The 55,316-nt window shown below is 68.9% G+C and carries 58 protein-coding genes (2 of these 58 running past the window's edge); 33 read left to right on the plus strand and 25 right to left on the minus strand.

Annotated features, from left to right (window positions below):
• From mgtA to ACWFRB_RS00520, 4 genes are all read left to right on the plus strand, one after another.
• Positions 1-244, plus strand: partial view of a magnesium-translocating P-type ATPase gene (gene mgtA / locus ACWFRB_RS00505; RefSeq protein ID WP_452638024.1) — the end only. The gene continues 2,372 nt to the left of window position 1, outside the view; the window shows 244 of its 2,616 coding nt (coding positions 2,373-2,616); its start codon lies off the left edge, out of view; it ends in the stop codon at positions 242-244.
• Positions 245-324: 80 nt separating this feature from the next.
• Complete coding sequence (locus tag ACWFRB_RS00510) at positions 325-993, plus strand: MspA family porin (protein ID WP_452638026.1); 669 nt, start codon at positions 325-327, stop codon at positions 991-993.
• A 59-nt stretch (positions 994-1,052) separates the two neighbouring features.
• A complete protein-coding gene (locus tag ACWFRB_RS00515; RefSeq protein ID WP_452638027.1) occupies positions 1,053-1,730 on the plus strand; it encodes an MspA family porin in 678 nt (225 codons plus the stop codon).
• Positions 1,731-1,899: 169 nt separating this feature from the next.
• Positions 1,900-2,568 (plus strand): AIM24 family protein, encoded by a 669-nt coding sequence (locus ACWFRB_RS00520; protein WP_077040034.1) that lies wholly within the window; start codon positions 1,900-1,902, stop codon positions 2,566-2,568.
• 52 nt (positions 2,569-2,620) lie between these two features.
• On the opposite strand, the gene ACWFRB_RS00525 is transcribed toward ACWFRB_RS00520, so the two are convergent.
• A complete protein-coding gene (locus tag ACWFRB_RS00525) occupies positions 2,621-2,968 on the minus strand; it encodes a DoxX family protein (protein WP_452638028.1) in 348 nt (115 codons plus the stop codon).
• 111 nt (positions 2,969-3,079) lie between these two features.
• Between ACWFRB_RS00525 and ACWFRB_RS00530 the strand changes: the two genes are divergently transcribed.
• Positions 3,080-3,715, plus strand: coding sequence for a formylglycine-generating enzyme family protein (locus ACWFRB_RS00530; protein ID WP_452638319.1), 636 nt, complete (start codon positions 3,080-3,082; stop codon positions 3,713-3,715).
• Between the two features lie 150 nt (positions 3,716-3,865).
• Here ACWFRB_RS00530 and ACWFRB_RS00535 read toward each other — a convergent pair whose 3' ends face one another.
• Positions 3,866-4,540: a PaaI family thioesterase gene (locus tag ACWFRB_RS00535; protein ID WP_452638029.1), complete on the minus strand. Its 675-nt coding sequence runs from the start codon at positions 4,538-4,540 to the stop codon at positions 3,866-3,868.
• Positions 4,541-4,587: 47 nt separating this feature from the next.
• On the minus strand, positions 4,588-5,181 hold the full coding sequence (locus ACWFRB_RS00540) for a TetR/AcrR family transcriptional regulator (protein ID WP_452638030.1): 594 nt from the start codon (positions 5,179-5,181) through the stop codon (positions 4,588-4,590).
• Positions 5,182-5,201: 20 nt separating this feature from the next.
• Between ACWFRB_RS00540 and ACWFRB_RS00545 the strand changes: the two genes are divergently transcribed.
• Positions 5,202-5,567: a hypothetical protein gene (locus tag ACWFRB_RS00545; protein WP_452638031.1), complete on the plus strand. Its 366-nt coding sequence runs from the start codon at positions 5,202-5,204 to the stop codon at positions 5,565-5,567.
• Positions 5,564-6,058 (plus strand): hypothetical protein, encoded by a 495-nt coding sequence (locus ACWFRB_RS00550; RefSeq protein WP_452638032.1) that lies wholly within the window; start codon positions 5,564-5,566, stop codon positions 6,056-6,058. Before ACWFRB_RS00545 ends, ACWFRB_RS00550 begins: the two co-directional genes overlap by 4 nt.
• A 45-nt stretch (positions 6,059-6,103) precedes the next feature.
• Here the strand turns inward: ACWFRB_RS00550 and ACWFRB_RS00555 are convergent, their stop codons facing one another.
• Entirely contained in the window at positions 6,104-6,925 is an 822-nt protein-coding gene (locus tag ACWFRB_RS00555) for an acyl-CoA thioesterase (protein ID WP_452638033.1), read from the minus strand.
• A gap of 103 nt (positions 6,926-7,028) precedes the next feature.
• Between ACWFRB_RS00555 and pepN the strand changes: the two genes are divergently transcribed.
• On the plus strand, positions 7,029-9,518 hold the full coding sequence (gene pepN / locus ACWFRB_RS00560; RefSeq protein WP_452638034.1) for an aminopeptidase N: 2,490 nt from the start codon (positions 7,029-7,031) through the stop codon (positions 9,516-9,518).
• Between the two features lie 36 nt (positions 9,519-9,554).
• Positions 9,555-10,742: a winged helix DNA-binding domain-containing protein gene (locus ACWFRB_RS00565; protein WP_452638035.1), complete on the plus strand. Its 1,188-nt coding sequence runs from the start codon at positions 9,555-9,557 to the stop codon at positions 10,740-10,742.
• Positions 10,743-10,744: 2 nt separating this feature from the next.
• Here ACWFRB_RS00565 and ACWFRB_RS00570 read toward each other — a convergent pair whose 3' ends face one another.
• On the minus strand, positions 10,745-11,188 hold the full coding sequence (locus ACWFRB_RS00570) for a hypothetical protein (RefSeq protein ID WP_452638036.1): 444 nt from the start codon (positions 11,186-11,188) through the stop codon (positions 10,745-10,747).
• A gap of 41 nt (positions 11,189-11,229) precedes the next feature.
• Here ACWFRB_RS00570 and ACWFRB_RS00575 point away from each other — a divergent pair, with 41 nt between their 5' ends.
• The 5 genes from ACWFRB_RS00575 (at position 11,230) to ACWFRB_RS00595 (ending at position 16,584) form a co-directional block, all read left to right on the plus strand.
• Positions 11,230-11,799 (plus strand): DUF1109 domain-containing protein, encoded by a 570-nt coding sequence (locus ACWFRB_RS00575; RefSeq protein ID WP_452638037.1) that lies wholly within the window; start codon positions 11,230-11,232, stop codon positions 11,797-11,799.
• 65 nt (positions 11,800-11,864) lie between these two features.
• The gene (locus ACWFRB_RS00580; protein ID WP_452638038.1) at positions 11,865-12,272 is read left to right on the plus strand and encodes a hypothetical protein; all 408 of its coding nucleotides are present in this window, start codon (positions 11,865-11,867) and stop codon (positions 12,270-12,272) included.
• A 184-nt stretch (positions 12,273-12,456) separates the two neighbouring features.
• Positions 12,457-13,827 (plus strand): flavin monoamine oxidase family protein, encoded by a 1,371-nt coding sequence (locus tag ACWFRB_RS00585; protein ID WP_452638039.1) that lies wholly within the window; start codon positions 12,457-12,459, stop codon positions 13,825-13,827.
• A 56-nt stretch (positions 13,828-13,883) separates the two neighbouring features.
• Positions 13,884-15,572 (plus strand): DEAD/DEAH box helicase, encoded by a 1,689-nt coding sequence (locus ACWFRB_RS00590; RefSeq protein ID WP_452638040.1) that lies wholly within the window; start codon positions 13,884-13,886, stop codon positions 15,570-15,572.
• A gap of 208 nt (positions 15,573-15,780) precedes the next feature.
• Positions 15,781-16,584, plus strand: a complete 804-nt coding sequence (locus ACWFRB_RS00595; protein WP_452638042.1) for an SDR family oxidoreductase — start codon at positions 15,781-15,783, stop codon at positions 16,582-16,584.
• Positions 16,585-16,646: 62 nt separating this feature from the next.
• Here the strand turns inward: ACWFRB_RS00595 and ACWFRB_RS00600 are convergent, their stop codons facing one another.
• From ACWFRB_RS00600 to ACWFRB_RS00615, 4 genes are all read right to left on the minus strand, one after another.
• Positions 16,647-17,771, minus strand: coding sequence for a GIY-YIG nuclease family protein (locus ACWFRB_RS00600; RefSeq protein WP_452638044.1), 1,125 nt, complete (start codon positions 17,769-17,771; stop codon positions 16,647-16,649).
• Positions 17,772-17,886: 115 nt separating this feature from the next.
• Positions 17,887-18,516, minus strand: a complete 630-nt coding sequence (locus ACWFRB_RS00605) for an MBL fold metallo-hydrolase (protein ID WP_452638045.1) — start codon at positions 18,514-18,516, stop codon at positions 17,887-17,889.
• Positions 18,513-19,601 (minus strand): S-(hydroxymethyl)mycothiol dehydrogenase, encoded by a 1,089-nt coding sequence (locus ACWFRB_RS00610; RefSeq protein WP_452638047.1) that lies wholly within the window; start codon positions 19,599-19,601, stop codon positions 18,513-18,515. Before ACWFRB_RS00610 ends, ACWFRB_RS00605 begins: the two co-directional genes overlap by 4 nt.
• Before the next feature lie 132 nt (positions 19,602-19,733).
• On the minus strand, positions 19,734-21,026 hold the full coding sequence (locus ACWFRB_RS00615) for a helix-turn-helix transcriptional regulator (protein WP_452638048.1): 1,293 nt from the start codon (positions 21,024-21,026) through the stop codon (positions 19,734-19,736).
• Positions 21,027-21,162: 136 nt separating this feature from the next.
• Between ACWFRB_RS00615 and ACWFRB_RS00620 the strand changes: the two genes are divergently transcribed.
• Positions 21,163-21,564 carry a VOC family protein gene (locus ACWFRB_RS00620; RefSeq protein ID WP_452638050.1) on the plus strand — a complete coding sequence of 134 codons (402 nt, stop codon included), beginning with the start codon at positions 21,163-21,165 and terminating at the stop codon, positions 21,562-21,564.
• Between the two features lie 67 nt (positions 21,565-21,631).
• The gene (locus tag ACWFRB_RS00625; RefSeq protein ID WP_452638051.1) at positions 21,632-23,863 is read left to right on the plus strand and encodes a thiamine pyrophosphate-dependent enzyme; all 2,232 of its coding nucleotides are present in this window, start codon (positions 21,632-21,634) and stop codon (positions 23,861-23,863) included.
• 3 nt (positions 23,864-23,866) lie between these two features.
• On the opposite strand, the gene ACWFRB_RS00630 is transcribed toward ACWFRB_RS00625, so the two are convergent.
• The 3 genes from ACWFRB_RS00630 to ACWFRB_RS00640 are packed head-to-tail and all read right to left on the minus strand — an operon-like array spanning position 23,867 to position 25,959.
• Positions 23,867-24,532 (minus strand): cyclase family protein, encoded by a 666-nt coding sequence (locus tag ACWFRB_RS00630; protein ID WP_452638052.1) that lies wholly within the window; start codon positions 24,530-24,532, stop codon positions 23,867-23,869.
• Positions 24,533-24,563: 31 nt separating this feature from the next.
• Entirely contained in the window at positions 24,564-25,061 is a 498-nt protein-coding gene (locus tag ACWFRB_RS00635) for an HPP family protein (RefSeq protein ID WP_452638054.1), read from the minus strand.
• Between the two features lie 28 nt (positions 25,062-25,089).
• Positions 25,090-25,959, minus strand: coding sequence for an alpha/beta fold hydrolase (locus ACWFRB_RS00640; protein WP_452638056.1), 870 nt, complete (start codon positions 25,957-25,959; stop codon positions 25,090-25,092).
• A gap of 93 nt (positions 25,960-26,052) precedes the next feature.
• Here ACWFRB_RS00640 and ACWFRB_RS00645 point away from each other — a divergent pair, with 93 nt between their 5' ends.
• A complete protein-coding gene (locus ACWFRB_RS00645) occupies positions 26,053-26,607 on the plus strand; it encodes a TetR/AcrR family transcriptional regulator (protein WP_452638058.1) in 555 nt (184 codons plus the stop codon).
• Positions 26,608-26,622: 15 nt separating this feature from the next.
• Here ACWFRB_RS00645 and ACWFRB_RS00650 read toward each other — a convergent pair whose 3' ends face one another.
• Positions 26,623-27,312, minus strand: a complete 690-nt coding sequence (locus ACWFRB_RS00650; RefSeq protein WP_452638059.1) for a rhomboid-like protein — start codon at positions 27,310-27,312, stop codon at positions 26,623-26,625.
• 13 nt (positions 27,313-27,325) lie between these two features.
• Positions 27,326-27,646: a GYD domain-containing protein gene (locus ACWFRB_RS00655; protein ID WP_452638060.1), complete on the minus strand. Its 321-nt coding sequence runs from the start codon at positions 27,644-27,646 to the stop codon at positions 27,326-27,328.
• Between the two features lie 103 nt (positions 27,647-27,749).
• On the opposite strand from ACWFRB_RS00655, the gene ACWFRB_RS00660 reads away from it, so the two are divergent.
• Positions 27,750-28,571, plus strand: coding sequence for a DUF72 domain-containing protein (locus ACWFRB_RS00660; protein WP_452638061.1), 822 nt, complete (start codon positions 27,750-27,752; stop codon positions 28,569-28,571).
• A 33-nt stretch (positions 28,572-28,604) separates the two neighbouring features.
• Here the strand turns inward: ACWFRB_RS00660 and ACWFRB_RS00665 are convergent, their stop codons facing one another.
• Complete coding sequence (locus ACWFRB_RS00665) at positions 28,605-29,939, minus strand: ABC1 kinase family protein (RefSeq protein ID WP_452638320.1); 1,335 nt, start codon at positions 29,937-29,939, stop codon at positions 28,605-28,607.
• A 243-nt stretch (positions 29,940-30,182) separates the two neighbouring features.
• On the opposite strand from ACWFRB_RS00665, the gene ACWFRB_RS00670 reads away from it, so the two are divergent.
• Positions 30,183-31,661: a DUF4185 domain-containing protein gene (locus ACWFRB_RS00670; protein WP_452638322.1), complete on the plus strand. Its 1,479-nt coding sequence runs from the start codon at positions 30,183-30,185 to the stop codon at positions 31,659-31,661.
• A gap of 84 nt (positions 31,662-31,745) precedes the next feature.
• Entirely contained in the window at positions 31,746-32,225 is a 480-nt protein-coding gene (locus ACWFRB_RS00675; RefSeq protein ID WP_452638062.1) for a hypothetical protein, read from the plus strand.
• A gap of 4 nt (positions 32,226-32,229) precedes the next feature.
• Here ACWFRB_RS00675 and ACWFRB_RS00680 read toward each other — a convergent pair whose 3' ends face one another.
• The gene (locus ACWFRB_RS00680) at positions 32,230-32,712 is read right to left on the minus strand and encodes an alpha-isopropylmalate synthase regulatory domain-containing protein (protein ID WP_452638063.1); all 483 of its coding nucleotides are present in this window, start codon (positions 32,710-32,712) and stop codon (positions 32,230-32,232) included.
• 324 nt (positions 32,713-33,036) lie between these two features.
• On the opposite strand from ACWFRB_RS00680, the gene ACWFRB_RS00685 reads away from it, so the two are divergent.
• The 4 genes from ACWFRB_RS00685 (at position 33,037) to ACWFRB_RS00700 (ending at position 36,487) form a co-directional block, all read left to right on the plus strand.
• Entirely contained in the window at positions 33,037-33,756 is a 720-nt protein-coding gene (locus ACWFRB_RS00685) for a hypothetical protein (RefSeq protein ID WP_452638065.1), read from the plus strand.
• A gap of 202 nt (positions 33,757-33,958) precedes the next feature.
• On the plus strand, positions 33,959-34,609 hold the full coding sequence (locus tag ACWFRB_RS00690; protein ID WP_452638067.1) for a hypothetical protein: 651 nt from the start codon (positions 33,959-33,961) through the stop codon (positions 34,607-34,609).
• A gap of 205 nt (positions 34,610-34,814) precedes the next feature.
• Positions 34,815-35,492 carry a hypothetical protein gene (locus ACWFRB_RS00695; protein WP_452638069.1) on the plus strand — a complete coding sequence of 226 codons (678 nt, stop codon included), beginning with the start codon at positions 34,815-34,817 and terminating at the stop codon, positions 35,490-35,492.
• A gap of 275 nt (positions 35,493-35,767) precedes the next feature.
• Positions 35,768-36,487, plus strand: coding sequence for a hypothetical protein (locus ACWFRB_RS00700; RefSeq protein WP_452638070.1), 720 nt, complete (start codon positions 35,768-35,770; stop codon positions 36,485-36,487).
• A 3-nt stretch (positions 36,488-36,490) separates the two neighbouring features.
• Here the strand turns inward: ACWFRB_RS00700 and ACWFRB_RS00705 are convergent, their stop codons facing one another.
• From ACWFRB_RS00705 to ACWFRB_RS00715, 3 genes are all read right to left on the minus strand, one after another.
• Positions 36,491-37,498: an NAD(P)H-dependent glycerol-3-phosphate dehydrogenase gene (locus ACWFRB_RS00705; RefSeq protein ID WP_452638071.1), complete on the minus strand. Its 1,008-nt coding sequence runs from the start codon at positions 37,496-37,498 to the stop codon at positions 36,491-36,493.
• 99 nt (positions 37,499-37,597) lie between these two features.
• A complete protein-coding gene (locus ACWFRB_RS00710; protein WP_452638073.1) occupies positions 37,598-38,236 on the minus strand; it encodes a YdcF family protein in 639 nt (212 codons plus the stop codon).
• Between the two features lie 165 nt (positions 38,237-38,401).
• Entirely contained in the window at positions 38,402-40,627 is a 2,226-nt protein-coding gene (locus ACWFRB_RS00715) for an MMPL family transporter (RefSeq protein ID WP_452638074.1), read from the minus strand.
• A 191-nt stretch (positions 40,628-40,818) separates the two neighbouring features.
• On the opposite strand from ACWFRB_RS00715, the gene ACWFRB_RS00720 reads away from it, so the two are divergent.
• On the plus strand, positions 40,819-42,585 hold the full coding sequence (locus ACWFRB_RS00720; protein ID WP_452638075.1) for a cholesterol oxidase substrate-binding domain-containing protein: 1,767 nt from the start codon (positions 40,819-40,821) through the stop codon (positions 42,583-42,585).
• Positions 42,586-42,612: 27 nt separating this feature from the next.
• Here ACWFRB_RS00720 and ACWFRB_RS00725 read toward each other — a convergent pair whose 3' ends face one another.
• Complete coding sequence (locus tag ACWFRB_RS00725) at positions 42,613-43,128, minus strand: Lrp/AsnC family transcriptional regulator (RefSeq protein ID WP_452638077.1); 516 nt, start codon at positions 43,126-43,128, stop codon at positions 42,613-42,615.
• Between the two features lie 121 nt (positions 43,129-43,249).
• Between ACWFRB_RS00725 and ald the strand changes: the two genes are divergently transcribed.
• The 3 genes from ald to ACWFRB_RS00740 all read left to right on the plus strand — a co-directional run bounded on the left by ald (position 43,250) and on the right by ACWFRB_RS00740 (position 45,926).
• Positions 43,250-44,377: an alanine dehydrogenase gene (gene ald / locus ACWFRB_RS00730; RefSeq protein ID WP_452638079.1), complete on the plus strand. Its 1,128-nt coding sequence runs from the start codon at positions 43,250-43,252 to the stop codon at positions 44,375-44,377.
• A 56-nt stretch (positions 44,378-44,433) separates the two neighbouring features.
• Positions 44,434-45,234 (plus strand): crotonase/enoyl-CoA hydratase family protein, encoded by an 801-nt coding sequence (locus ACWFRB_RS00735; protein ID WP_452638080.1) that lies wholly within the window; start codon positions 44,434-44,436, stop codon positions 45,232-45,234.
• Between the two features lie 80 nt (positions 45,235-45,314).
• The gene (locus tag ACWFRB_RS00740; protein ID WP_452638081.1) at positions 45,315-45,926 is read left to right on the plus strand and encodes a ribonuclease H family protein; all 612 of its coding nucleotides are present in this window, start codon (positions 45,315-45,317) and stop codon (positions 45,924-45,926) included.
• Here the strand turns inward: ACWFRB_RS00740 and ACWFRB_RS00745 are convergent, their stop codons facing one another.
• From ACWFRB_RS00745 to ACWFRB_RS00755, 3 genes are all read right to left on the minus strand, one after another.
• Positions 45,927-46,823 (minus strand): amidohydrolase family protein, encoded by an 897-nt coding sequence (locus ACWFRB_RS00745; protein ID WP_452638083.1) that lies wholly within the window; start codon positions 46,821-46,823, stop codon positions 45,927-45,929. It lies immediately after the preceding gene.
• 291 nt (positions 46,824-47,114) lie between these two features.
• Complete coding sequence (locus ACWFRB_RS00750; protein ID WP_452638085.1) at positions 47,115-48,116, minus strand: oxidoreductase; 1,002 nt, start codon at positions 48,114-48,116, stop codon at positions 47,115-47,117.
• A gap of 41 nt (positions 48,117-48,157) precedes the next feature.
• Positions 48,158-48,637 (minus strand): MaoC family dehydratase, encoded by a 480-nt coding sequence (locus ACWFRB_RS00755; RefSeq protein ID WP_452638086.1) that lies wholly within the window; start codon positions 48,635-48,637, stop codon positions 48,158-48,160.
• 109 nt (positions 48,638-48,746) lie between these two features.
• On the opposite strand from ACWFRB_RS00755, the gene ACWFRB_RS00760 reads away from it, so the two are divergent.
• The 5 genes from ACWFRB_RS00760 to ACWFRB_RS00780 all read left to right on the plus strand — a co-directional run bounded on the left by ACWFRB_RS00760 (position 48,747) and on the right by ACWFRB_RS00780 (position 53,709).
• A complete protein-coding gene (locus ACWFRB_RS00760; protein WP_452638088.1) occupies positions 48,747-49,427 on the plus strand; it encodes a TetR/AcrR family transcriptional regulator in 681 nt (226 codons plus the stop codon).
• A gap of 129 nt (positions 49,428-49,556) precedes the next feature.
• Positions 49,557-50,375: an SDR family oxidoreductase gene (locus ACWFRB_RS00765; RefSeq protein ID WP_452638090.1), complete on the plus strand. Its 819-nt coding sequence runs from the start codon at positions 49,557-49,559 to the stop codon at positions 50,373-50,375.
• Between the two features lie 45 nt (positions 50,376-50,420).
• Positions 50,421-51,647 (plus strand): acyl-CoA dehydrogenase family protein, encoded by a 1,227-nt coding sequence (locus ACWFRB_RS00770; protein WP_452638092.1) that lies wholly within the window; start codon positions 50,421-50,423, stop codon positions 51,645-51,647.
• Position 51,648: 1 nt separating this feature from the next.
• Complete coding sequence (locus tag ACWFRB_RS00775) at positions 51,649-52,677, plus strand: phosphotransferase family protein (RefSeq protein WP_452638324.1); 1,029 nt, start codon at positions 51,649-51,651, stop codon at positions 52,675-52,677.
• Between the two features lie 48 nt (positions 52,678-52,725).
• Entirely contained in the window at positions 52,726-53,709 is a 984-nt protein-coding gene (locus ACWFRB_RS00780; protein ID WP_452638094.1) for an NADPH:quinone oxidoreductase family protein, read from the plus strand.
• An 82-nt stretch (positions 53,710-53,791) separates the two neighbouring features.
• Here the strand turns inward: ACWFRB_RS00780 and ACWFRB_RS00785 are convergent, their stop codons facing one another.
• Together ACWFRB_RS00785 and ACWFRB_RS00790 are read right to left on the minus strand one after the other, a co-directional pair.
• Positions 53,792-54,688 (minus strand): NAD(P)H-binding protein, encoded by an 897-nt coding sequence (locus tag ACWFRB_RS00785; RefSeq protein WP_452638096.1) that lies wholly within the window; start codon positions 54,686-54,688, stop codon positions 53,792-53,794.
• A gap of 32 nt (positions 54,689-54,720) precedes the next feature.
• Positions 54,721-55,316, minus strand: partial view of an indolepyruvate ferredoxin oxidoreductase family protein gene (locus ACWFRB_RS00790; protein WP_452638097.1) — the 3' end only. It continues 2,872 nt past the right edge of the window; only the last 596 of its 3,468 coding nucleotides appear in the window; the start codon falls outside the window, past its right edge; the stop codon is at positions 54,721-54,723.

Raw genomic sequence — 55,316 nt, forward strand, 5'->3', positions numbered from 1 at the left:
CATCATCAGGACGGGACGCATTCCGTTCATCCAGTCCAGGGCGTCCCTGCCGGTCTTGATCTCGACCGGGCTGGTCTGCGTCTTCGGATTGGTGTTCCCGTTCATCGGATGGGGTCAGGCACTGGGCCTCGTTCCGCTGCCGTGGTCGTACTTCCCGTGGCTGATTCTGACGCTCACCGCGTACTGCGTTCTCACTCAGGGGGTCAAGATCTGGTTCATCCGCCGCTTCGGTGGCTGGCTGTGAACCACAACGGTGGTCGTGTCAGCACGGCGCCGGCAAGTGTCCAATCAATCTCCGTTCTTCGGAATCTCAAAAGGAAATCCATGAACTCGAACAACTTTCGTATGCGCCGCATCGCCCGCCTAGCCGGCATCGGCGCCACCGCGGCCGTCGCGATCGGCCTGATGTCGACCGGTGCGGCACACGCCGACACCTTCGTGCCGCTGCCGGACGGGCAGAAGGCCGGGCCGGGAGCGGTGATCACCCGGACCGAGGAGAGTGCCCTGATCTCCCCGTCGCTGGCCGCCAACGCCGCCGGCCGCACCGCCTGGGTCTCGGGCACGGTCACCGCCGATGTCACCGGCGCCTCGCAGGACGGCGAGGCGGGTCCCTCGAACGGTGCGACCAACGAGAAGGGCACCAACAACTCCTCCACGCACGGGGTCTCGCGGATCAGCACCGGCTACATCGTCGGCTGCCAGGTCGACATCAACGGCCTCGGCGGCTCCATCGGAGCCGGCCTTGACCTGTCGGGCCCCTCGGTCTCCGGCTCGCTGACGGTCCCGGTCTCCGCAGGCCAGGTCAAGTTCGTGAACGTGGCGGGCAAGGACATCACTGGCAACGGAACCTACTCGGTGCAGTACCAGGACACCCAGCTCGAGATCCAGAACTGCGGCGGCTACGCCCAGGCCCGTTCCTACACCGTGGTCGAGATCGTCGGCAACGACTACTCCAAGACCACCCTGTACGGCCAGCCCTTCAGCATCGGGTAGGGGCGCCTACGGCACGGCCCAGACACAACTCTGAAATATCAACCCGTAAAGAGGAATTCATGATGCACATCAAGACCGGCCCGCGTCGCGGACTGCGTATCGCCACCACCGGAGCGGTCGCCGCCGTTGCACTGGGCTTCTGCTCCGTCGGTGCCGCAAATGCCGACACCGTCGTACCGCTCCCAGGCGGCACGATCACCAAGACCCTCGCGGACGGCACCGTGGTGACCGTCACGATGACCGACGAGTCCGCGACGGTGTCGCCGTCGATGGGGGCGACCCCCCTGCATCGGAACGCGTGGGTCTCCGGCTCGGCGAAGGTCGAGATCTCCGGCGGTTCAGGCGCCGAGGGCGGCGCCATCGAGCCCGGCTACATCGTCGGTTGCCAGCTCACCCTCGGCGGCGAGACCTCGGCGGAAGGCGGCATCGGCGCCGAGTGGAAGGGCGACGCCGAGCCTTCCGCCGGTGGCGCGGGCAACGTCTCCATCGGTCCCGGCGAGGCCGCGAGCTTCCCGATCCTCGACCTCGAGTCCGCCGACGACTTCGGTGGCGAGTCCCACTCCGGCGAGCACTCCTTCGAAGGCGCCACCGGCAGCGTCACCTGGGCCGACTCCACCATGGGCGTCGAGGGCTGCGCCGGCTACGCGCAGGCCCGCTCCTACGTCAACGTCACCGTCGACACCGAGAACGTCACGAGCACCGTCACCCTCTGGGGCCAGCCCTTCAGCATCGGCTGACGCAAGCGGCGGGTTCCGGACACGACCCCGGGCGGGAGGGCGATGCGCCCTTCCCCCGGGGTCGTGCGGCCAATCAAACAGTAAGTGTTCCAAGGATTCTGGAGCGCAGTGGGTTGTCGCGAAGAGTTGGCCCGCCCGGACGGATTCGTATTCGGCTAGCATCGGGATCATGCGTAGCGACCTGATGAAGAACGCGGAACGTAGTGGTGAGCCAGGGACTTTCGTACTCCAGAACTCCCGGATGCTCAAGGTGGACCTGGCCGGAACCGGTGGGCACTTCCTTGCCCGCCAGGGGTCCATGGTCGCCTACCAGGGTGATGTCGACTTCGCCTATCAGGGCAGCGGCGGCCTCGGCAAACTGTTCAAGAAGGCACTCACCGGCGAGGGCATGTCGCTGATGAAGGTGTCCGGCAGCGGCGATGTCTTCCTCGCCCGCGACGCCGACGAGATCTTCCTGCTCGAACTCGAGGACGAGTCGGTGACCGTCAACGGGACGAATGTCCTCGCCTTCGAGAGCTCGCTGAGCTGGGACATCAATCGGGTAGAGGGTGCGTCGATGCTCAGCGGCGGGCTGTTCAACACCACCTTCAGCGGGCGCGGTGTGCTCGCGATCAACGTCTACGGCACCCCCGTGGTGCTGAACGTGGACACCCCCACCTTTGTCGACATGCAGAGCGCGGTGGTGTGGTCGACCGGGCTGCAGTCGACCATCCGTAAGACCGCGAAGATGTCCGCCGCGATCGGACGCGGCTCGGGTGAGGCGTACCAGTTGTGTCTCACCGGTAACGGATTCGTCGTCGTCCAGGCGTCCGAGGGTCACCCCATCCCGCAGCACTGACCCTGACCTCCCGGTCGGCCGTGGCCCCGCGGTACCGACCGGGAGATGGTGCTCAGGCCGCGTATCCCAGCCCCGCGGCGACGAGCACCGGCGCCAGGTACAGCAGCGGGAACGGGATGTGCGCGTAGGAGCGTGCCCGGATCACGGCGATGACCGCCCCCGCGAAGTACAGGAACAGACCGATCGTGGCCAGCACCCCGATCGCAGGCACGAACAGGCCGATCAGCAGCCCCGCGGCCCCGGCGGCCTTGGCGGCACCGAGCCACGGCCACCACGACCGGGGGATGCCGTAGTCGGTCAGGGCCTCCACGACCCATCCGGCGCGGAAGAAGACGGCAGCGGCCGAGTAGCCGACCCACGCTGCGGCCAGGACGGTGACGATGACATAGGCGGTGTTCATCGGTTTGGTCTCCTCATCGGGTTCGAATGGACTCACCACCATGACGGCCGCCACGCCGAGAATGTGACAGCGCGCGATGAACGAATTTCCAGGAGTCGACCGGCCATGAAGATGATCACCGTCCCCGCGGGGGACGTCACCCTCTCGGATCGGCGAACCAGCCGCAGCTGGCGTGTCGATGTCGGGGCCTTCGAGATCGCCGCCACTTCCGTGACCCAGGGCGAATACGCAGAGATCGCCGGTGAGTGGCCCGGGGCGATCCGGGGTGCGCGCCTGCCGGTCGAGGGGGTGTCGTGGTGGGACGCGATCGCGTTCTGCAACAACATGTCCGAGCAAACCGGTCTTGTCGCCGCCTACCGCGTTGTCGGTGACGACGTCACCTGGGACACGACAGCCGACGGGTACCGGCTGCCGACCGAGGCCGAGTGGGAACGCGCATGCCGGGCCGGGACGACCGGTCCGCGGCACGGACCCCTCGACGAGATCGCCTGGTATCGAGAGAATTCCGACGGCGGGCCGCACGAAGTGGGCGGGAAGCAGCCGAACGCGTTGGGACTGTACGACACCCTGGGCAACGTCTGGGAATGGTGCTGGGACCTCTACGACCCCGAGGTGTACGGCACGTATCGGGTGCTGCGCGGAGGTGGCTGGTTCGACGAGCACTGGAGTTGCCGGGCATCGGCCCGACGGCGCAGCCACCCGACCTACCGGATCGACGATGTCGGGTTCCGCGTCGCCCGCGGATGATCCGGCGGCCGCGTGCCTGGGCGATGCGCCTCGCGATAGTCCTGCGGTGGGTTCGCGGCGGCTCTCGGCAACCAGTTCACCATCTGGCGGTAGGGCCACCCCCTCGGGTAACGGGACCGGGCCGGAAGATCCTCGACGGGAACTACCGACTCACGCCTGCCCGGGCTTGAGCACGATGAACAGGCCGTGTGCCTCGGCGCAGAGCCGGTCGCCGTCGTGCAGGGTGGCGCGCACGAAGACCTTGCGGCCTTCCTGGCGTTCGGCCCAGGCACGGACCTTCAGCTCGGTGTTGAGCGGCGTGACGGATCTGTAGTCCACGGTGAGGGAGGCAGTTCGGGTGATCGAACCGGCGTGCATCGCGGCGGCCATGCCGAGTAGGTCGTCGAATCCGACGGCCACCTGGCCGCCGTGCGCGGCGTTGTTGCCGCCGAGATGGTAGTTGCGGAAGGTGAGACGGGCGTCGACACCACTGGAGTCGGCGTGGTCGATCATGAAGGGCGGGAGCGTGATGTTCCCGCGGGCGGGCAGGTCGAACCGGGTCCAGGTCGGCGTGGACCACTCGTTCACGACGGCCGCGTCCAACTTGTCGTTGAGCTGCTTGAGGATGCCGATCGCGTCCAACGCCAGCTCATCGGTGGGGCTGGCCAGCCGTGCGCGGTCCATCAGCCCGCGCACCTGCTCGATGAGTTCGCCGTAGTGCGGCCCGCCCCTGGTGATGTCGGCGCCGCGTTCCTCGCGCGCGTTGATCAGCTCGGACATCGGCCGGAACCCGCCCTCGTGATGCTCTTGATCGGGTAGCGAGCCGCCGACCTGCTGTTCGTTCATGAGAACACGTTATCGGTTGCAGGCGGAATGCCCGCCCAGCGGGTGTGTCAGCACCGGTACGAGGTCAACAGCGTGCGTGCCGTCGCTGCCAGGTCGGCGTCGAGCCAATCGGGCAGCTCGGCGGCGTGGGCGTGGCGGCGCAGCGCGGCGTACGGGAGGTCGACGACGGCGCGGCTGACGGCGTCGATCTCCCGGTCGCCGTCCGCGCCGAGGAGGTCGCGGGCCAGGCGCCGCAGGTGCTCGAACAACGGCGCGTTCATCCGGTCGAGGCGACTGCGGAACTCCGCGTCGGGGCCGCCGTCGAGCAGATCGCTCGGACGCAGGTTGAGCAGAAGCTTTGCATCATCGGGCAATTCGCGAGCGAACCGCACGGTAGCCACCGCCATCGAGACACCCGCCTCGACCGGGTCCGGGTCGCCGGCGACACCCATGACACGCTCTTGGAAGCGGGCAAGCGCGCGCAACCACGCCTCGGTGAGGACGCCGTTGCGACTGCCGAAGCGGTGGTACAGCGTGCCGACGGGTGCGCCACTCGCCGCGGCGATCGCCGCGACGCCTGCCGCGCGGGGGCCGTCGGCGAGCACGAGCGTGCGCGCAGCGTCGAGGATCGCATCGGTGTCGTGCTTGCGGGGTGGTGCCATTACTAGTACGTTCCTTCTATATGGAGCGATTGCCCTACATCGACCAGCATGCCAGAACGATCGACACGAATCGGGATCGGGCATGGAAGGCGTTGCTGAAGGTCATGTGCAAGGACCAGGACGACCCGACCGCGCCGAGGGGGTTCCTGATCGATGCGGCCGAGGCGCCTGCCCGGTTGGCGCTGTCGGGTAGGCACTGGTTCTCGCGTTACGCGCTGATCTTCGAACTCGACGAAGAAGGCCCCGGTCGTACGCGGGTCCGGGCGCAGTCGTGGGCAGAGTTCCCCGGCCTGCACGGCAAGATCTACCGGGCGCTGGTGATCGGCAGTGGCGGTCACCAGGTGGTCGTGCGTCGGCTGCTGCGCCAGATAGCGGCCGTGGCATGATCCCCGGGCTCGTCTGGGGCGCCACCGAGGCCGAGCGCGGTCAACCCCTGCCGTGCGACGAGCTGGGCTTCGGCGGGGTGCAGGCGGACCGGGCCATCAGCATCGACGCATCGCCGCAGGTGGTCTACGGCTGGTTGTGTCAGCTGCGCGTCGCGCCCTACAGCTACGACCTGCTCGACCGATTCGGTCGCCGCAGCCCGCGCCGCCGCGACCCGGGGCTGACCGAACTCGAAGTGGGGCAACGCTTCATGTCCCTCTTCGATCTGGTGTCCTTTGTTCCCGATGGGCATATCACGCTGGTCGCCGGCAAGATATCCGTCACCTACGCGGTGCGTCCCGAGGGCAGCGGAACCCGCCTCGTGGTCCGGATGCACTGTGGCGCGCCGTGGGTGGTGGCGCGGGCGCTGGCGCTCGGCGACCTGGTCATGATGCGAAAGCAGCTGCTGACGCTGAAGGACCTGGCCGAGGCGGAGCAGCGCACCCTCGCGTGATGCGCGGGACGGACGGACGCCGGAGCGAGTCCGGCGTCCGCCGCCTCAGTCCTTGAAATAGACCAGCTGATGGGTCGTCGCCAGCAGCGCGCCGTCGCGCCCCCACAGCTCCGCGGACTGGTCGAAGTAGCCCTTGCGGATCTGCTGGGCGCGGGCCGTGCCGAGCAGGGCGCCCTCCGCCTGCGCGGCGAGCACCTCCGCGTCTGCGTGGAAGTACACGGTCATCGAGACCGTGCCCGCGGGCATGAACTGCCCGCGGCGCAGGAAGATTCGGGGGAAGAACACGTCGCTCAGTGCGGTCAGGGCCGCGAAGTCGAGCGGACGGGCGGGGGTGTCGCGCACCCAGAGCGTCGAGACCGTGTCGGGATGCTCGACGGCCTCGGTCGTAGGGATGCCTCCCTCGACGAACCGCATCTCGTAGTTGCGAGACCAGGCGATGAACTCGGGGAAGGCCCCCGCCTCGACGTCATCGACGGCAGGAACGTCCGGACGGGCGATCTCGGTGGAGGACCAGGTCTCGCGGCGGGTGCCGAACACCGCGGTCGCGGTCGTCGCAACGACCCCGTCCTGGGACAGCTCGAGGGCCCAGTGCTGGGTGCTGCGGTTGGTCCGGACCGGCCGGGCGGAGATCTCGAATGCGCCTTCGGCGATGGGGCCGGCGTAGTTGACGGTCAGCGAGAGCGGATCGCCGAGACGGTCCGGGTGCTGCTGCACCGCCCGCAGCAGGGTCGCGGCGGTGATCCCGCCGAACGGGCCGACCATGTTGGCGTAGGCCGGGGAGGTGTGACCGCTGAAACGCCCGTCACCTGCGGGAGTGAGCTCGACGGCGGCGTCGAAGGGGTGCGGCGGGGCGATGGTCCGGGTCACGGTGACTCCTCGTAGGTGATGACGGATCGACGTCAAGTATGACGCTTGGCATAGAAGCCGTCGGTACCGCCCTGGCGCGCGGCCCGCCTGGCAGGATCTACCCGTGACCATCGCGAACCTGACCCGCGCCGAAACCGCCGCCCGATCGGCGGTGGTCACCGTCCGCGGTTACCGCGTCGAACTCGACCTCCTGGCCGCGCCCGATCACTCCCGGCCGGGCTTCCCGACGACCACGACCCTCGAGTTCGACGCCACCGCCGCCGAGACGTGGATCGACTTCATCGGTCAGTCGGTCGAGTCGGTGACCGTCAACGGGGCGGCAGCCCCCGTCGAGTACGACGGCGCCCGCATCCGGGTCCGGGATCTGCGTGCGACGAACCGGGTCGTCGTCGAGGCCACCGGCGAGTACAGCCGTTCCGGCGAGGGCCTGCATCGATTCCTCGACCCCGTCGACGGCCAGACCTACCTCTACACGCAGTACGAGCCGTCGGACGCGCGCCGGGTGTTCGCCTGCTTCGAGCAGCCGGACATGAAGGCGCCGTTCACCTTTGCCGCCACGGCCCCGGTCGGGTGGGAGATTGTGTCCAATCGCCCGATCGCCACCCGAGAGGGCGACGACTCCCGTCAGGCGGTGGAGTTCTCCCCCACCCTGCCGATCTCCACCTATCTCACCGCCGTGGCGGCCGGGCCCTATGCCCGGTTCGAATCGACTTGGAGCCGTGGAGATCTCACGGTTCCGCTCGGCCTGCTGTGCCGCGCGTCGCTCGCGCGGTACCTCGACGCGGACACCCTCTTCGAAGTGACCGGGCAGGGCCTCGACTTCTTCGCCGAGCACTTCGACTACCCCTATCCATGGGGCAAGTACGACCAGGTGTTCGTGCCGGAATACAACCTCGGCGCGATGGAGAACCCCGGCTGCGTGACGTTCACCGAGGCCTACGTCTTCCGGGGTGCGGCGACAGCCGCGCAGTACGAGGGCCGAGCAAACACGGTCCTGCACGAGATGGCCCACATGTGGTTCGGGGACCTCGTCACGATGGTGTGGTGGGACGACCTGTGGCTGAAGGAATCGTTCGCCGACTACATGGGCGCGCTCGCCAGCGCCGAGGCCACGCAGTGGACCGACGCGTGGGTCGCGTTCGCGAACCGGCGCAAGGCATGGGCGTACTCGCAGGACCAGCTGCCCACCACGCACCCGATCGTCGCGGACATCGTCGACCTGGAGGCGGCCAAGCTCAACTTCGACGGCATCACCTACGCGAAGGGCGCGAGCGTGCTCAAGCAGCTGGTCGCGTACGTCGGGCGTGATGCCTTCTTCGAGGGCTCCCGCCGCTACTTCCGAGCGCACGCCTTCGGGAACACCACCCTCGCGAATCTCCTGGCGGCACTGTCGGCGGCATCGGGCCGCGACCTCACGGAGTGGGCGCGCGCCTGGCTGCAGACCTCGGGGATGTCGACGCTGACGCTCGAGGAGGCCGACGGCGGCCACGCGATCATCCAGACGGATCCGCGTCCGCACCGCCTCGCGGTCGGGCTCTACGACTTCGACGATGCCGGCAACCTGGTCCGCCGCGATCGGGTGGAGGTGGATCTCGTGGCCGAACGCACCCCGATCGTTCTCGACCCCGCTCCGCTGCGTCTGCTGAACGACGGGGACCTCACCTACGCGAAGGTCCGGCTGGACCCCGGATCGCTTGCCACCATTGAGCGTTCACTCGATCGGGTCACCGATTCGCTCGCACGCGGGCTGATCTGGTCCGCGCTGTGGAACGCGACCCGGGACGGTGAACTGTCCGCCGACCGCTACCTCACGATGGCCCGGGCATTCGCGCCCGCGGAATCGAACACGGCGCTGCTCGCCGCGGTGCTGTCGAATGCGTCCTACGCCATCGGGCACTACCTGCCGACCGCGGATCGGGACCGGTGGCGCGGCGGTTGGCTCGACGCGACATGGGCCGCAACACAATCTGCCGCGCCGGGCTCCGGCGCCCAGCTCGTCTGGGCGCGTGCGGTGGCGGCCGCGGCCACGGTCGACGACCGCCTTGCCGCCGACATCGGGGCCGTCCTCGACGGCCGGGCGCCCGCACCCGAGAGGTTGTCGCTCGACCCCGACCTGCGCTGGACGCTGTGGACCGCGCTGGCCGCCACCGGCCACGCCGACACGGCGGAGCTGGACGCCGAGCTCGCCGGCGACGACACCGCCTCCGGACGGACCGCCCACCTGCGGGCGCTGGCGGCGCGGCCGGACGCGGACGTGAAGGCGAGCGCATGGGAGTCCGCGCTGAGTGACACGTCATTGACGAACGAGCACCTCGACGCCGTCATCGCCGGCTTCCGGGCCGGAGACCGCCGCGACCTCATCGCCCGCTACGACGACGAGTACTTCGCGGCGATCGGCGACGTATGGGCGGGGCGGAGCATCGAGATCGCGCGGCGCATCGTGCTGGGGCTCTTCCCCGCAACCGATTCACTCGGCCCGGTCGACGCCTGGCTGGCCACGAATCCGCACGCACCGAACGCGCTGCGCCGGCTGGTGATCGAGCAGCGCGACCACCTGGCACGGGACCTGCGGGTGCGGGCCACGGTCGGGTAGCCATGCACATCGGCCGCGAGCAGGCACAATGACACCGTGCCCATCGATCACGCCATACTGTTCGACCTGGCGCAGCGCCGCGCCCGGCTTGCCCGACGCCACCGGCTCGCGCCCGAGGCCCGTGCCGAGACCGTGACCGAGGCGGCGACGAGCATGGTGTGCCTGCACGGCACCGACCCCGCGACGATCTTCCTGTCCGCCCGGGCAAGGGTCGACGGCATGACGGTGGTGGACCTGGAACGTGCTCTGTACGAGGATCGCTCGCTGGTGAAGCACCTCGCGATGCGGCGCACCCTGTTCGTTTTCCCCAGCGAGTCGCTGCCGTTCGTCCAGGCCGGCGCCAGCAATCGGGTCGCCGACACGGAGCGGCGACGCCTGATCCGAGAGGTGGAGAAGGCCGGCCTGTTCGAGGACGGCGCGGGCTGGCTCGGGGCGGCCGGGGACGCGGTGCTCGATGAGCTGGAGGGTAGCGCGCCCATGGCGTACACGGCGCTGCGCGATCAGATCCCGCTGTTGCAGGGGTCGATGACCTACGGCGAGGGCCGGAGCTGGGGTGGACAGGTTTCGGTCGGTCCCCGGGTGCTGACCGTGCTGTCGGCGGAGGGCCGGATCGTGCGTGCGACCAACGACGGACCCTGGCGGGCGTCACGAAACCGTTGGGCGACAAGCGAATCCTGGCTGGGTATGCCGATCGATCGCCGCACCGAGGCAGAGGGCGCGGCCTGGCTGATCGAGGCGTGGTTGCGCGCGTTCGGCCCCGGCACCGAGGCCGACCTCAAGTGGTGGCTCGGGTCGACCGTGTCCATCGTGCGGAAGGCGTTGTCGGAGTTGGACGTCGTCACGGTCGACCTGGAGGGCCAGACCGGCTACCTGATGACCAACGACCAGGAACACGACGATCCCGTCGAGCCGTGGGCGGCACTGCTGCCCGCCCTCGATCCCACAACGATGGGCTGGCGGGATCGGGACTGGTACCTCGGGCCGCACAAGGACCTGCTGTTCGACACCAGCGGGAACGCCGGTCCGACGGCGTGGTGGGACGGCCGGATAGTTGGGGGTTGGTGGCAGGACGAGGACGGCCGGGTGGTGGTACACCTGCTCGAGGACGTCGGTGCCGAGGCCCGGCACGCCTTCGACGACGAAGCGGAGAAGCTGTCGGCCTGGCTCGACGGACACAAGGTGCTTCCCCGCTTCCCCTCGCCACTGGCGAAGCTGCGCGCCTGACGCTAGGCCCGATCCGGCACAGGGAGCGTATCGGGGAACTCATAGCTACAGCCGAGTTCATCGGTGGTTCGGGTGCCCCAGTTGTCCCGGAACCAGGTCACGCAGGTGTCCGCGACGAGGCGGGTGTCGCGGCTGAAGATGTAACCGTCGGTGCAATCCTCGAAGTGGTCGTCAAAGTGCCATCGATCGAGCACCAGGCCGTCGGTCGAGTGGTCGGCGAACATGAGATGTCGCAGTACGACCCGTGATCGACGGAGCAAGAGGACACCGTCGGCAAGGACATGGATCTGAGCGCACACGACCTCCTCCTCGTCGTCCCTGTCGAGGTAGTTGCTCGGGCCCATCTCCAGGATGAACGCGACCGGCTTGTCGGTGAGCGAGTCGACGAGCCATTCGGCCATGTCGGCCCACTTCGACACCTCCGCCGGATTGGTGGGATCGGCCATGCCCGTCACGCTATCGCCGGGGACCGACAGCCTTCGGTGCCGTGAACGGGCGGCTATCGGAGATCGTGCTGGCCATGACCGTCCTCTCGATCGCGGTGCTGCTGTGCATCCACTACGACTGGCAGCCCGCCCGCTACGGGAATCTGACCGGCGCCGACCAGTTCTTCTACGGAGCCCCGGCCCTGCTGGTACTCGCGCTGGCGGGACTGATCTGGGCGATCCGTACCCTCTTCGTCGTCGGTGAGGATTGGCGGTGGTCCTGGTGGATTCTGGCGGCGCCGGGTGTGGTGATCGTCGCCGTCCTCGTTGGAATGCTGTGGCCTCCAATGACATTCGACGATCCGCGGCCAGAGTTCGAACGCATCGCGCGGCAGCTGCTCGCCGAACCCGGGAGCCAGCTCGTGGACATCGAGATCGGCGGCTTCGAGATCAGCTCGGTCCGGTCGGGCCCGGCGGGCGAGGTCCGATTCACCGACGCCGACGGGTTCGTGTTCACCACGGTCAGCGGGTGGGTGTACTCGCCGAACCGGGCGCCAAGCGAATCCGACAGCAGGGAGTTCTCCTCGACCCATCTCGGTGGCCCCTGGTACGAGTTCACCTCCACCTGGTGACGGCGGAGCCTAGGCTGTGACCTTGTACCCGCCCTGACCCGAAGTGCCAGTGGAATGAGGACGAGATGAGCCGAGTCACCCGCCGCGCCGCGCGGCTCGCCGCGACCACCGCCCTCGCCGCCGCCGCGGTGCTCGGATCGGCGGGCCTCGCGGCCGCGGACGAATGGCCCCCGATCCCGCCCTACCCCAGCCCGTCCGTCCCGTTCGACACCAAGGACTTCCTCACCCCGACCGACCCCGACTACTGGAACCCGTTCGTCAGCAAGAACCGGCTCACCTCGCCGTTCGGGACCAGCACCCGCATCGTGTGCACCGCTTTCCATGGCGTCCTGACGGGCTGCTGGCAGGCGGATCAGAACGGGGCGCCACACAAGCTGGTCCCGCTGCCGCTGGACTTCCCGGGGTCCACCGGTTCTTCCCTGCCGGGCGGCGGCCCCGCCCACTTCGTCTATCCGATCTTTCCCGGTATGTAGTCCGCTGCGTGGCTTCGTCGATGCCGCAATGGCTTTCGCGCGCAGTGCCGCCACCCTTGACCTGTTCGCCCGCTGCGAGTACGCATAGATGCGAGGCGTATTCGACCCCCGCTACGCGAGTGCAGCCGAGTGGTGCACCCGGCGAGGGGTGTGCGCGCAGATCTGGTGAACGCAGGGTGCTGTCATGGCTGACGTCGACGTCGACTATTGCGTTGTAGGAGCGGGATTCGCGGGGCTGACAGCGGCGCTGCGGCTCAAACAGGCCGGCCAATCGGTGGCTCTGCTCGAGGCGAGGGACCGGATCGGCGGCCGCACCTTCACGGAAGTGCGCGAGGACGGGACCTGGATCGACCGCGGCGGCGCCTGGGTAGGGCCAGGTCAGGACCGGATCTATGCGTTGATGGGCGAGTTCGGGGTGCCGAGCTACAAGCAGTACACCGACGGCGAGGCCATGATGGTGGTCGGCGGCAAGCAGCACCGCTACAAGGGCACAGTCCCCCTGACGATGAGCCCGTGGGTGTCGGCGAACCTCGGCGCGGTTTTTCTCGAGCTCGGCTCGATGTGCAAGACGATCCCCCTCGAAGCCCCTTGGCAGGCGAAGAAGGCCGCTGAGTGGGACAAGATCAGCCTCGCCAAGTGGCTCGACGACAACGTCCTGTCGGGTCCGGCGCACGAGTTGCTCGAGACGGCGATCGCCGGCTGCTATACCTCCGCGGCCTCGGAGGTCTCGCTCCTCTTCGTGCTGTACCAGATGGCGTCGGGAGGCGGCCCCGGCTTCGTCCTCGGGGTCAAGGACGCGGCCGAGGACGAGCGGCCGGTCGGCGGCATGGGCGCCATCTACCGGCCCATGGCGGCGGAGATCGGGGACGCTCTCCATCTCGGCCAGCCGGTCCGAGGCATCACGCAGGACGGGAACGGCGTGACCGTCCGCTCCGAGGAGATGACGGTGCGTGCCCGGCGGGCGATCGTCGGGGTGCCGCTCGCGATCGCGAGCCAGATCCGGTACGAGCCGATGCTGCCCGTCGACCGCTCCTTCCTGCACCAGCGGATGCCGAGCGGAGCGATCTTCAAGATCGCGGCGGTGTACGACGAGCCCTTCTGGCGCGCCGACGGGCTGTCGGGGCAGTCGGCGGCACCGGGCTCCCCCGCCACCATCACCATCGACGCGTGCACCGACGCGGCCACGCCCGGGGTGCTGTGCGTCATCGTCGAGGGCCCGATCGCCCGCGGGCTCGGACGGCTCGGCGAGGCCGAACGCCGCAAGACGGTGCTCGGCGAGCTCGCCGAGCGCTTCGGTCAGAAGGCCGGCTCGCCGGTCGACTACATCGAACAGAACTGGTGCGTGGAGCGCTATTCCGGCGGTGGCATGCTCAGTCACGCGCCGCCCGGGGTGCTGACGGAGTTCGGTCACGCGCTCCGGGAGCCGTGCGGTCGCATCCACTGGGCGGGTACCGAGAGCTCGGCGGAGATGTGCGGCTGGGTGGACGGAGCCGTCCGCTCCGGTGAACGGGCCGCGCGCGAGGTGACCGAGCACGACGGGCTGATCAGGAGCTGAAGTCCTCGGCACGCCCGCGCCGCCGACATGTCGCAGGCCGTGGCTACGGTTGACCGGTGACCGCCAAGGCCCGCCGCAAGACCAGCCGCCAGTCCACGAAGACCGACTCCCCCGTAGCCGGTGCGGGGGAACGTATCTGGGTGCTCGAGGTGCCGTTCCGGGCGCCCGCGCCAGGTGCGAAGTACTACGGCGGCATCAAGGCACACGCCTACGTCGGGCCGAGCCTGCCCGAGGAGCTCCGCCCCTACGCGGCGAAGCCGTACTCGTATCAGCAGTGGGTCGAGGACGAGCTGAACGGCACCAGGGGTCCGTCCGCCGAGGCCGCCAGGAAGGAGTTGCGACCCGAACAGCTCGAGGGGGCCGCAGCGATCGCCCGGGCGGCCGAGGCGAAGTTCCGGGGCTTCTGCCTCTCCGACGATCCCGGCCTTGGCAAGACGCTCAGTGCGATCGCCGGCGCGAAGGCCGTCGCTCACCAGCGTGGTGGCGAGGCGATTCTCGTGACGGTGGATCGGCCGACCTCGATCACCATCCCGCACTGGCGTGCGTCGATCGCGGCCATCGGTGACGGTGGGTACCGGTGGCTGATCATCTCCCCCGACCAGCTCAAGAAGCTCATCGCCCGCAACGGCAGGCCTCGGTACCGGTTCGACGTCGTCGTCAACGACGAGGCGCACAACTTCCGGCACGACTCGCAGCGCACCGACTACCAGCGGCGGGTGACCAGGCACCTCGACCCGCCCGAGAAGGCGCCGTTCGTGATCTCGCTGACCGCGACCCTCGGGCACCATCCCGGCGAGTGGCGATACCTGTCGTCGCTGCTGGCGCAGGTGCACCGTGAGCCGCCGCAGCGGTGGGATGAACTCGGCGCCCGGCTGGTCGAGCTCGGGGTGCCGCTGGAGCGGTACATGGGTCGCTGGCAGTGGGCGGCCGACGCGAAGGCATCCGGCCGGATCCAGGCCGATGCCGTCGCCCGCGTGCGTGACGCGATGACTTCCGCCGAACCGCCGGTGATGCTGCACAGGGATGCGCCATGGGGCCAGGCCCCGATCGACGGGCTGGGCGTCGACCTGACCTTCGAGCAGCGGCAGCAGTACGAGATGGACTGGGGCGACTATCGGCGCGAGATGCAGCTCGCGCGTACCGGTTCCGACACCGCTCGTGGGCGGGCAGCGCTGATCCGGTTCAGGCAGAAGGCCGGGATGATCCGTGCACCGCACACCGCGGACCTGGTGGCGGCGACCGTGGAACGCGGCTATCAGTGCCTGGTCGCGACGGAGATGGTGAGCACGGGGGCGGAACCGGTGGCCGACCTGCTCGAGGACAGGGGCATCGCGGTGTCCCGGATCTTCGGCGGCCGCCGCGACGCCGAGAACGAACGGCTGCGGTTCCAGCGCGGCGAGACCAGGGTCGTCGTGTTCAACACGACCTCCGCCATCAGCCTGCACGCCGCCGAGCACCTGGCCGACGGGAGCCGGGCCACCGCGACCCCGCGGATCGGGTTCTTTCACCAGCCCCGGTATTCCGGCATCGCCGCCCGCCAGACCATCGGCCGCGGACACCGCGACTACCAGGTCTGCCCGTGGTCGCTGCTCTACGCCACCGACACCGTCGAGGAGTCCGCGGCCACCACCATGGTCGACCGGCTGATGGTCACCTCCGCCAGCGTCGACGGCGACACCAGCGCTTTGGCGTCGATCGCCCGGATGTTCAACGCCGACTGGATCGACGAGCGGGCGTTCGACTGAGTCGACGTGCGCGATCCGGGTCCCGCTCAGCGGGACAAATCGGTTCGGTGGTCGGGGCACGGCACCTAGCCTCCGATTCGGACGAACCTGGACGCAGCAATTGGGCTCGGGGGATATCTTCGGCAATTGGGTGTCGCTCGGTGCATGCCCATTGACCGATTCGGCATCGGGCCGCATCGCATCGGATCTTCTGTTCGAAGGGAACTTCATGGCCACCTACGTCATCACTGGCGCCGCCTCCGGGCTCGGCGCGGCCACCAAGGCGCGGCTGGAATCCGACGGCCACCGCGTCATCGGTGTCGACCTGCACAACACCGACGTCAACGTCGACCTGAGCACGGCCGAGGGTCGCGCGGAGGCGATCGCGCGGGTGACCGAGCTGGCCGGCGGCAGCATCGACGGGTTCGCCCCGTTCGCCGGCCTTGCCGCCGCCGCAGGACGCCCCGCGAATCTCCTGATCGCGGTCAACTACTTCGGTGCCATCGAACTCCTCGAGGGCCTGCGCCCGCTGCTGGCCGCGGGCGAGAACCCGTCCGTGGTGTTGATCAGCTCCAATTCCACCACCAACCAACCGAACTGGCCGACCGACCTCGCCGACGCCTGCCTTGCGGGCGACGAGTCGGGTGCCAACGCGGTCGCCGCCACGTTCGGCGAATGGGGCGCCATCCAGGCCTACCCGGCCACCAAGGCCGCGTTGGCCTACTACGCCAGGACGAAATCCGCCGAATACATCGCGGAGGGCATCCGCCTCAACGCGATCGCGCCGGGCCTGATCGACACCCCGATGACCCAGGAGGGGCGCAAGGACCCGCTGGTCGGCGCCGGCATGGAGCATTTCCTGTCCACCATCCCCGCCGGTCGCGGCGGCAAGCCCGAGGAGGTGGCCGCACTCGTGGCATTCCTGCTCGGCCCCGAGGCCAGCTATTTCGTCGGATCCGTCGTCTACATCGACGGCGGCACCGACGCTGCCAACCGCGGCAAGGACTGGCCGAAGGTGTGGGACCTGAGCTAGGGCCTACGGGTGCACCCGGACGAGGGGTCCGTACCGAACCGGACGGACCCCCTCGTCCGATTTCAGCGTCCCGGACGCGCGTGTGTCAGGTGCGACACGGATCCGTTCGCCGGCCACTTCTTCAGCCCGACGACGTCGGGCGTGACCCTCTTCTTCACGAACTGGGCCTCGAGTTCCGGATCGACGGCGCCCGTGAACCGCCACAACGCGTTGTCGGTGTTGCGCGACACCATCGCCCACGACTCGGCGCGGTACACGGCCCGAACGATGTTGTCCGCAAACACGATCACCGGAATCCCGTCCGATTCGCGCACCGCGGTCCCGGCAGTCCACGATTGCCGTGCCATCGCGTAGATCTCTTCCGGCGTCGCCCCCCGCTTCGCTGCGCCCTTCACCTCGACCAGGAAGCACGGCGTTGGCACGTTCGGCACGGGTTCTGCCTCGTACTGCAGCACCAGATCGTCGACCAGCGCGGCCCTGAGTTCGAGTGCGCCGCCTGCGAGGTTCGTGAGGCCGGGAGGGTCGGTCTCCGGCTCCATCAGGCCGAGCACACCGACCAGCGCCCTGCCGATGCCCTCCGCGGTCCGGTCGTCGTCCGCGGCCGTGACCTGATGCGCCACGATGTAGTGCTCCACCTCGTGGCCGGAGTCGTAGATGTCGCGGATGCGCCCGATGGTCGCGGCCGTGACCTCTGCGGGGTCGGTGTCCGCGCCCTCGAGCAACCGGCGACTCTCGGTTTCCTCCAGTGCCGCCCACACGTGGCCGAACACGCGGTTGCCACGACCACTCCCCACATAGAAGACCGACCGGTTGCGTGGATCCAGCAGCGCGTAGGAATACACCTCTAGTTGCTCGGCCACCTTCGCGGACAACGGTTTCGGTGCGGGACGGGTCTGGTGGACCGTCGTCACGATCAGACGCAATGCGGCGAGCCTCAAGGCCACCGGCACGCCGTGGCCGCCACCGTCGATCCGATCGAACAGCGCCGTCGATGCCGCCTGAACCGACGTGAAGGTCCGGCCCACATGTCGCCCGAGGGCCGAGGTCACGTCGGCGAACTGCGCCAGCCGCACCCGCGGATCCGAGGAGGCGTCGTCCAGGTCGTTGGACGCGAGGAAGGTCTGGACCTCGGGCGAGTCAAGCCAGCGTGGGGTGATGTCGATCGGAACTGTCCAGACGGTAGCCATGCCCCGACTCTAGTGAAGACTGCCGTGAACGTAGCCGGTTGAGGCAGGCTCACACCGCCGAGGCCGAGGACGCCGCGTTGCCCACCGCGAGCAGGCGAGCAACGCGGCCCCGCTGCTACGAGCCCGCCCTGATCCACTCCTCGAGGTGCGGCGACTCGGTGCCGATCGTGGTGCCGTCGCCGTGCCCGGTGTGCACCCGGGTCTCCGCGGGCAGCGCGAACAGTCGGTCGCGGATCGATCCGATGATCGTCGGGAAATCGGAGAAGGAGCGTCCGGTCGCACCCGGCCCACCCGAGAACAGGGTGTCGCCGCTGAACAGATCGCCGGCCTCGGGCAGGTACAGGCACGTCGAGCCCGGAGAATGGCCCGGCGTATGGATGGCCTGGATCTCCGTGCCCGCCACCGCGATCCGCTGACCGTCCTCGATCGGCAGGTGCGCGACCTCGGGGTGGGTCATCCGCCACAGCACGTCGTCGGCGGGGTGCAGCAGGATCGGCGCGTCCAGGCGTTCCGACAGCTCCGGTGCCACCGTCACGTGGTCGTTGTGTCCGTGGGTGAGCACGATCGCCTTCACCCGCCTGCCTGCGACCGCATCGACGATCGGCTGCGCGGTGTGTGCGGCGTCGATGACCACCACCTCGGAGTCGTCGCCGATCAGCCAGATGTTGTTGTCGACGTCCCAGGTGCCGCCGTCGAGGCTGAAGGTGCCCGACGTGACGACCCGGTCCACCCGCACGTCGCTCACAGCACGACCACCGAACGCAGCACCTCGCCGCGGTGCATGGACTCGAAGGCCTGCTCCACCTCGTCGAGCGCGATCCGCTCGGTGACGAACTTCTCCAGCGGCAGCCGACCCTGCTGGTACAGGTCCACCAGCATCGGGAAGTCACGCTCGGGCAGGCAGTCGCCGTACCAGGACGACTTCAGCGCACCGCCGCGGGAGAAGAAGTCGATGAGCGGCATCTCCAGCGTCATGTCCGGGGTGGGCACCCCGACCAGGACCACGGTGCCGGCCAGGTCGCGAGCGTAGAACGCCTGCTTCCAGGTCTCCGGCCGTCCGACCGCGTCCACCACCACGTCGGCGCCGAAGCCGCCGGTCAGTTCCTGCACGGCCTCGACCACGTCGTCGACCTCGGCGGCGTTGATCGTGTGGGTGGCACCGAGTTCCGTCGCCCACTCGAGCTTGCGGGGATCGCGGTCGATCGCGATGATCGTGCCCGCGCCCGCCAGCCGGGATCCCATGATCGCGGCGTCACCCACGCCGCCGCAGCCGATCACCGCGACCGAGTCGCCGCGGCCGACGTTGCCGGTGTTCATGGCCGCGCCCATGCCCGCCATGACGCCGCAGCCGAGCAGACCCACCACGGCGGGATCCGCCGCCGGGTCCACCTTCGTGCACTGACCGGCGTGCACCAGGGTCTTGTCCGCGAACGCACCGATGCCGAGGGCGGGAGTGAGCTCCGTGCCGTCCTCGAGGGTCATCTTCTGTGTCGCGTTGAAGGTGTCGAAACAGTACTGGGGGCGTCCCCGCTTACAGGCGCGGCACTGGCCGCAGACGGCCCGCCAGTTCAGCACCACGAAATCGCCGACCGCGACCGACTCGACGCCCGCGCCGACGCTCTCGACGATGCCTGCCGCCTCGTGGCCGAGCAGGAACGGGTATTCGTCGTTGATGCCGCCGTCACGGTAGGTGAGGTCCGTGTGGCACACGCCGCAGGTCGCGACGGCCACGACCACCTCGCCCGGGCCCGGATCGGGGATGGTGATCGTCGCGATCTCGACCGGTGCTCCCTTCGCGCGGGCGATGACACCCCGAACCTGCTGCGGCATGGCTTTGTCTCCTTCGTAGTCGGGTGAACGTATTGCGATACGAGCATCTCCGACACGACGCTATCCCGGCGCCAGTGGGGGCGGGACTGATCGAAGGGATGGACCGGACCATCCGAAAGGACAGTTCGTGGCTCAGGGGGCGGCCCTGACCCCCGCCTCGGCGCCGACGGCGGCGGCCTCGCCGCGGGTGTCGACGGCGAGCTTCTTGAGCAGTCGCGCCACGTGGAACTTCACGGTGCTCTCGCTGACCCCGAGCCGCTCGGCGATCACCCGGTTACGCCGTCCCGCCACCAGGTGCCCGAGCACTTCGAACTCGCGGGGGCCGAGCGCCGCCAGTTCGTCCCTGCGCTGATTCGTCGAGACAGGCGGATCGAGCGGCAGCGATGCGGTGACCCGCGAACCCCATCCCGGCGTCGATTCCGACTCGAGGGTGCCGCCCAGCGTCTCGACCCGTTCGCGGAGCTGACGTTCGATGTCCGCGACGTCTGCCTCGCCGCCGCCGTCGTCGCGGACGTCGAGCACCAGATCTGCGCGGTCGCAGGTCCACGCGACCCGGATGCGGGTGAGGTTCGACTGTGCGGACAGCGCCAGCACGGCGCCGCGGACCACGGCGCGTGCCGCGTGTGCCACCTCGCCGGGAAGCGCCCGTCCGTCCACCGGGGGTTCCACCAATTCCAGCTCGAGTTCGCGGTGCCGCACCAGGGTGCGCAGTTCACCCCGGAGCCGAGCGAACGCCGTCGTGACGGCCTCCTCGGCGAGTTCGCGGTACTGGTCGACGGCCGACCGCAGGCCGACCAGCGCCGAGGTCGCGGTCTCCCTGGCGGTGGATCGGGCGTGCGCATCGTCGAGGTCCTTCGACCTCAGCGTGGCCAGGATGGTCTCCAGCGTGGCGGCGTGTACCTCGGTGAGTTCGGCGACGGTCCTGGCGCGCTCCGCGGAGGCAGCCCGCGATTCCGCCAGGTACGCCGGGGAGGCCTGCCGCACCTGCAGTTGGATACCGGTGGCGACCACGGCGAAGAGCCCGCGCACCGTCTCGAGCGGTGCGGAGTCGTCCAGTGGACCTCGCGGTGTCAGCACCAGCAGCGTCTCCGTCTGGTCCAGGATCGCGCAGACGGCCCGACTGCGCCGGCCGATCGTCGCGGGGCCCCGGTAGATCCGTCCGCGGTGGCTGCGCGCCAGTTCGTCTCGCAGAGAGTCGAGTTCCGCGACGGTGACCCGATCGACGATGGTCGGATCGCCCGCCACCTTGCGTGGCCGTCCGGTGCACTCGCGGGTGAAGATGACGAGACAGGTGTGTGGGACGAGGTCGGCAACCACCAGTGAGAACCGGCGGCCGATCTCGGGTAGCGGTCCGACCAGCACGTCACGCAGCCCGGTCAGCAGCGCGTCGTCCGTCCGTGGACGGCCGCTCGGTGTGGCCTTCATCAGGACATTGTCCCCGTCGCTGAAATAGGTTGTGGATCGGCCGATGAGTTTTGCGATCGGCGACGGTCTACCTGTTCGACGACCTCGGAAGCCGAGGACGCAGAGACGCGTACACACCCGATGACAGGAGCAGACAATGTCCCGCATGCTTTTCGTGAACCTGGCCGTGAAGAACATCGACGCGACCCGGAAGTTCTTCGACGGACTCGGATTCGGGTTCAACGAGACCTTCAGCGACGAGAACTGTGCCTCGATGGTGATCAACGAGCTGACCACGGTCATGCTGCTGCAGGAGGCGCGCTTCCGCGACTTCATCTCCGACGACATCTGCGACACCTCGACGTCCCGCGAGGCCCTGCTGTGCATCTCCGCGGACAGTCGCGAGGAGGTCGACTCGCTGGTCGACACCGCCATCGGCGCGGGCGGCTCGGCCTGGATGGAGGCACAGGACCAGGGCTTCATGTACGGACGCGCGTTCCGCGACCTGGACGGGCACGTCTGGGAGGTCATGTGGATGGACCCCGCCGCCATCGGCTGATAGCGCCTCCGGCGCCCGTGCGCGTGTTTCACCCCACTCGGGGTGAAACACGCGCACAGTTGTCTGCATGGCCGAAGCGATCGACGAGCAGTTCGTCGAGACCGTCGCGGCGATGGCGAGCCCGACCCCCCGGCGCTCGCCTGCCCCGGCGGAACCCGTCCGTGAGGGCTCGGTGCTCACCGTGGCCCGCTGCCTGGAGCTCTTCGATGCCCAGCTCGGCAGCAGACACCTCGACCTCTCCGGCCGCGTGCTGCGGGCCGGTGGCGCGGGCTTCTACACGATCGGTTCGTCGGGTCACGAGGGCAACGCGGCCGTGGCGGGCGTGCTGCATCCGACGGACCCGGCGTTGCTGCACTACCGGTCCGGCGGGTTCTTCCTCGAACGCGCGCGCCAGGTCGGCGGCGGAAATCCGCTGCGGGACGTACTGCTCGGGGTGGTCGCTGCCGCCGCCGACCCGATCTCCGGTGGGCGCCACAAGGTGTTCGGACGCCACGACCTCGCGGTGATCCCGCAGACCTCCACGATCGCCTCACACCTGCCGCGCGCGGTGGGCGTCGCGTTCGCGATCGGCAGGGCCCGCAGGCTGGGCGTCGATTCGCCCTGGCCACGGGATGCGTTGGCCGTGTGCAGCTTCGGGGACGCCTCCGCCAATCACTCGACGGCGGTCGGCGCGATCAACGCGGCGGCGTTGGGCGCTTACGAGGGGCTGCCGCTGCCTTTGCTGTTGGTCTGCGAGGACAACGGCATCGGCGTCAGCGTGCCGACCCCCGAGGGCTGGATCGAGTCCGCCTACTCGGGCCGGGTGGGGCTCGAGTACTTCGCCGCGGACGGCTGCGACCTCGCCGCCGCCGTCGACGCGGCAACGCGCGCCGCGCACTGGGTGCGCGAGCGCAGGCGCCCGGCGTTCCTGCACCTGCGCACGGTCCGGCTGATGGGGCACGCGGGCTCGGACGTGGAATCGGCCTATCGATCTCCCGCGGTGATCGCCGCCGAACAGCGCCGTGACCCGCTGCTCGGCACCGCCCGGCTGCTCGTCGAGTCGGGGGCCCTGACGCCTGCGGAGGTGCTCGCCCGGTACCAGCGCAAGCGTGACGACGTGCTGGCGCTCGCCCGCGAGGTCGCACTACTCCCCCGGCTGACGACCGCGGCCGCCGTGATGTCGCCGCTGCGCGGGCCGGACCAAGGGGCGGTGGCCGCCGAGGTCGGTACATCGGCCGGGACACGTTCTCGAGCAGAGGTTTTCGACGGCGCACTGCCGGAGGAGGCGGGTCGCCTCACCCTGGCGCAGTCGATCAACCGCGCCCTGCTCGACGTCCTCGCCGCCCACCAAGAGGCGATGGTCTTCGGTGAGGACGTTGCCCGCAAGGGCGGGGTGTACGGCGTCACCCGGGGGCTCGCGAACCGGGTCGGTGCGGCTCGGGTCTTCGACACCCCGCTCGACGAACAGACCGTGCTCGGGCTCGCGCTCGGCGCGGGTGTCTCCGGGCTGCTGCCCATCCCGGAGATCCAATACCTCGCCTATCTGCACAACGCGGAGGACCAGATCCGTGGCGAGGCAGCAACACTGGGCTTCTTCTCGGCCGGCCGCTACCGCAACCCGATGGTGGTGCGGGTCGCCGGTTACGGCTACCAGAAGGGCTTCGGGGGGCACTTCCACAACGACGACGCGGTCGCCGTGCTGCGTGACATCCCGGGCCTGGTGGTGGCCTCCCCCGCCCGGCCCGAGGATGCCGCGGCGATGCTCCGCACCTGTGTCGCTGCCGCGAAAACCGAAGGTGCGGTGTGTGTTTTCCTCGAACCGATCGCGTTGTACCACGAGCGAGACCTGCACGAGACCGGGGACGAGGGCTGGCTGGCCCGGTACGAGGGGCCGGGCCGTTGGGTCACGACACACGTACCGGTGGGGAGCGGACGCACCCACGGGGACGGAACGGACCTGACCATCGTGACGTTCGGCAACGGACTCCGGATGAGCCTGCGGGTCGCCCGGCGGCTGCGCACGCGTGGCCTCGACGCGCGAGTCTTCGACCTGCGCTGGCTGGCGCCGCTGCCGGTGGCTGACCTGCTCCGGGAGGCGCGTGTCACCGGGCGGGTCCTGGTGGTCGACGAGACCCGCCGGTCGGGCGGTGTCTCGGAGGGGGTGGTCGCGGCGCTCGTCGACGCGGGTTTCGAGGGCGCGATCGCACGGGTCACGAGCGGGGACAGCTTCGTCCCGCTCGGCGAGGCCGCACGACTGGTGCTGGTCTCCGAGGAGCAGATCGAGGAGGCCGCGGTGGGGCTGGTCGGCCGCGGCCGCTGACGGTCAGGGCCGGTCGAGCTCCATCGCGACCGCCCGCACGGGAGCACCGTCGCCGCCGGCCAGCTTCAGCGGCAGGATGCTGATCAGCGGGTCCGGGAAGTCGACGAGTTCGAGGTTGCAGAGATTCTCGGCGATCACGCCGCCCGCGTCTGCGATCAGGTGGTGTGCCGGATAGTCCGTGTCCTCGTCACCGGACGGGTCGACGCTCGGCGCGTCGAGACAGAACGCCCGCACCCCGCGCTCGAGCAGCAGCGAGCAGGCGTCGGCGCCGAGGAACGGGTGGTCGTAGTAGGCGTCGGTGCCGTAGTGCCGGTCCCACCCGGTATGGAGGAGCGCGATGTCGCCGGGCCGCACCGATTCGGCGGGCCCGGCGATCATCGTCGCGGTGACCGGCTGCCGAGGGGCCAGCCCGCGCAGGTCGAAGACGACGCCGCGGCCGACGAAGAGCGACAGGTCCATTCGGTCGATCGGGGTGTCGCCGTCCCGCAGGTGCACCGGCGCGTCCACGTGGGTGCCGGACTGCGATCCCATCTCCACGCGCAGGACGTTGTAGCCGTCGCGGGCCACGGTGCAGTGCGGGGTCAGCCTCGCCACCGGGTCGCCGGGGTACACCGGCATGCCGGTGTCGATCGGGTGTGAGAGGTCCACGATCCTGCGAACCACGCTCATCGGCCCCACCTCCATCGTGTGTCGATCAGTATCACCCGCGCAGCGAGTACTCGAAGCCCGGCACGAGCCGCCCGGCCACCCAGGCGGCCACCAGCACGATCGCCACCGCGGGTATCAGGGTGTGCGGGAGGTAGCCGAGCCCGGGACCGCTGAGCCCGATACCGCCCGCGCACAGCGCCGCGGGGATGTGTGGCGCTCGCAGGATGGCCATCAGCGCGACAGCCGCGACCACCGAGGCCGCGACGGCGGCCTCCGACGGTCCGAGGACCGCGGTGATCGGGAGCGCCGTCGCCGCGGCGGCAGGGTATGCCCGCAGAATCGCCCCCGGTCTCGCGGGCGGTCCGGACGGGGCGAGCGCGATCAGGGCGGCCGACGCCACGAACGGCAGCCCGAAGACCGCGAGGCCGAGCAGGTGTTGGGCCGTGGCCAGGGACGTGATGATGATCAGCGCCGCCGCGGCCGCGCTGAGGGCCGAGGCGGTGGTGCCCCGGCGGGCGATCGCGGCGGAGGCGCTGGTGAGGACGGACATGGGTCTCCTTCTGGCAGGCGTTGCGGGGTCAGGGGTTTCGGCGGAGGAAATCCCGGATCAGGTCGGCGATCTCCTGTCCGTGGGTCTCCAGCGCAAAGTGGCCCGCGTCGAGCAGGTGGATCTCCGCGTCGGGGAGATCGGACGCGAACGCCTCGGCGCCTGCGGGGCCGAAGATCTCGTCGCCGCGGCCCCAGGCGACCAGAGTCGGCGGTCGATGGGTCCGGAAGTACTCCTGGAAGGCGGGGTACCCATCGAGGTTGAACTGGTAGTCCCAGAACAACTGGAGCTGAATCTCCTTGTTGCCCGGCCGGTCCAGGCCCGCCTGGTCCGTCAGCCAGGTCTCGGGCGCGATCCGGTCCAGCCGGTCGGCGGGGACGCCGTGGGTGTACTGCCATCGCGTCGCGTCGAGCTCGAGGAGTTCGCGGACCGCGGGCTCGTGCTCCGTGCGGTTCTGCGCGTGCGCGAACAACACGTCCCAGAACGGGGTGAATCCCTCCCGGTAGGCATTGCCGCTCTGTGTGATCAGGGCGGTGACGCGTTCCGGGTGCTTGGCCGCGATCCGCAACCCGATCGGTGCGCCGTAGTCCTGGATGTAGAGCGCGAAGCGGTCGATGCCGAGCCGGTCGAGCAGCTGATCGGTGATCTCGGCGAGGCGGTCGAAGCTGTAGTCGAACTCGTCGACCGCGGGCATCGAGGAGTGCCCGAAGCCGATGTGGTCGGGCGCGACCACGTGGAACTCGTCCGCGAGTTCGGCGATCAGGTTCCGAAACATGTGTGAGCTGCTCGGAAACCCGTGCAGGAGAACGAGGGTGGGGTTGTCCGGGTCGCCGGACTCCCGGTAGAAGACCTCGAGTCCGTCGATGGTCGCGGTGCGGTGGCGGGTGTCGAAGCTGGACATGGTGGCTCCTGACCTTTTGAGAGAACGAACGTTCTCCCCTCTGGCGTGTAGAGTAGAGAACGATGGTTCTCCGCGCAAGTGTCGAGGTGAGTGATGGATTCGGATACCGCTGACACCCAGCTGCTCGACGCAGCCGAGGCACTGTTCAACGAGCGTGGCGTGCAGGCCGTCGGGATGGACGAGATCCGCTCGAGGTCAGGGGTCTCCCTCAAGCGCCTCTATCGGCTGTATCCGGCCAAGGACCGGCTGGTCGAAGCGGTGCTGCGCAGGCGTGACCTGGTCGTGCGCGAGGAGCTGGCCCGGTTCCTGGAGCCGATCGACGATCCCCGTGACCGGGTTCTCGGGGTTTTCGACTACCTGGACGACTGGTTTCGGCGGGAGGACTTCCGGGGCTGCACCTTCATCAACACCTTCGGTGAGCTGGGTGGGGGGAACCAGGCCGTCGTCGACATCGCCAAGGCGAACAAGGCGGCGCTGCTCGAGTGCCTACGCGAGCTGGTCTCCGCCGCGGGCCTCCCGGCGCCGCTGGCCGATCAGCTCGCGATCCTCGCGAACGGCGCGATGGCGACCGCGGCGATCGCCGGCTCGCCGTTGCCCGCCAGGCAGGCCCGCGATGCCGCCCGCGTCCTGCTGGACGCGGCGCGCTGACGACCGAACCGGGCCTCACCCCCGCCTGCGAACCCGCCGGTCGATCACCCGCGCGGCCGCGATCGGGTCCCACACCCCCGGGCGGGCACGAACGAGGGGATAGCAGGCTAGGCCGAGGAGGGCGGCGGTGAGGTGCCCGATGTCGGTGAAGGTGATGCCACCGAGCAGCGGTACCGCATAGAAGACGAGCACGCCGGCCAGGTAGACGTACCGCCAGGGCGCGGCGATCCGATACGTCAGCACCGCTACCACCCCCGCGAGGGCATAGCTGACCCCGTAGTCGAGGGTGTCGACCGCGGACTCCGGGGCGTGACCGTGCTGGATCGCCCAATACAGGACGCCCTCGCTGACGTAGGTGGCGCCGACGTGCGCGACCACGACGACGACGAGCCACCGCAGCGTGCCGAGCCAGCGTTCGGCGGGCACGTGGAAGATGTTGTAGACGACGAAGTAGGTGATCCAGCCGCCGCCCGCGAGCCAGAATGCGCTGGTGATCAGTACCCGGACCGGATCCTCGGCCAGGTGGTGCAGGTTGGTCGACCGATCGCCGAGCACGTCGGTCAGCAGGTCCGGCGCGAGGTGGCGGCCCACCACGGACGTCACGAGCAGGATCGCCAGCCAGACAAACGTGCCCGGCGCTCTCCGTACGTAGGCCCACACGGCCCGCGGGGCAGCGGTGAGGCGCCGAACCCTCGTGGCCGACATGCCGCCGTGGACGTCAGCGACCGGGCGGACGGTAGCTCGCCGGCCGCTTGGCAGCGTCGTCGATCTGTTCGGGGGTCAGCAGGGCGACGGTCACGGTGCGGGCCGCGCCGCTCGCCGCGGTGCGGATGCTCAGCGCCGCGGCGGCAACCTCGTCTGGCACCTCGCCGATGACGTAGAGGTCGTGGCCGCCGAACGCGAAATGGCAGCTCTCGACGGTCCCGCCGACGCTCTCGACCGCCTGGACGATCGCGTCGCGGCGTCCCGACCCACCCTCGGTGAGTAGGCCCTTTGCGCCATCGTGCGTGTATCCGACCTGCCACAGGTACTTGGGCATGATCATGTCCCTCGGCTCGGTTTCTGGGGTGCATCCATCGTCCTCCTCCCGGCCGGGGGCCGGTGCGGTATCGCGGAAACGACGACGGATCTACGCTCGGCTCATGGCGGAAGTCCGCATCGGGATCTCCGGTTGGACGTATCCCGGCTGGCGCGGAGATTTCTATCCCGCCGGCCTGGCGCACCGGCGGGAGCTGGCGTACGCCGCGTCCCGAATGGGGTCGATCGAGATCAACGGATCCTTTTACGCCCTCCAGTCCCCCGACTCCTTCACCCGGTGGCGGGACGAGACTCCCGACGCATTCGTGTTCGCGGTCAAGGGTGGCCGCTACATCACGCATATGAAGCGCCTGCGCGACGCGGACACCGCACTGGCCAACTTTTTCGCGTCCGGCCCGCTCGCGCTGCGGGCCAAGCTCGGCCCGATCCTGTGGCAGCTGCCGCCCACGCTCGCGTTCGACGCCGACCGCCTCACCCCGTTCCTCGCTGCGCTGCCCCGGACCACGACCGCGGCAGCGGAGCTCGCCGCGCGCCACGACGACAAGGTTCCCGAGGGAGATGAGCTCACCGTCGCCGATGCGCCGAGGCCGGTTCGGCATGCCCTCGAGGCACGCCACAGCAGCTTCGGCGACCCGGGGGCGGTGGCGCTGATCGAGCAGAACGGGGTATCCCTGGTGGTCGCGGACTCGGCGGGTCGATTCCCGATGTTCGACAGGCGCACAAGCGATTTCATGTACGTTCGGCTGCACGGCGATACCGAGCTCTATGCAAGCGGCTACGGCGCCCATGTCCTCGACACATGGGCGACGCGGATCGCGGGTTGGCACGCGGACGGGCTCGACGTGTTCGTCTACTTCGACAATGACGCGCGCGGCCGCGCGCCGTTCGACGCGATCGCGCTCGGGCGGCGGCTCGGTGGGGTCTGACGGGCCGGCACTGGGTCCGCGCGGCCCCAGGGCTCACTCCTCGGGCAACTCGACGCCCAGGGCCGCAGCACGCTCGGCCACCGCCTCGGGGAAGACGTTCCGGAACAGGTAGGGGTCCTTGCCGATCACCCATCCGGGGGCGAGCCTGGTGGCGTACCGCTCGAAGTAGCCGAGTTGTTTGCCGAAGAGGACCAACTCCTCCGGGCTGGCGACTCCCCACTGCTTGCCGAGCTGGACCAGCGCCATGATGAGCGCGCCCAGGTTCAGTTCGGCCAGGTCATTCGTGAACACCGGGGCCAGGACGGCGGCCACCTGCATGCCGATCTCGGCATCGCCTGCTTCGATGTCCGCGGTGTAACCGAGGTCGCGGATGCCGCGCGCCACCCTGGCGAAATCGCCGTCGATGAGGTTGGCGTAGAACATGTCCCGCAGGATCGACCGCCAGACCTCGGGCAGTTCGCCGACGATGCCGAAGTCGAGGAAGGCGATGCGTCCGTCGTCGAGCGCCCAGAGGTTTCCCGCATGCACATCGCCGTGGAACGGGCCGTGGACGGTGATCGACTCGATCCACGCCTTGACGCCGCGCCGGATCAGCATCGTGGTGTCGTGGTCGGCGTCGGGGACGAACCGGTCAAGGGGCACGCCGTGCAGCCGTTCCATACAGATCACGTGCGGGCCGCAGTAGTCCCAGTACACCTCTGGCGCCGTCACGCCCTTGTTGTCGCCGAATGCCCAGATCGCGTCACGAAACCGGGTCTGCCGGTCGGCCTCCACGGCGCTGTTGAGCTCCGTCATCGTGGCGGCGTGCAGGTCCCGGATGATGGCCGTCGCGTTCGCGATCCGGAAGAACTCGAAGAGACGCTCGAGCAGCTTGGCACCGCCGTACGCGGTGCGCAGGTCGACGAGCATTCGGTGATAGATGCCCGGCCTCTGCACCTTGATCACGGCCTCACGGCCGTCGGGGAGCACACAGGCATGTACCTGCGCGACGGACGCCGCGGCCAGGGGCTCGTCGTCGAAGGTCGCGAAGATCTCGTCGACGCGCCCGCCCAGGTCGCCCTCGATGACCTCCCTGGCCTTCTGGGCGGACACCGGCGGCACGTCGTCGAGACAGCGCAGACAGGCATTGGCGAGCGGGGCAGGGAACACCCCGGAGGAGGAGGCCATCAGCTGCCCGAGTTTGACGAAGGTCGGGCCCAGCGCCTCGAAGGCGTTGACCACACCCTCCGATGCGGCGTCAGCCCAGGTCTCGCCGCGCCGCAGGAACGGCTTGGTGAGCACCGCGTACCCCGCGCAGGCGATGATCACCACCCCGACCACAAGTGCACGCCACAGCTGGGCCGGGCCGAACTTGTTGAGGTCGGGCATGTGGACCGACAGCGCGGTAGCGGGCGGTCCCGACGCATAGGGGCCGACGGGACTCGAATGGTTGGACTGTGACACCGTTCACCTCGATTCGGGTCCAGCCAGCGTAGGGGTGGGGGTGTATTCCGTCGACACCCGGCCCGGGAGACGCGGAGTTCCCGCACGTCGATGTTAGATTCCGACGGCAACGTGGTCAGCCCGGTGGCGGGTCTGCGGGCCCGAGTTGAGCTCAACGCGGAGGTGCCCTTGACACGCAGGCTTGCCGTCGTAGTCGCGGCCGTGGTGATCGGTTCCTGTGCGGTGGTCTACGCGGAGAAACCGGATGCCGTCGCCGCTCCGCTGGGTTCGGACCGAGCAGGGGCGCAGGGGAGCGGATCCTGTGCCGCCGACCTGGTGACCACCACGGCGGCGCTGCTGCCGGAGAAGCTCGAGATCCCGGTGCCGCTGCCGGTGATCACCGCGGTGCCGTTTCCGGCGCCGACGACCACCCCGACCCGGATTCCCGCGCAGGCGCTGCCGCCGGACCCCTGCGCCGATCCCTGCCCAGACCTGACCGACGAGGCGCCGGCCGGTCCGGACACGCTGCTGAAGGCGCTGCGCATCCCCGAGATCGGTCTCAAGCTCCAGCCGTTTCACCTGGGTATTCCGGTGCCCGGGCCGGATCAAGGGCAGCAGGTGCTCGCCCCGGCACCGGTGTTCCCGCCGACGGAGGCGGTGGCGCACTCGGCCCCGCGCCCCATCCCAGGGGTCGGCGCGGTCACCCGGGTCGCGAAGTTGACGGGTGCCGGCTCGATCAACCGCACGGACAAGCGCTGGCAGGTGAACGGCACCGATCTGGGCATCATGTGGGAGAGCGCGCCCGGCGAGGTCGCCGTCGCGTTCGGTGACACCGTCGGCCGGGGCTTCCACCCGCCGGGCGGCCAGGGCGAAGACTGGCGCAGCAACGTGCTGGCTTTCAGCAGTGACGAGAACCTCTCGGACGGTATGAGTTTCGACTCCATGGTGCAGGACGATCGTTGTCACGCAGCTGAGCTTCTCAGCAGTAGGAAGCTGGACAACGTGGAGATCACCACCATCCCCACCTCGGGTTTCGCGATCGGCGAGCGGCAGTACATGAGCTATATGTCGATTCGCACGTGGAACAGCATTCCCGGCACCTGGTTCACCAATCACGGCGGCATCGCCTACTCCGACGACCACGGCCAGACCTGGGTCAAGGATCCGTATGCGCGGTGGGACAACATATTCGGGCTCTCCAACTTCCAGGTGAGTGCGATGGTCCCGCAGGGCGAGTACGTCTACATGTTCGGCACCCCCAACACCCGGCTCGGCGACTTGGGGTTGGCCCGGGTGCCGGTAGGGGAGGTGCTCAACACGTCGGCTTACCAGTACTTGCAGAACGGGGTCTGGACCCCGGTCGGTGGACAGGCGGCCGCCACGCCGGTGGTGCGCGGCCCGGTCGCCGAGATATCGGTCCGGTACGACGAGGTCCGGCGGGTCTGGCAGATGGTGTACCTGGACACCGCCAGGACCGCGATCGTCCTGCGCGAATCAGACTCACCGCAGGGGGAGTGGTCGGAGCCCGCGCCGCTGGTCAGCGTCACCGAGTACCCCGAGCTGTACGGTGGCTTCATCCACCCCTGGTCGACGGGTGACGACCTGTACTTCACCATCTCGACGTGGTCCGACTACAACGTCTTTCTCATGCGCGCGGAGCTGAACTGAGTCGTCGGATCCCATCCGCCGCCTGAACTTGGCGGTATCGAAAGATGCTGCCGCCATGATGAATTCGAAGGAGCAGGACCCCCGATGTGGCCCACCGAATGGCCGTCCGCCGCCCGTGAGATCGCCGATGCGACCGACGCCGCCGTCACTGCGGCCCGCGCCACCGAACCCCGGCCCTTCGCGGAGGCGTCCGCCCGGCTCGCCGCCCTCGATCAGGAGCAGGTCACCGTGGTGCACGCGTCGATCGTGCGCGAGTTGCTGGAGGAGTTGCATCCCGACGGATTGACCGGCGACGACGTGCAGGCCGTGCTCGGGCGCTGCGCCCGGTCCGCCGCGCCGTGGGTGCCCGATCTGGACGTGTCGGTGCTCGTCGTGGTGTTGACCGGTGCGCTGGGGCTGACCGATCCCGACGAGGAGCCGCGCTCGCTCGCCCGCGCGGACCTGCCCCGGTACGCGACCCTGGTGATCGCGGACCTGCTGGCGGCCGCGGACGCGCCGGGGTCGGGCTACATCCGGCGGGCGATCGGCGAGGTCGCCCGCGCGCAGACCGTGGAGATGCCCTGACGCCCTATCCGTGCAGGATGTTCGCGGCCGCGAACATCGCCTCGACGGACGACTCGGTCGCGGTGTCCGCGAGGCCGGCCGCCCAGTGCCTGCGGCCGCCGAGCTCGCACAGCAGGAAGGTCGCGGTGCGGCCGTCGCCGACCTTCTGCTGGTGGAAGGAGAGGATCTCCATCGGCAGTCCGGCTTCGTAGAGCATCGAGGTGAGCGCCGCGATCGGCCCCGCCGCGGTGGCCTCGGCCTGGTAAATGGTGTCGCCGAGGGCGAGCGTGGCCCGGAACTCGGAGCGTCCCGCGCCGAGGGCGTGCGCGGACCATCGGCCGAAGCGGATCGGGCCGCCGGTCGGCGAGTACGTGGAACGGAACGTGCGCCAGCTCATGCCCGCGGCCTCGGTACGCAGCGCGCGGGGGAGCGGGATGCCGAAACGCAGCGCGAACGGGTCAGACGCAGGGGTGGCGGTGTGCGAGGCGAATGCCTGAAGAGAGTTCATTGAAGCGGTCTTCCTGAATCAAGAGGAAGGACCAACAGATAGCTCGACGACCCGCAGCGAGGGGTCGGTCCGAATCAGACCCCGCTACGGGCGGAATACGAGCTTGATGCGCTTCATGGGACCGAATGTAGAGGCGAAACAGCGATGACGCAACTGTGGCGAGGAATCGCCCCGCGAAAGTTGAACGCCCGTCCATATGTAGTTAAATAATTGGACGCTTGTTCATGTGAGTGTCTACGTCAGAACCGGCCCTACGCCGGGCCAGGGCGATGGCCCTTAAGCGTCGCCCCTCGTGTCCCTGTTTCACTCGATCGGAGGATCTCAATGTCCCGTCCCATGATGCGTCGCATCGCGTCCGCGGTTGCCGCCACGGCACTGATCGCCGGTGGGCTCGCGATCGGCGGGGGTACCGCCGCGGCCGCGCAGGCGCCCTACTCGGCCACCAAGACCACGAGCAACATCAAGGTGACCAAGAGTGTCGTCGGTGACGGCACGGCCGCGCCGGGACAGAAGGTGACCTACCGGACCACCATCGCGACCACCGCGCATCCCGATCGGTTCATCAACCGGATCACCGACTTCCACCCGGCCGGCTTCAAGTACGTCAACGGGAGCGCGAAGCTCACCGCCTGGCACCTCATCGGCGGCGTGAAGACCGAAAACGTGACGCCCGAGGTCGACGTCAACAACAACACGGTCTCGGTGCCCAGCGCCGGGATGGCGATCTCCCAGACCGACAGCAAGACCGTCACTTTCGAGGTGACCTACCTGGTGCCGCAGAACGCGCAGATCGGCAGCGCGCCCGACAGCGGCGCGTCCTTCGACGTGTCGGGTTTCGCGACCACGCAGACCTTCAATCCGATGGGTGTGAGCGCCACCATCCGTGGTCTCAACCCGGGTGAGGCGGTCGCCACCGGTTCTTCGGAGCTCGGCCTCGGATCGTCCGACGGTGAGGGTGGCACCACCGGCTCCGCGGGATCCGCGATCGTCCAGAACCCGACCGGGTTCGTCGTCGACGTGCTGCGCGGGGTCGTCGGCAGCTAGCCGCACACACCTGAGACAAGGGCCGCCCCGGATACTCCGGGTCGGCCCTTGTTTTGTCTAACGATTCATCAAGTGCGACAGGAGTTTTCGAAATCCTGCACGAACCCGGGCACTGATCCATACGATGGCGCGACGCACGTTCGGGTCGGGGTCTCGGCGGCGTCGAGAGTCGTGTGCCTGTCCCTATCGAACGGAGATCTGCATGTCCCGTCCCTTGATGCGTCGCCTCGTGTCCGCTGTCGCCGCGTCTGCCCTGCTCGCCAGCGGTGGCCTGGCCATAGGCGCAGGCGCCGCGTCGGCCGCACCCAACCTGTTCGACTTCGGTTCCACGGCGGGCGGGCCCGCCCAGCTGGACCTCGGTTCCACCGCGGACGGCCAGGAGTTGCCCGCCTCCGCCACGGTGACCACCGACAATCTCGCGGTGACCAAGGCCGTCGTCGGCAGCAACAAGATCGCGACCACCGGTCAGGTCACCTATCGGACGACCATCGCGGCCACCGGCGGCCCGGACCGGATCGTCAACAAGATCACCGACATCTTCCCGTTCGCCCTCAGCTATGTGGCGGGGACCGCGACCGTCACCTCGTGGCAGGACGGCCAGATGAAGACCGAGGGTGTCGTTCCCGCCCAGGCCGGCGGGCGTCTGGCCGTGACCAAGGATGTCGGCTGGGTCGTTTCGGCGACGGGCAACAAGACCGTCACCTTCGAGGTGACCTACCGCGTGCGCACCGACATCTCGTTCGACATCGACGTCTTCGACAGCGGCACCGCCATCGAGGTCAGTGGGCAGGCAGCCCAGGAGTGGCCCGAGATGGGCGTCAAGATCGGGCTACTCGGACCGAGCGGCTCCTAGTCGATCGAGGCCGTGCGCAATGGTGCCACCCGTATCCCGGGTGGCACCATTGTGTTTAACGACAAGTGAAGCGCAACAAGAATATTCGCATTTCCGCATCAGATCGGATGTCGGTCAATACGATAACGCGACGCGTGTCTGGGGCCGGGGGAGTTCAGCGGTACCGAGGTGCCGCGTGATCACCCCTACCGAATGGAGTTCGTAAATGCTTCGTCCCATGGTGCGCCGGGGCGCATCCATAGTCTTCGCCTCGGCCGTGCTGGCCGGTGGCCTCGCCGCCGGTGTCGGCACCGCAGCCGCCCAGTCCGCCCTGCCGGATCTCGGGTCCTCGGGTACGACCGACCCGAATACTCAGAGCAAAGTCACCGAAAACTTCGAGAACCTTTCCGTGACAAGGGAGGTCATCGGCCGGACCGTCCTCGCGCCGAGCCAGGTCGTCACTTACCGGACCACGATCTCGGCAACCGGTGCACCTGTCCGAATCATCGACCGGATCACTGATCGTGCCGGCGGGCAATATGTGCCCGGTAGCGCCAAGCTCACCGCCTGGCGTGACGGGTCGTTGAAGACCGAGAATGTGACGCCCACCGTTATGGCGGGGGAGGCCACCTTCAGTGGCAACTGGACGGTGGCGTCCGAAGGTGACAAGACCCTGACTCTCGAGATCAGCTACCGCCTCGGCGGCCTGGCGGCATTCCCGGCAGGGGGTTCGGTCGTCGACAGCGGCTTCTCCGTCCAGGCGGAGGGGCTCGGACTCAAGACCTGGAATTCGATGGGGGTCAAGGTGACGGTCCGCGACCCGAACGCGATCGAACTCGTGGAGAGTCTCGGGCGGTGGGCCCTGTGCAGTGGAGATGGCCTCAACATCCCCTGCGGCTCGTAGCCCCCGTCATCGCAGTAGGTAGCGGCCTCGCCAGGGCCGTCCGGGATTCTTCCGGGCGGCCTGACTGCTCAGGTCGTGTCGTCGTCGCCGGGACGCTGCGACCCAAAGTTCGGGCGACGCATTGTGTTTGACAAAGATGCAGCGCAACGACAGTATTCGGTTTCTATGCCGGAGTTGATTGCCGAGCCATACGATGGCGCGGCGCGTGTTCGGGCCGGGGGAGTTCAGCGGTACCGAGGTGCCGCGTGAGCATCCCTACCGAATGGAGTTCGTACATGTTTCGTCCGATGATGCGCCGGGTCGCATCCGTAGTCTTCGCCTCGGCCGTGCTGGCCGGTGGCCTCGCCGCCGGCCCGGCCAGCGCCATCGGGTCGATCGACGATTCGGTTCAGGGCTACTGGCTTGAGGGGTCGAGCAACATTCCGAAAGAGGGTCTCAGTGACTATCGGCCTTTCGGCTCGAATTGGGCCGGGCCCGGCTGTTTCGACGGTCAGGGCGAGGTCTCGAACGTGCAGGGGCACATGCGTCTCTGCGGCTACGGACTCTGGACCATGCCAGCCGGGGCGGAGGCCTACCCGGGCGGCACGATTACCACCTCGTTCGGCCTCGGCCTAGGTGACGTAGCCGGTGTCGACCGCTTGGTCACGAAGATTGCGGTGCACGCGCCGGCGGGATACGAGTACGACAACAGGTTCGGTGACGCCTTGCTCAACGGGGTTGACTTCTCATGGACCCGGATTCCGCTGGTCCCCGAGCTCTCGGCGAACGGCAGCACGGCGACGTTCACGATGCCGGACGGTGGACGATGGGTTGGCCTCGGCAAGGGCATCGGGATGACGGCGTCGTTCCGTGTGCCTACTGGTGCTCGGGTAGGGTCCGCGGCCGACTTCGGACTGACCTTCGAGGGTTCGGCGTTCGACGGTCCTCAGGGCTGGCAGAACCTCACCACCATTCCCATCGGTCCGCCCTTCGGTCGGGTCGTTTCCGGGAGTTGACGCTCAGGCCATGTCGTCCTCGTCGCCGGGGGTCACCCGCCGCAACCCGCGATACGCCTCCGCGGGGGTGCGGCGGCCGGCGACCACCGCCTCCACCTCCGCGGCGATCGGCATCTCGACGTCGTAGTCGCGGGCCAGTTCCATCACCGTCGGGGCCGTCTTGACGCCCTCGGCGACCTGGCCGAGTTCGGCGAGGGTCTGCTCGATCGTGAGGCCGCGGGCGAGTGCCTCGCCGACCCGGCGATTGCGGGAGGCCGGGCTGATGCAGGTCGCGATCAGGTCGCCGACGCCGGTGAGCCCGGCGAACGTGCGCGGGTTGGCCCCCATCGCCTCGCCGAGTCGGGTCATCTCGGCGAGCCCGCGGGCGAGGACCATCGCCCGGGTGTTGTCCCCGACCCCGAGGCCGTCGGCCATGCCTGCAGCGATCGCGACGATGTTCTTCAGGATGCCGCCGAGCTCGCAGCCGAGCACGTCGGTGTTGCGGTACACACGAAACACCGGCGAGGCGAACAGCGGCTGCAGCGCGGTGGCCACCCTGTCGTCCTGGGTCGCGACCACCGAGGCGGCGGCCAGGCCGTCGACGATCTCTCTGGCGATGTTCGGTCCGGCCAGCAGCCCGACCGGATGTCCCGGCAGGCACTCGGCGATCACCTCGGTGGGCCGCTGCCGGGTGCCGGGCTCGAGCCCCTTCGCCAGGGACAGCACAGGAACCCACGCACGAACCCCGTTGGAGATCTCGCTCAGCGTCGAGCGCACCGCGTGCGAGGGCACCCCGACCACCAGGACGTCGGCCTCGTTCGCGGCCTCGGCGATATCGGAGGTCGCGCGCAGGTCCGAGGGGAGGGCCCGGTCGCCGAGGTAGCGGGAGTTGCGATGCTCGGAATTGACCTCATCGGCGGTGTCCGGGTCGCGGGCCCACAGCAGCGTGGGGGTGTTGCGCGCGGCGAGTCCCGCGACCGTGGTCCCCCACGAGCCGGCCCCCAGCACGACCACCCGTACCGGCCGCGCCATCACCGATCACCCAGTCCGCCATCGACAATTGCGATCATCGATTCAGGTTCCCACCCGCACCGACGGAGCGGAGCGGAAACCTGGAAACTCGTTGGACCGTCAGGGAGCGACGACGCCTGCGATGGGGATGCGGCCGCCGACCGCGACACGGAAGTCGACCATGGCGCGCTGCAGATGGTCCGGCGAGGTCACCACCACGGCGCTGGTGGCGCCGCGCTGAGCGAGGAGCGCGTTGGTGTTCCTGGCGTTCTCGACCGTGGAGCGCGAGGTGTATTCCTCGGTGATCCGGAATGCGGGGATGCCGTGCCCGATCAGCCAGTCGCGCATCGCGCGGGACTCGGTGATCCCGTTCTGCGGCACGCCACCGCTGACGATGATCGGGGACAGCGGGTAGCGGTGGGCGACCTGCAGGGTCGCCTGCATCCGGGACTCGAGCACCGGCCGCATCGTGCCGTTGGGGAACAGTCCCGCGCCGAGCGCCACGATGTTGGTGCCGAACGGATTCAGGTCGAGGACCACCGGGAACTGGGTGGTCAGGGTCTCGAACCGGGTGCAGGCGAGGATCGCATCGCGGGAGGGTGTCTGGCAGCCTCCGACGGTCGAGAGCACGCCGTTCACGAGCGTGGTCGGTGTCACGTCGGCATTCGCCGTGGCGGGCAGGACGGCGCCCGCCGCGGCGGCTATGGCCGTGGCGGCGAGGATCCTGCGGGCAAGCAGAGACGGCGAACGAAACGACATGACACTCCTTTGGGACGAACGGCTCCTCCCCCGCAGGAGGTGACGAACGGGGTTCAGTCTGGACTAGGACCCGTATCCGTGGTGGGGCTTTCGGAAATCTGCACTCTCCGACCGCCATTCAAACACGCGATACCCCAAGATGTCGGTTGGTGCGTCCTCGGCGTTTCAGTCCTCGGCCTTCGCCAGGGCCGACGGCCACCAGATGCGCTTGCCGATGTCATAGGAGAGGGCGGGCACCAGCACGCTGCGCACGATGATGGTGTCGAGCAGGACGCCGAACGCCACCGCGAACCCGATCTCCGCGAGGAACACCAGCGGCAGCACGCCCAGCACCGCGAACGTCGCGGCGAGAACCACACCTGCGGAAGTGATCACACCGCCGGTGACGGCCAGCCCGCGCAGCACCCCGGATCGGGTTTCGTGGGTGAGCGACTCCTCTCGTACCCGGGTCATCAGGAAGATGTTGTAGTCGATGCCGAGCGCGACAAGGAACACGAAGGCGAACAGGGGGAAGGCCTGGTCGGCGCCCGCGAAATGGAACACGTGGGTGAAGAAGAACCCGCACACGCCGAGCGTGGCTGCGAACGAGAGCACCACGGTGGCGATCAGGATCAGCGGCGCGAGCAGCGCCCGGAGCAGGATGGCGAGCACCAGGAAGATCACCACCAGCACGATCGGGATGATCAGGTTCCTGTCGTGCACCGAGGCGGTCTGCACGTCCAGGGTGGCCGCGGAGTTCCCGCCCACAAGGGCGTCGGCGCCGGGGACGGCGTGCACCGCGGTGCGCAACCGCTCGATGGTCTCCAGCGCCTCGGGTGAGTCGTAGGAGTCGGCGAGCGTGGCGGTGACAACGGTGCGGCCGTCGATCGGCTGCACCGTCAACTGCGGCGGCGGGCAGCCGGTCGGCGCGCCCGCGGGGGCGGCGCCGGTGCCCAGGTTCAGCCCCGCCACCTTGGCGTAGTCGATCTGCAGGCACACCGAACCCGGGGCGGTCGCGACACCCTCGACCCCGCCCGCGACGGCGATCACCTGCTCGGCGGCGTCGGCGTTGGTCATGATGACGGCGGGAGCGCCGGTGCCCTGCGGGAACTTGGCGTCGTAGATCGCCTGTCCCTGGGCGGCCTCGGGGTTGTTGGTGAAGTTCTCGGTCGCGGTGAGCCCGTCCGTCTGCAAGCTGCCGATCCCGATGGCGCACAGCGCGATCAACAGCACGGTGGTGCCGATCCACGCCGGCCGGGCCCGGTTGCCGACGGTGGTGGCGATCCGGCCCCACATGCCGTGCGCGGTGAGATCAGCGGCGTGGTCGACCTGCGGGACGCGCGGCCAGAACACCCACCGGCCCGCGGTCGCCAGCGCCACGGGTAGGAACGTCATCATCACCAGGTAGGTGCAGGCGATGCCGATGGCGGTGACCGGACCGAGGCTCTTGTTCGAGTTCAGTTCGGAGAAGGTCAGGCACAGCAGGCCGAGGATGACGGTCACCGCGGAGGCGGTGATCGCGGGCGCCGATTCGCGCCAGGCCCGGATCATTGCATCGAACCGGTTCGGGTACGCGTGCAGTTCCTCCCGGTACCGCGCGATCAGCAACAGGGCGTAGTCGGTGCCCGCGCCCAGCACGAGGACCATCAGGATGCCTTGGCTCTGGCCGGTCAGCGTCAGGACGTCCTGCTTGGCGAGGAAGTAGATGACCATCGAGGAGAGGCCGAGAGCGAGCATCGCGGACAGCAGCGGGAAGATCCAGAGGACGGGGGAGCGGTAGACGACCAGCAGGATCAGGATCACGACGAGGAGTGCCGCGCCGAGCAGCGCGCCGTCGAGTCCCTGGAAGGCGTCGATGAAGGCGACGAGCAGCCCGCCTGGGCCCGCGGGCAACACCTCGAGTTCGGCGGCGGCGGCCGATCTGGCGGCGTCCATCACGTGCTGCTCGGTCTCGGCGAGGACATCGCCCTGGACCTGCGTGCCGTCGGACTTGGCCACCAGCGGCACGAACAGCGACGCGGTGGTGCCGTCCTCGGAGTACTGGACCGGGGCCATTCCGGTCTTGTCGACACCAGGAACCTGCGTCACCGCCGTCGCGGCGTTGGCGATCGACTCCTTGTCCTGCTCGGTCAACGGCCCGTCGCGGTGGAAGACGACGAATCCCGGGATGGTCTCGACCGTGACGAATTTCGCGGATTCGTCGGCGACGATGGTCGATTCGGCGGAGGCGGACAGATAACTGGCGTTGTCGTTCTTCTGGACCTCGGCGAGCTTGCCCTGGAAGGAGCCGCCGACGCCGCCGGCCAGAAAGGCGATCAGCGCGATCGCGATGACGGTGAAGACCGGCCAGCCGCGCCGGGGCTTCCGGGGCGACACCGTCGAAGGCTCGTCGCTGATGTCGAGTTCGGCCATCGGTTCTCCTCGGAAATGCCTGTCGTCGCAGGTCTCCAACGGGTTCAAGTAGACCACGGGGCGAGCCGGGGAATCCGGGATTCCCGGGACCCGGATACGCGTTTCCCGACACGATGACGGGAACATGTTCTAACTTTGTCCTCGCTCGTGGCGCGCAGGCCGCGCCACCCACCGAGAGAGGGACATTGTCGATGGCCACAAGTCGTTCGGACCAGCAGACGGGCGGCTTCTCGCGTAGGAGCTTCCTGGCCGCCGCGGCGGGGGCCGCCGCCCTCACCGGACTCGGTTGGTCGCCCGCACAGGCGATCCCGTTCGGCGACGTCAGGGCGACCCTGCCCGCCCCGCCCGCCTTCCCCGAGGGCATCGCCCTCGTTCAGCAGGGCTACGAGAACTGGGCGCAGGAGATCCGCTTCGACCAGGTCTGGACGTGCACGCCCCGCGATGCGCAGGACGTGGTCCGGCTCGCGAACTGGGCGCACGCCAACGGCTACCGGTTGCGGCCGCGGGGGACCATGCACGGGTGGAGCCCGCTGACCCTGGAGGCCGGTCAGGACGTCGACCGGGTGCTGCTGGTGGACACCATGGCGCGACTGAACGCCGTCGCGGTCGACGCCGCCGGCGCCGCCGAGGGCCGCGCCACGGTCACCGCGGGCGCGGGTGCCACCGTCGAGGCGATCCTCACCGAGCTGCAGGAGCGCGGACTCGGCTGGGCCAACGCCCCCGCGATCGGCGGGCTCACCATCGCCGGGGTGCTCGCGATCGACGCGCACGGGGCCACGCTGCCCGCGGACGGCGAATCCGGGCTCCCTGGAGCGTCTTTCGGGTCGCTGAGCAACCTGGTGACCGCGATGACCGCGGTGGTCTGGGACGACGCGGCCGGTCGGTACGAACTGCGGGAGTTCGCCAGGGCCGACCCCGCCATCCGTCCGCTGCTCACCCACCTCGGCCGGTCCTTCGTCACCTCGGTGACGCTGCAGGCCGGCCCCAACTACCGGCTCCGCTGCGAGTCCGTCACCGACATCCCGTGGCGTGAACTGTTCGCCCCGGCAGGGGCGCCCGGTCGGACGTTCGAGAGTTACGTGGCCCGATCGGGGCGCGTCGAGGCGATCTGGTTCCCCTTCACCGAGACGCCGTGGCTCAAGGTGTGGACGCCGACCCCGGTCAAACCGCCGCGGTCCCGGGAGGTGACGGGGCCCTACAACTACTGGTACTCGGACAACATCCCGCAGGCGGTCACCGATCCGCTCGGGGCCATCACCAGGGGGATCGGGAGCGCCACTCCGCTGTTCGGCCAGGCGCAGTTCGCGACCATCGCCTCCGGGCTCGCCGCCTCCGGAACCGCCGACCTGTGGGGCTGGTCCAAGGACGTGCTGTTCTACCTCCGCGCGACCACCCTGCGGATGAACGCGGGCGGTGGGGTGGTGATCACCCGCAGGTCGAACATCGCACGGGTGATCAACGAGTTCACCGGCTGGCATCACCGGCGTCAGCAGGAACTCATGGCGGCGGGCCGGTATCCGATCAACGGGCCCTTCGAGGTGCGCCTGTGCGGGCTCGACGACCAGGACGAGGTGGCGGTGGAAAGCGCAGGCCCGCCGACCATCTCGGCGCTGCGTCCGCGTCCCGATCACCCGGAGTGGGACACCGCCATCTGGATGAACGTGGTCGGGGTGCCCGGCACGCCGGGCCAGGCCGCGTACTTCCGCGAAATGGAGTTGTTCATGCGGGAGAACTACAGCGGTGACTACGCCACCTTCCGGCCGGAGTGGGCCAAGGGCTGGGCTTTCACCGACCGGGCCGGGCACTCCGACGGGCCGTCCATCGAGACCGTCATTCCCGGCACCTACCGCGACGGGGTGCCCACCGGCGACAACTGGGACACCGCCCGCGCCGCGTACAACGCCCACGACCCGCACCGCATTTTCAGCAACGATTTCCTGGACAGGCTGCTGCCATGAGGCCCGGCGGCCCCGTCTGACGCCGCGCTAGCGGCCCGACCTGGGCCGGATGTGCTCGAAGATGAGGATCGTCTCGGTCGCCGCGACCTCCGGCCGCGCGGAGAGGTGGTCGAGCACGAAGTCGCGCAGCGCGCCGGTGTCGCGCATCGCGACGTGGAGCAGGTAGTCGTCGGCGCCCGCGATGAAATAGACGTCGAGCACCTCGGGCGTCGCGGACATCCGTTCCGCGAACTGCGCCATGTGCGGGCGCGCGTCGGCGCGCAGCCGGACCGAGATCATCGCCTCGAGGTCCCTTCCGAGGGCCGCCGGGTCGATGTCGGCGTGGAAGCCCCGGATGACGCCCTTCTCGACCAGCGCGCGCACCCGGGCCAGGCAGGTGGAGGGTGCGATCCCGGCCAGCTCGGCGAGCGCGTTGTTCGGGGTGCGGGCGTCGCGGGTGAGCTGGGCGAGCAGGACGTGATCGATCTCGTCGAGCCTGACCGCCCGAACATCGTTCGGGCGGGCACCCCGCGACGAGCCCTGGGTCGAAGATTCAGCAACCATGTGCCGATTCTAGAGAATTATCAGCACAAATCTGTGCATGGAATCGAGGAAAATTCATACTTGACCCAGCGTCGATCACGCTCACCCACACCGAACCACCCCCGAAACCCGAGGAAGTGTCATGAGGATCGGAATCCCCCGCGAGGTCAAGAACCACGAGTACCGAGTCGCCATCACGCCCGCAGGCGTCCAGGAACTCGTCTCCCGCGGCCACCAGGTGTTCGTCGAGCAGGAGGCCGGTGCCGGTTCTTCCTTCGCCGACGCCGACTACCGCGCGGCCGGCGCGCAGATCCTGGCCGACGCCGACGATGTGTGGGCGTCCGCCGAGCTGCTTCTCAAGGTGAAAGAGCCTATCGCTGAGGAGTATTCGCGCCTTCGTTCGGACCTGGTGCTGTTCACCTACCTGCACCTGGCGGCCTCGAGGGAGTGCACGGACGCGCTGATCGCGGCGAAGACGACCGCGATCGCCTACGAGACGGTGCAGGCCCCCGACGGTTCCCTGCCGCTGCTCGCGCCGATGAGCGAGGTCGCCGGGCGGCTCGCACCCCAGGCCGGGGCCTACCACCTGATGGCCAGCTCCGGCGGCCGCGGCGTCCTGATGGGCGGCGTGCCCGGGGTGCGCCCGGCCAACGTGGTGATCCTCGGTGGCGGCGTTGCGGGCCAGAACGCGGCGGCGATGGCCGTCGGGATGCACGCCGATGTCACCGTCCTGGACCTGAACGTCGCGCGGCTGCGCGAGCTCGACGACCGGTACCGCGGACGGCTGCGGACGGTCGTGTCCAACGCCTTCGAGGTGGAGCAGGCGGTGCTCGGCGCGGACCTGGTGATCGGCGCGGTGCTGGTGCCGGGGGCGAGGGCACCGAAGCTGGTGTCGAACGAACTGGTGTCCCGGATGAAGCCGGGGTCGGTGCTGGTCGATGTCGCGATCGACCAGGGCGGGTGCTTCGAGGACTCACATCCGACCACCCACGCCGAGCCCACCTACCGGGTGCACAACTCCGTCTTCTACTGCGTGGCGAACATGCCGGGCGCGGTGCCCCGCACGTCCACCTTCGGGCTGACCAATGCCACCCTCCCGTACGTCCTCGAGATCGCGGAACTGGGCTGGCGACGGGCCACCGCCGCAGACCGGGCGCTGGCAGCCGGGCTGAGCACCCACGACGGCGAGGTGCTCTCCACCGCGGTCGCAGACGCGCACGGCTATCGCGGCTTCGCCGCCGGTGCGAGCGTCACACCCCAGTTGGGGTAAGACACGCGCACGGTTCCGCACCGCCTACCCTTGGCCGCGACCGGAAGGAGTGCGCAGTGACCGAGGCAATCGTGGTGGCGCGGGACGGGGACATCGTCACGTGGACGCTGAACCGACCGGAGACCCGCAACGTCATCTCCGAGCCCGACATGATCGAGGCCTTCGAGACGGCGATCGCGGACGTCAATCGGGACGTGACGGTGCGCGCGGTGGTGCTGACCGCCGCCGGGCCGTCGTTCTCCTCGGGCGGCAACGTCAAGCACATGCGCGACCGCGAGGGCATGTTCGGCGGCTCGCCCGTGGAACTGCGCGGCGGCTACCGGCACGGCATCCAGCGGATCCCCCGAGCGCTCTATCACTGCGAGGCGCCGGTGATCGCCGCGGTGAACGGCCCGGCCATCGGGGCGGGCTGTGACCTTGCACTCATGTGCGACATGCGGATCGCGGCGACCACGGCCACCTTCGCGGAGAGCTTCGTCAAGCTCGGCATCATCCCGGGCGACGGCGGTGCCTGGTTCCTGCCGCGCGCGGTCGGGCAGGCGCGGGCCGCCGAGATGGCCTTCACCGGCGACGCGATCGACGCCGCGACCGCCCTCGAGTGGGGCCTGGTCTCGCGGGTGGTCGAGCCGGATGAGCTGGTCTCGACCGCCCGTGCGCTGGCAGAACGGGTCGCGGTGAACCCGCCGCAGGCCCTGCGGATGACCAAGAAGCTGCTCCGCGAGGGACAGCACCAGAGCCTGGAGAGCCTGCTCGAGCTGTCCGCCTCGATGCAGGCGCTGGCGCACCACACGCAGGATCACCAGGAGGCGGTGGCCGCGATGCTCGAGCGCAGGCCGCCGCGGTTCACCGGGGCGTAGTCGGGCCGGGAACGGGGTGCCCGCCGCGGGCCCGGCGCGGGCCCTTCGCAATGTCGGGGGGCCACCGTAAGGTGTCGGACGTGATCATCGTCAGCACGGACGGCTCCTGCCTTCGCAACCCCGGCGGCGCGATCGGCTGGGCGTGGGTCAACCACATGGGGCCGAGCCGTTCCGGCGGCGAGCGGTCGGGCACCAACCAAATCGCCGAGCTGCGTGCGCTTTTGGAGGCCATCCGGGCGCATCCGGGTGATGAGCCGATGCTGATCGAGTCCGACTCGCAGTACGCGATCAAGTGCGCCTCCGAGTGGGTGTCCGGTTGGAAGCGCAAGGGCTGGCGTACCGCCTCCGGCGAACCGGTGAAGAACCTGGACCTCGTGCGCTCCATCGACGAGGCGATCGCCGAGCGGACCGGCCCTGTGCGCTTCCGTTGGGTACGCGGTCACGTCGGCAACCACTACAACGAGGAGGCGGACAAGCTGGCCGGTGAGGCGGCTCGTGCCGTCGCGGCCACCGCTGCCTCTGCCCCGGCCTCCGTCCCGCGGGCGAAGACCACGACGCACGCCGCGCCGGTGTCACCGGCGAAGAAGGTCTCGCGAGCCAAGTCGGTGACGGCGCACACCGTCGTCCCGAACGAGATGGAGCCGACGCTGTTCGAGGTCGCCGAGTCGGACGACTCGCTCACCCTCTTCTGATCAGAGGTCGAACAGCCGCACACCGTTGCCGTGGCACACGGCGCTGACCCACTCCGCGCCCAGGTCGAGCCGAGAAACCGCCTCCAGGGCATGGGCGTACGGGTACGGGATGTTCGGGAAATCACTGCCGAAGAGGATCCGCTCCTGCAGGTCGAGCAGGCGTGGCAGGTCGGCAGGCAGCAGCGGCGCGGCATCGTTGATGAAGTCGGTGAACGCCATCGTGGTGTCGAGCAGCACCCGGTCGTGGCGTTCGGCGAGTCCGAGGAACTCCGCGTACTCGGGCATGCCCATGTGCGCGATGACCAGACGCAGCCGTGGGTAGCGGGCCAGCAGCTCCGCGATAGGTCCCGGGCCCGTGAAGCGTCCGGGCGCGGGCCCGGACCCGCAGTGGATCACGATGGGGGTGCCTGCGTCCTCGAGGACGCCCCACACGCCATCGAGCAGCGGATCGTTCGGCGCGTAGTCGCCAACCTGGATGTGCGACTTGAACACCCGGGTTCCGGCCTCAAGTGCCGCGGTGACGTACTCGGCGGCGCCGGGCTCGGGATAGAAGGTGGAGGTGTGCAGGCAGTCGGGGTTACGGGCAGCGAACTCGACCGCCCATTCGTTGAGCCAGGCCGCCATGTGCGGCTTGTGCGGATAGATCATCGAGGTGAACGCCCGGACCCCATAGGAACGCAGCCGGTCGAGCCGGACGTCCTCCTCGTGTCGGTAGGCGATCGGCCACTCCATGCCGGTCAGTGGTCCGGCCGAGTCGAAGTACCTCCACACCTTGTCCATCACGTTCTTGGGCATGAAATGCGTGTGCACGTCGACGATTCCGGGCAGGTTCCACTGCTCGCGGAACGCGGTCACCGCATCGATGTCGGCCTGCCGGGATTCGGGTTCGTCGATCACGTGACCCACCCTGTCATGCCCGGTATCGCTTCTGCCAGACCGGTCGACAAGGTCATGGCGGATCGTTACCGTAGCTGAGGATCGCGGTCCCGCGATCCTCATCGGAGTGCTCTCGAGGAGAAATTCAAGCATGCTGACCAACGTGATCAACGGGTTCCTGGGTGCCGTCGGCGGAAGCTCGGCCGGCAGCAGCGGTTACCAGATCGCCCCGGGCACACTGCCGTTCGGTAGCTGAACCCCGCGTTCGGAGCTGATCGGGTGGGCCGGAGGTCTACCCGATCAGCTCGGCCATCAGAATCCGCCGTCGACTCGGACCACGGCGCGCCCGGTGTAGGTCCCGGCCCGTACCCGGTCGAGCACCGGGGCGACATCCCGGATCGGCACCTCGTGCGCGATTGAGGGCAGGTGTCGCGGACGCAGATCTCCCGCGAGGCGCGCCCACAGCGCGCGGCGCTTGTCGATCGGCAGCTGCACGGAGTCGATGCCGAGCAGGGAGACGCCGCGCAGGATGAACGGCAGCACGGTGGTGGGCAGCGCCGCTCCGCCGGTCAGTCCGCTCGCCGCGACCACGCCGCCGTAGCGGACGGTGCTGAGCACGTGCGCGAGCGTCTTGCCGCCCACGCAGTCGACCGCGGCCGCCCACTCCGCCTTGCCGAGCGGGCGGGGCTTCGCGTCCGGGTCCTCGGGCAGCCGCCCGATCACGGACGCGGCACCGAGCGAGGTCAGCAGGTCCGCGGCCTGAGGCTTGCCGGTCGACGCGACCACCTCGAACCCGGCCGCGGCGAGAAGGTCGACGCTCACGCTTCCGACGCCGCCGCTGGCACCGGTGACCAGGACCGGCCCGTCGGCCGGGGTGATCCCGCGGTCGAGGATTGCCTGCACGCTCATCGCCGCGGTGAAGCCCGCGGTACCGATGGTCGCCGCATCGCGGGGGGAGAGGTCCGAGAGCCGGACCACCCAGTCGGCGGGTACCCGGGCGAGCTCGGCGTAGCCGCCGTGACGTCCGGTGCCGATCTCGTAGCCGTGCGCGAGGACCAGGTCGCCGGGCGTGAACGACTCGTCGTCGGAGGCGACGACCTCGCCTGCGAGGTCGATGCCGGGGACGATCGGGTACTCGCGCACCACCCCGCCCCGTGGCGTCACGGCGAGGGCGTCCTTGTAGTTCACGCTCGAGAAATGCACCCTGATGGTGACCTCACCCGGCGGCAGCGCGTCGGTGTCGAGGGTGTCGGGGGCGAGCGTGATCTCCCCGTCCTGGTCACGTGCGATGAGAGCCGAGAAGGTCGTGGTCACCGTGCCGAGCCTAGGGCGTCCGACACCGCACGGCCAGGCTTCTACTTGCGTTCGGCGAGGAATCCCACCGCCTCCACGACCAGGACCGGTTTCGCCGTGCCCTCGCGCTCGAAGGACAGTTTGTTCAGGATCTGCGCGCCCCCGGCGATCTCGTGCACCGCGGTGATGGTGGCGCGCATGCGGATTCGGGACCCGACCGGCAGTGGCGCGGTGAACCTGACCTTGTTGTAGCCGTAGTTGAGTGCGTGTGCGAACCCGTCGAAGGCGATCAGCTGCCCGGTGAAGAACGGGCCGAGCGAGAGGCTGTAGTTCCCGTGCGCGATGGTGGTGCCGAAGGGTCCGTCCGCGGCCCGCTCGGGGTCGACGTGGATCCACTGGTGGTCTCCGGTGGCGTCGGCGAAGGCGTCGATTCGCTGCTGCGTCACCTCGTGCCAGTCGGTGGGGCCGAGCACGGTCCCGATCAGCGCGGTGAGCTGGGCGAGGGTGCTCGGCCGGACCGGGTCGGGGCTGGACTCCGTCATGTCTGTCGCTCCCATGCTCCGCGTGGCATCACGCCTTCCTCTCAGTATGGGCCGTCGGAGGGGAGCAGGCCACGCACGCCGACGACCCGCATTGCCGTATAAATACGGCATGTCAGGATCGGTTTCCGGGGATGATCGCGACGACGCGCCGCCGTCGATGGCGCGGTCGGCTCTGCTTCGTGAGCTACCGGTCACCGAGCGCGGGCTGCGGACCCGGGCGGCGCTGATCGCGGCCGCCAGAAGGGTGTTCGAGCGCTCGGGCTACCTCGACACCCGCCTGATCGACATCACCAAGGCGGCCAAGTGCTCGGCCGGGACGTTCTACACCTACTTTGCGAGCAAGGAAGAGATCTTCGCCGCGGTCCTCGAGCTGGCGCAAGAGGACATGATGCACCCGGGGATGCCCCGCGTTGCGGTCGAGGACGATCCCGCCGCGATCATCGCGGCCAGCAACCGGGCGTACTTCGAGGCATACAAGCGCAACGCGAAGCTGATGGGGCTGCTCGAACAGGTCGCCAGCATCGATCCCGAGTTCCGGGTGCTGCGGCAGCAGCGCGCCGACGCCTTTATCCGTCGCAACGCCCGCAGCATCGCGAACCTGCAGCAACGCGGACTCGCGGACCCGGATCTCGATCCCTTGCTGGCATCGTCGGCGCTGTCGGGCATGATCAGCCGCCTCGCATTCGGGTACTTCGTCACCGGTGGCAGCGACGCGGTGTCGCTCGAGGACATCGTTGCCACCGCCACCCGCCTGTGGGTGAACGCGCTCCGTATCGCCCCGAGAGGCTGACGCCCACTTCACTCGTTTGTCCAGGTCCGGGGGCAGAAATCGCGTGACAGTTGAATCTGAACTCATATTTAACTAGCCTTCGGCGATACTCGGATCAGGACTGATCGCCGCGAGGGAAGAGGAATTGCTGTGAAGGTTGCGCAGAAGGTCGCCATCGTCACCGGTGGCGGCGGAGGAATCGGCGGCGCGCTCGCCGAACGGCTCGCGGCCGAGGGCGCGAAGGTCGTCGTCGCGGACCTCGACGAGGCCGCCGCGCTCGCCGTCGCCGCGAGTGTCAACGCCGAGCACCCCGGTTCCGCGATCGGCTCGGGCGCTGACGCCTCCGACACGTCCGCGATCCAGCGACTGATCGCGCTCGCCGAGTCCGAATTCGGGCCGGTGGACCTGTATTTCGCGAACGCGGGCATCAGCGGCGCGCCGGGGCTCGAGGCGACCGAGAGTGACTGGGACCTGTCGATCGACGTCAACCTGCGAGCCCACATCCGCGCCGCGCAGCTGCTGGTCCCGCCGTGGCTCGAACGGGGCGAGGGCTACTTCGTCAGCACCGCGTCGGCGGCGGGCCTGCTGACCCAGATCGGCTCCGCCACCTACTCGGTGACCAAGCACGCCGCGGTCGGCTTCGCCGAGTGGCTCAACGTGACCTACGGCGATCGCGGGATCCGGGTCAGCTGTCTGTGCCCGATGGGCGTGAACACCAAGCTGCTCTACGAGGGGGAGGAATCCGGCGACGCCCGCGGCGTCGCGGCGACGCGGGCCGTGACCTCTGCGGGCGACGTGCTCGAACCTGCGCAGGTCGCCGAGGACGTGCTCGCCGCGATGGACGACGAGCGCTTCCTGATCCTCCCGCACGCGGAGGTGCTCGAGATGTACCGCCGCAAGGGGGCCGACTACGACCGGTGGCTGCGCGGGATGCGTCGTTTCCAGGCCGGACTTCTACCGGGCGACTGATCGCCCCTCCCGCCATTCCTTCCTCCCCACCTGTCTGGAGTTCACATGTCCCTGTTCGATGTCTCGGACCGCGCCGAGAAGATCCGGGCCGACCTGCTCGAGTTCATGGACTCGCACGTCTACCCGGCTGAAGCCGTCTACGAGGAGCAGATGCGGGCCGCGGGAGACCCCCACTTCCAGCCGCCGATCGTCGAGGAGTTGAAGGTCGAGGCGCGAAAGCGGGGACTGTGGAACCTCTTCCATCCGCATCCAGGAACCGGGGCGGGCCTGACCAATCTGGAGTACGCGCCGCTGGCCGAGATCATGGGTCGCAGTCACCTCGCCTCCGAGGCATGCAACTGCAACGCACCCGACACCGGCAACATGGAGGTCTTCGAGATCTTCGGCACCGATGAGCACCGCGAGAAGTACCTGAAGCCGCTGCTGGACGGGAAGATCCGCTCCGCCTTCGCGATGACCGAGCCCGAGGTCGCCAGCTCCGACGCCACCAACGTCGAGATGCGGATGGAGCGCGACGGCGACGAGTTCATCCTCAACGGCCGTAAGTGGTTCGCCTCCAATGCAATGCACCAGAACTGCCGGGTGCTGATCGTGATGGGCAAGACCGATCCGACGGCCGAGATCCACCGCCAGCAGTCGATGCTCGTGGTGCCGATCGATGCTCCCGGCGTCACCGTCGTGCGTAACCTGCCGGTCTTCGGCTACCACGATCGGGAGGGCCACGCGGAGATCACCTTCGAGAACGTGCGGGTCCCGGTCAAGGACGTGCTCAAGGGCGAGGGCGAGGGCTTCGCGATCAGCCAGGCCCGCCTCGGCCCCGGCCGGATCCATCACTGCATGCGCGCCATCGGCATGGCCGAGCGGGCGTTGGAACTGATGTGCAAGCGTGCGCAGTCTCGGGTCACGTTCGGCCGCCCGATCGCCGACCGTGCCAATATCCAGGATTGGATTGCCGAAGCGCGCATCGAGATCGAGATGAATCGCCTGCTCACGCTCAAAGCCGCCTACCTGATGGACACGGTCGGTAACAAGGAGGCGCGCACCGAGATCGCCGCGATCAAGGTCGCCGCACCACAGATGGCGTTGAAGATCGTCGACCGGGCCATCCAGGTACACGGCGGGGCCGGCGTGACCGACGACTTCCCGCTGGCGATGGCGTATGCGCACCTGCGGACCCTGCGCCTTGCCGACGGGCCCGACGAGGTACACAAGCGGGCCATCGCGAAGCAGGAACTGCGCAAGTACCGGGCTCACCGGCCCACCGGTGCCTGAGGTGGGGGAGATCGTCGGTCTCGACCCGGCCGCGGTCACGCGGTGGTTCGGCTCGCTGGGCGTCGAGTTCACCGCCCCGCTGAGCTTCGACCGGATCGGGCTGGGTCAGTCGAACCTGACCTTCCTGGTCCGAGATGCCGAGGACCGCAGGTGGGTTCTGCGGCGCCCGCCGCTGGGGCACCTGCTCGCCTCGGCGCACGACGTGGCACGCGAGGCGCGGATCATGGCCGCGCTCGCCGAGACCGAGGTGCCTGCGCCCAGGATCTTCGGGGTCGCACAGGACCCGGCGGTGTCCGACGTGCCGCTGGTGTTGATGGAGTTTCTCGACGGCCAGGTCGTCGACACCATGTCGATCGTGGAATCGCTTGCGCCGCAGCGGCGTAGGGAAATCGCGGAATCGCTGCCGCGGGCCCTGGCCAAGATCCACGCCGTGGACCTCGAGTCGACCGGCCTGACCGATCTCGCCAGCCACAAGCCGTACGCCCAGCGCCAGCTCAAGCGGTGGGCCGGTCAGTGGGAGGTCTCCAAGACCCGCGAACTACCCCAGCTCGACGACCTGACGAGGCGACTGGCCGGGGCGGTCCCGGAGCAGCGCGTGGTCGCGCTGGTGCACGGAGACTTCCACCTGCGCAACGTGATCGTCTCGCACGAGACCGGCGACGTGATCGGGGCGCTGGACTGGGAACTGTCCACGCTCGGTGACCCGCTGGCCGACATGGGCAGCATGCTCGCCTACTGGCCGGAACCGGGCGAGGACGCGATCGGCGACTTCCCGGCGTCGACGCTGGCGGGCTTCCCCACCCGCGCGGAGCTCGCCGAGATCTACCTCGACGAGACCGGACGGGACGCCGCGGCGTTGAAGTTCTGGCATGTGCTGGGCCTGTGGAAGATCGCGGTCATCGCAGAGGGCGTCATGCGCCGGGCACTGGAGAACCCACAGAACAGGGCGGCCGCGGGCACGCCCACCGCCGAACAGATCGACGCGCTGGTGCGCAAGGCCGATGAGATCGCGGCCGACGCCGGGATCTGATCGACTCTCATCCATCACCCAATCGACGTAGTTGTCAGGAGAGGCATCATGAAGGCTTGGCGCGTCAACGAACTCGGCGAACCGCGCGACGTACTGAGGCTCGAGGAGATCGCCGACCTCACGCCCGGCCCGGGCCAGCTCATGGTCCGGGTGCTGGCGGCACCCGCGAACTTCCCCGATGTGTTGCTGTGCCGTGGCGAGTACCAGATCAAGCCGCCGCTGCCGTTCACCCCCGGCGTCGAACTGTGCGGTGCGGTGGTCGCGGTGGGTGACGGCGTCACCCGGTTCGCGGTCGGCGACCGGGTGATCGGCAACCCGAGCCTGCCCGGTGGTGGATTCGCGGAGCTGGCGGTCACGGAGGAGTCGAACACCTTCCCCGCGCCCGCGTCCCTGGACGACGCCGAGGCGTCCGCGCTGAGCATCGGCTACCAGACGGGCTGGTTCGCGCTGCACCGCCGCACTCAGCTGCAGCCGGGCGAGACGCTGTTGGTCCACGCCGCCGCGGGCGGGGTTGGCAGCGCGGCCGTGCAGCTGGGGAAGGCCGCAGGCGCCACGGTGATCGGGGTGGTCGGAGGGCAAGAGAAGGCCGAGTACTGCCGCCGACTCGGGGCGGACCTGGTGATCGACCGGCACACCGAGGACATCGTGGCCGCGGTCAAGGACTTCACCGGCGGCCGCGGCGCGGACGTGGTGTTCGACCCGGTCGGCGGCGATGCGTACACGAAGTCCACCAAGTGCATCGCCTTCGAGGGCCGGATCATCGTGATCGGGTTCGCGGGTGGCACCATCCCGCAACCGGCCCTCAATCACGCGCTGATCAAGAACTACTCGATCATCGGGCTGCACTGGGGCCTGTACAAGGCGTACAACCAGCGGGCCATCGACGACTGCCACGTCGAGCTGACCCGGCTCGCCGACGAGGGGGCGATCAAGCCGCTGATCAGCGAGCGGCTCTCGCTCGCCGAGGTGGCGGACGGCATCGGCAGGCTGGGCGATGGCACCACCGTGGGACGGATCGTGTTCCAGCCCTGATACGGAAGGCAGCGACTGATGACTGAGTGGCAGGTCGCCGCCCGCTCGTCGAGCGCGGCGGCGACCAACGTTGGCATCTCCCTCAGCGGAAGTCCGCCGCATGATCGACAGCCCACTGCCGGAAGGGCCGGGCCGCGGTGCCCGTGATGCGCTCCACCTCGTCGGTGACCGGCTCCGGGTTGTCGAGCAGCTCCGCCTGGGCCGGCATCACGGCCTCTACCAGCTCCGCCGGGTAGCCTTCGGCCATCATCTGCTCGATGGCCTCGTCCACCGTGATCTCTTCGAACTGCAGCGGACGCCCGATCGCCTCGCCGATCAGCGCCACTTGCCGCTCCTGGGTGACCAGTTCGGGGCCGGTGATCACGGAGCGGGCGCCGACCAGGGCATCGGTCGTCAGCGCTTGGACGGCGACCGAGGCGATGTCAGCTTCATGGATCAGTGGGCGGGCCATCTTCGCCAGCGGCGCCCGTACCGCGCCGGTGGTGCGGACCTCCTCTGCCCAACCCAGCGTGTTGCCCGCGAACCCGGTGGGACGCAGTGCCGTCCACTCCATGCTGGACGCTGCGATCAGCCGCTCCAGTTCCGTGTGGAACATGGTGATGGCCTCGCCAGGCTTCTCCCCCTCGTCCCCGACCCCGGCGGATGACAGGTACACCACCCGCCGGGCGTGCCTCCCGATCGCGTCGATCACGGTCGGTGCGCCCTCGGCGCTCAGGAACGGCCACACCAGGAAGACCGATTCGATGCCCTCCAGCGCCGCGTCCAGCGATGTGGGATCACCGAGGTCCCCGCGTACCGCCTGTACGCCCTCCGGGAAGGCGGCCTTCCCTCTCGTCAACGCCCGCACGGGAACACCCGCCCCATGCAGTTGGGCCACCACCGCGCCGCCGACCTTTCCGGTCGCGCCACGCCACCATGCGAGTGTCGCCTGGACCCCACAACAGAGGGCATCCGGTGGTCGGTCGGGGAAGACGACCACCGGATGCCCTCTGCTGGAGCGGAACTCCGTTGTTACCGTTCGATTCCCAGCTCTCGCAGCTGCTCCCAGTAGAGTTCCACGTTGCCGAGCTTGACGTCCTCGTAGCCGCGGACGACATCGGGCAGGGCGGCGATCGTGGTGGCCCTGTCGTAGTTGCCCGAGTCCAGTTCGTCCGCGAGCCGCAGCACCGTCGCGGTGTAATGCGACAGCAGTTCGCGCTCGACCTTGCGGACGTGGGCGTAGCCGAACGGGTCGAGCTTGGTCCCGCGGAGCACCTTGCCCTTGGCCAGCATCTTCAGTGCCACATGCGACTTCGGCCGGAGTCCGATCTTCTTCTTGCGGCCCAGTGCTCGCAGCGCGGGTGGGTGCAGCTTGTAGGTGAGGTTCTCACCGCCGGGGACCTGGGATGCGACGTTCTCGAGGAAGGCGGGATCGACCAGCATCCGCGCCACCTCGTACTCATCCTTGTACGCGGTGAACTTGAACAGTCCGCGGGCCACGGCCTCACTGAACTCCGTCCGGTCGGTAACCGAGCGTTCCGCGGCCCAGATGGACTGCACTGCATCGATGTACCGGCGCGCAACCTTCGCGTTCTGGAACTCGACCAGCTCGCCTGCGCGAAGCTCCA

It is taken from the genome of Rhodococcus sp. NPDC055112, from assembly GCF_053607505.1.

Coding starts and splice junctions, on each gene's coding strand:
- ACWFRB_RS00675 (WP_452638062.1), top strand. CDS start 31,746: ATGTGGCCCACCGAATGGCCGTCCGCCGCCCGTGAGATCGCCGATGCG.
- ACWFRB_RS00725 (WP_452638077.1), bottom strand. CDS start 43,128: ATGGTTGCTGAATCTTCGACCCAGGGCTCGTCGCGGGGTGCCCGCCCG.
- ald (WP_452638079.1), top strand. CDS start 43,250: ATGAGGATCGGAATCCCCCGCGAGGTCAAGAACCACGAGTACCGAGTC.
- ACWFRB_RS00640 (WP_452638056.1), bottom strand. CDS start 25,959: ATGTCCAGCTTCGACACCCGCCACCGCACCGCGACCATCGACGGACTC.
- ACWFRB_RS00530 (WP_452638319.1), top strand. CDS start 3,080: ATGATCACCGTCCCCGCGGGGGACGTCACCCTCTCGGATCGGCGAACC.
- ACWFRB_RS00620 (WP_452638050.1), top strand. CDS start 21,163: ATGTCCCGCATGCTTTTCGTGAACCTGGCCGTGAAGAACATCGACGCG.
- ACWFRB_RS00715 (WP_452638074.1), bottom strand. CDS start 40,627: ATGGCCGAACTCGACATCAGCGACGAGCCTTCGACGGTGTCGCCCCGG.
- ACWFRB_RS00610 (WP_452638047.1), bottom strand. CDS start 19,601: ATGCCGCAGCAGGTTCGGGGTGTCATCGCCCGCGCGAAGGGAGCACCG.
- ACWFRB_RS00760 (WP_452638088.1), top strand. CDS start 48,747: ATGTCAGGATCGGTTTCCGGGGATGATCGCGACGACGCGCCGCCGTCG.
- ACWFRB_RS00595 (WP_452638042.1), top strand. CDS start 15,781: ATGGCCACCTACGTCATCACTGGCGCCGCCTCCGGGCTCGGCGCGGCC.
- ACWFRB_RS00520 (WP_077040034.1), top strand. CDS start 1,900: ATGCGTAGCGACCTGATGAAGAACGCGGAACGTAGTGGTGAGCCAGGG.
- ACWFRB_RS00705 (WP_452638071.1), bottom strand. CDS start 37,498: ATGGCGCGGCCGGTACGGGTGGTCGTGCTGGGGGCCGGCTCGTGGGGG.
- ACWFRB_RS00685 (WP_452638065.1), top strand. CDS start 33,037: ATGTCCCGTCCCATGATGCGTCGCATCGCGTCCGCGGTTGCCGCCACG.
- ACWFRB_RS00700 (WP_452638070.1), top strand. CDS start 35,768: ATGTTTCGTCCGATGATGCGCCGGGTCGCATCCGTAGTCTTCGCCTCG.
- ACWFRB_RS00570 (WP_452638036.1), bottom strand. CDS start 11,188: ATGGCCGATCCCACCAATCCGGCGGAGGTGTCGAAGTGGGCCGACATG.
- ACWFRB_RS00635 (WP_452638054.1), bottom strand. CDS start 25,061: ATGTCCGTCCTCACCAGCGCCTCCGCCGCGATCGCCCGCCGGGGCACC.
- ACWFRB_RS00650 (WP_452638059.1), bottom strand. CDS start 27,312: ATGTCGGCCACGAGGGTTCGGCGCCTCACCGCTGCCCCGCGGGCCGTG.
- ACWFRB_RS00545 (WP_452638031.1), top strand. CDS start 5,202: ATGGAGCGATTGCCCTACATCGACCAGCATGCCAGAACGATCGACACG.
- ACWFRB_RS00510 (WP_452638026.1), top strand. CDS start 325: ATGAACTCGAACAACTTTCGTATGCGCCGCATCGCCCGCCTAGCCGGC.
- ACWFRB_RS00710 (WP_452638073.1), bottom strand. CDS start 38,236: ATGTCGTTTCGTTCGCCGTCTCTGCTTGCCCGCAGGATCCTCGCCGCC.
- ACWFRB_RS00615 (WP_452638048.1), bottom strand. CDS start 21,026: ATGAAGGCCACACCGAGCGGCCGTCCACGGACGGACGACGCGCTGCTG.
- ACWFRB_RS00665 (WP_452638320.1), bottom strand. CDS start 29,939: ATGCCCGACCTCAACAAGTTCGGCCCGGCCCAGCTGTGGCGTGCACTT.
- ACWFRB_RS00770 (WP_452638092.1), top strand. CDS start 50,421: ATGTCCCTGTTCGATGTCTCGGACCGCGCCGAGAAGATCCGGGCCGAC.
- ACWFRB_RS00625 (WP_452638051.1), top strand. CDS start 21,632: ATGGCCGAAGCGATCGACGAGCAGTTCGTCGAGACCGTCGCGGCGATG.
- ACWFRB_RS00755 (WP_452638086.1), bottom strand. CDS start 48,637: ATGACGGAGTCCAGCCCCGACCCGGTCCGGCCGAGCACCCTCGCCCAG.
- ACWFRB_RS00540 (WP_452638030.1), bottom strand. CDS start 5,181: ATGGCACCACCCCGCAAGCACGACACCGATGCGATCCTCGACGCTGCG.
- ACWFRB_RS00550 (WP_452638032.1), top strand. CDS start 5,564: ATGATCCCCGGGCTCGTCTGGGGCGCCACCGAGGCCGAGCGCGGTCAA.
- ACWFRB_RS00525 (WP_452638028.1), bottom strand. CDS start 2,968: ATGAACACCGCCTATGTCATCGTCACCGTCCTGGCCGCAGCGTGGGTC.
- ACWFRB_RS00630 (WP_452638052.1), bottom strand. CDS start 24,532: ATGAGCGTGGTTCGCAGGATCGTGGACCTCTCACACCCGATCGACACC.
- ACWFRB_RS00695 (WP_452638069.1), top strand. CDS start 34,815: ATGCTTCGTCCCATGGTGCGCCGGGGCGCATCCATAGTCTTCGCCTCG.
- ACWFRB_RS00680 (WP_452638063.1), bottom strand. CDS start 32,712: ATGAACTCTCTTCAGGCATTCGCCTCGCACACCGCCACCCCTGCGTCT.
- ACWFRB_RS00580 (WP_452638038.1), top strand. CDS start 11,865: ATGAGCCGAGTCACCCGCCGCGCCGCGCGGCTCGCCGCGACCACCGCC.
- ACWFRB_RS00660 (WP_452638061.1), top strand. CDS start 27,750: ATGGCGGAAGTCCGCATCGGGATCTCCGGTTGGACGTATCCCGGCTGG.
- ACWFRB_RS00720 (WP_452638075.1), top strand. CDS start 40,819: ATGGCCACAAGTCGTTCGGACCAGCAGACGGGCGGCTTCTCGCGTAGG.
- ACWFRB_RS00535 (WP_452638029.1), bottom strand. CDS start 4,540: ATGAACGAACAGCAGGTCGGCGGCTCGCTACCCGATCAAGAGCATCAC.
- ACWFRB_RS00645 (WP_452638058.1), top strand. CDS start 26,053: ATGGATTCGGATACCGCTGACACCCAGCTGCTCGACGCAGCCGAGGCA.
- ACWFRB_RS00585 (WP_452638039.1), top strand. CDS start 12,457: ATGGCTGACGTCGACGTCGACTATTGCGTTGTAGGAGCGGGATTCGCG.
- ACWFRB_RS00515 (WP_452638027.1), top strand. CDS start 1,053: ATGATGCACATCAAGACCGGCCCGCGTCGCGGACTGCGTATCGCCACC.
- ACWFRB_RS00780 (WP_452638094.1), top strand. CDS start 52,726: ATGAAGGCTTGGCGCGTCAACGAACTCGGCGAACCGCGCGACGTACTG.
- ACWFRB_RS00690 (WP_452638067.1), top strand. CDS start 33,959: ATGTCCCGTCCCTTGATGCGTCGCCTCGTGTCCGCTGTCGCCGCGTCT.
- ACWFRB_RS00600 (WP_452638044.1), bottom strand. CDS start 17,771: ATGGCTACCGTCTGGACAGTTCCGATCGACATCACCCCACGCTGGCTT.
- ACWFRB_RS00655 (WP_452638060.1), bottom strand. CDS start 27,646: ATGCCCAAGTACCTGTGGCAGGTCGGATACACGCACGATGGCGCAAAG.